General features: G+C 64.9%; 50 protein-coding genes and 3 pseudogenes (1 of these 53 only partly in view). 38 read left to right on the top strand and 15 right to left on the bottom strand.

The genetic code is table 11. From position 1 onward, the window contains the following. The 8 genes from AC2W7L_RS01300 to AC2W7L_RS01265 form a co-directional block, all read left to right on the top strand. Positions 1-170 carry the final stretch of an acyl-CoA dehydrogenase family protein gene (locus AC2W7L_RS01300; protein ID WP_486002916.1) on the top strand. It extends 985 nt beyond the left edge of the window, so 170 of the gene's 1,155 nt are visible here — the last part of the coding sequence; its start codon lies off the left edge, out of view; the stop codon is at positions 168-170. Between the two features lie 117 nt (positions 171-287). Beyond that, positions 288-1,367: a glycosyltransferase family 2 protein gene (locus tag AC2W7L_RS01295; RefSeq protein WP_486002915.1), complete on the top strand. Its 1,080-nt coding sequence runs from the start codon at positions 288-290 to the stop codon at positions 1,365-1,367. Further along, positions 1,364-2,281, top strand: a complete 918-nt coding sequence (locus AC2W7L_RS01290) for a hypothetical protein (protein ID WP_486002914.1) — start codon at positions 1,364-1,366, stop codon at positions 2,279-2,281. Before AC2W7L_RS01295 ends, AC2W7L_RS01290 begins: the two co-directional genes overlap by 4 nt. Before the next feature lie 12 nt (positions 2,282-2,293). Continuing rightward, entirely contained in the window at positions 2,294-2,755 is a 462-nt protein-coding gene (locus tag AC2W7L_RS01285; protein ID WP_486002913.1) for a DUF3151 domain-containing protein, read from the top strand. 210 nt (positions 2,756-2,965) lie between these two features. Beyond that, positions 2,966-4,435, top strand: a complete 1,470-nt coding sequence (locus tag AC2W7L_RS01280; RefSeq protein WP_486002912.1) for an MFS transporter — start codon at positions 2,966-2,968, stop codon at positions 4,433-4,435. 788 nt (positions 4,436-5,223) lie between these two features. Continuing rightward, on the top strand, positions 5,224-6,123 hold the full coding sequence (locus AC2W7L_RS01275) for an SMP-30/gluconolactonase/LRE family protein (protein WP_486002911.1): 900 nt from the start codon (positions 5,224-5,226) through the stop codon (positions 6,121-6,123). 308 nt (positions 6,124-6,431) lie between these two features. Continuing rightward, positions 6,432-7,322 (top strand): flavin-containing monooxygenase, encoded by an 891-nt coding sequence (locus tag AC2W7L_RS01270; RefSeq protein WP_486002910.1) that lies wholly within the window; start codon positions 6,432-6,434, stop codon positions 7,320-7,322. Beyond that, positions 7,286-8,164, top strand: a complete 879-nt coding sequence (locus tag AC2W7L_RS01265) for an NAD(P)/FAD-dependent oxidoreductase (RefSeq protein ID WP_486002909.1) — start codon at positions 7,286-7,288, stop codon at positions 8,162-8,164. Before AC2W7L_RS01270 ends, AC2W7L_RS01265 begins: the two co-directional genes overlap by 37 nt. Positions 8,165-8,373: 209 nt before the next feature. On the opposite strand, the gene AC2W7L_RS01260 is transcribed toward AC2W7L_RS01265, so the two are convergent. Next, the gene (locus tag AC2W7L_RS01260) at positions 8,374-8,697 is read right to left on the bottom strand and encodes an ArsR/SmtB family transcription factor (RefSeq protein WP_486002908.1); all 324 of its coding nucleotides are present in this window, start codon (positions 8,695-8,697) and stop codon (positions 8,374-8,376) included. 199 nt (positions 8,698-8,896) lie between these two features. Here AC2W7L_RS01260 and AC2W7L_RS01255 point away from each other — a divergent pair, with 199 nt between their 5' ends. Then, positions 8,897-9,973 carry an NADH:flavin oxidoreductase/NADH oxidase gene (locus AC2W7L_RS01255; RefSeq protein WP_486002907.1) on the top strand — a complete coding sequence of 359 codons (1,077 nt, stop codon included), beginning with the start codon at positions 8,897-8,899 and terminating at the stop codon, positions 9,971-9,973. 256 nt (positions 9,974-10,229) lie between these two features. On the opposite strand, the gene crcB is transcribed toward AC2W7L_RS01255, so the two are convergent. The 4 genes from crcB to AC2W7L_RS01235 all read right to left on the bottom strand — a co-directional run bounded on the left by crcB (position 10,230) and on the right by AC2W7L_RS01235 (position 12,349). After that, complete coding sequence (gene crcB, locus AC2W7L_RS01250) at positions 10,230-10,607, bottom strand: fluoride efflux transporter CrcB (protein ID WP_486002906.1); 378 nt, start codon at positions 10,605-10,607, stop codon at positions 10,230-10,232. Continuing rightward, the gene (locus AC2W7L_RS01245) at positions 10,604-11,134 is read right to left on the bottom strand and encodes a fluoride efflux transporter FluC (protein WP_486002905.1); all 531 of its coding nucleotides are present in this window, start codon (positions 11,132-11,134) and stop codon (positions 10,604-10,606) included. The genes crcB and AC2W7L_RS01245 overlap by 4 nt, the downstream gene beginning before the upstream one ends. Before the next feature lie 44 nt (positions 11,135-11,178). Next, positions 11,179-11,508: a nuclear transport factor 2 family protein gene (locus tag AC2W7L_RS01240; RefSeq protein WP_486002904.1), complete on the bottom strand. Its 330-nt coding sequence runs from the start codon at positions 11,506-11,508 to the stop codon at positions 11,179-11,181. 85 nt (positions 11,509-11,593) lie between these two features. Beyond that, positions 11,594-12,349: an SDR family oxidoreductase gene (locus tag AC2W7L_RS01235; protein WP_486002903.1), complete on the bottom strand. Its 756-nt coding sequence runs from the start codon at positions 12,347-12,349 to the stop codon at positions 11,594-11,596. A 63-nt stretch (positions 12,350-12,412) separates the two neighbouring features. Here AC2W7L_RS01235 and AC2W7L_RS01230 point away from each other — a divergent pair, with 63 nt between their 5' ends. Further along, positions 12,413-13,099 carry a TetR/AcrR family transcriptional regulator gene (locus AC2W7L_RS01230; protein ID WP_486002902.1) on the top strand — a complete coding sequence of 229 codons (687 nt, stop codon included), beginning with the start codon at positions 12,413-12,415 and terminating at the stop codon, positions 13,097-13,099. Positions 13,100-13,192: 93 nt separating this feature from the next. Here AC2W7L_RS01230 and AC2W7L_RS01225 read toward each other — a convergent pair whose 3' ends face one another. Further along, positions 13,193-14,473, bottom strand: a complete 1,281-nt coding sequence (locus AC2W7L_RS01225; protein ID WP_486002901.1) for an aminotransferase-like domain-containing protein — start codon at positions 14,471-14,473, stop codon at positions 13,193-13,195. Positions 14,474-14,677: 204 nt separating this feature from the next. On the opposite strand from AC2W7L_RS01225, the gene AC2W7L_RS01220 reads away from it, so the two are divergent. From AC2W7L_RS01220 to AC2W7L_RS01185, 8 genes and pseudogenes are all read left to right on the top strand, one after another. Continuing rightward, entirely contained in the window at positions 14,678-15,229 is a 552-nt protein-coding gene (locus AC2W7L_RS01220; RefSeq protein ID WP_486002900.1) for a DinB family protein, read from the top strand. Positions 15,230-15,400: 171 nt separating this feature from the next. Further along, positions 15,401-17,017, top strand: coding sequence for a sensor histidine kinase (locus AC2W7L_RS01215; RefSeq protein WP_486002899.1), 1,617 nt, complete (start codon positions 15,401-15,403; stop codon positions 17,015-17,017). Then, entirely contained in the window at positions 17,014-17,970 is a 957-nt protein-coding gene (locus AC2W7L_RS01210; RefSeq protein WP_486002898.1) for a response regulator, read from the top strand. Before AC2W7L_RS01215 ends, AC2W7L_RS01210 begins: the two co-directional genes overlap by 4 nt. Before the next feature lie 159 nt (positions 17,971-18,129). After that, positions 18,130-19,044, top strand: a complete 915-nt coding sequence (locus tag AC2W7L_RS01205; protein ID WP_486002897.1) for an ABC transporter ATP-binding protein — start codon at positions 18,130-18,132, stop codon at positions 19,042-19,044. Continuing rightward, positions 19,041-19,661 (top strand): annotated as a pseudogene (locus AC2W7L_RS01200) (ABC transporter permease); the annotation flags it as partial. The gene AC2W7L_RS01205 and the pseudogene AC2W7L_RS01200, both read left to right, overlap by 4 nt. Positions 19,662-19,810: 149 nt before the next feature. Beyond that, entirely contained in the window at positions 19,811-21,058 is a 1,248-nt protein-coding gene (locus AC2W7L_RS01195; RefSeq protein ID WP_486002896.1) for an FtsX-like permease family protein, read from the top strand. Further along, positions 21,024-21,569, top strand: a complete 546-nt coding sequence (locus tag AC2W7L_RS01190) for an ABC transporter permease (protein WP_486002895.1) — start codon at positions 21,024-21,026, stop codon at positions 21,567-21,569. Before AC2W7L_RS01195 ends, AC2W7L_RS01190 begins: the two co-directional genes overlap by 35 nt. 161 nt (positions 21,570-21,730) lie before the next feature. Further along, positions 21,731-23,017, top strand: a complete 1,287-nt coding sequence (locus AC2W7L_RS01185) for an adenylosuccinate synthase (RefSeq protein ID WP_062239097.1) — start codon at positions 21,731-21,733, stop codon at positions 23,015-23,017. An 86-nt stretch (positions 23,018-23,103) separates the two neighbouring features. Here the strand turns inward: AC2W7L_RS01185 and AC2W7L_RS01180 are convergent, their stop codons facing one another. Beyond that, entirely contained in the window at positions 23,104-23,382 is a 279-nt protein-coding gene (locus AC2W7L_RS01180; RefSeq protein WP_486002894.1) for a hypothetical protein, read from the bottom strand. Positions 23,383-23,551: 169 nt separating this feature from the next. On the opposite strand from AC2W7L_RS01180, the gene AC2W7L_RS01175 reads away from it, so the two are divergent. The 5 genes from AC2W7L_RS01175 (at position 23,552) to AC2W7L_RS01155 (ending at position 26,730) form a co-directional block, all read left to right on the top strand. After that, positions 23,552-24,391 carry an urea carboxylase-associated family protein gene (locus AC2W7L_RS01175; protein ID WP_486002893.1) on the top strand — a complete coding sequence of 280 codons (840 nt, stop codon included), beginning with the start codon at positions 23,552-23,554 and terminating at the stop codon, positions 24,389-24,391. Positions 24,392-24,419: 28 nt separating this feature from the next. Further along, positions 24,420-25,334 carry an arylamine N-acetyltransferase family protein gene (locus AC2W7L_RS01170; RefSeq protein WP_486002892.1) on the top strand — a complete coding sequence of 305 codons (915 nt, stop codon included), beginning with the start codon at positions 24,420-24,422 and terminating at the stop codon, positions 25,332-25,334. A 54-nt stretch (positions 25,335-25,388) separates the two neighbouring features. Next, positions 25,389-25,523, top strand: coding sequence for a hypothetical protein (locus AC2W7L_RS01165; protein WP_486002891.1), 135 nt, complete (start codon positions 25,389-25,391; stop codon positions 25,521-25,523). Between the two features lie 71 nt (positions 25,524-25,594). After that, positions 25,595-26,239 (top strand): helix-turn-helix transcriptional regulator, encoded by a 645-nt coding sequence (locus tag AC2W7L_RS01160; RefSeq protein WP_486002890.1) that lies wholly within the window; start codon positions 25,595-25,597, stop codon positions 26,237-26,239. Between the two features lie 80 nt (positions 26,240-26,319). After that, positions 26,320-26,730, top strand: coding sequence for a VOC family protein (locus AC2W7L_RS01155; RefSeq protein WP_486002889.1), 411 nt, complete (start codon positions 26,320-26,322; stop codon positions 26,728-26,730). A 3-nt stretch (positions 26,731-26,733) separates the two neighbouring features. Here AC2W7L_RS01155 and AC2W7L_RS01150 read toward each other — a convergent pair whose 3' ends face one another. Continuing rightward, a complete protein-coding gene (locus tag AC2W7L_RS01150) occupies positions 26,734-27,774 on the bottom strand; it encodes a GAF domain-containing protein (protein WP_486003036.1) in 1,041 nt (346 codons plus the stop codon). A 274-nt stretch (positions 27,775-28,048) separates the two neighbouring features. Between AC2W7L_RS01150 and AC2W7L_RS01145 the strand changes: the two genes are divergently transcribed. Beyond that, entirely contained in the window at positions 28,049-29,869 is a 1,821-nt protein-coding gene (locus AC2W7L_RS01145; RefSeq protein ID WP_486002888.1) for an NAD(P)/FAD-dependent oxidoreductase, read from the top strand. Positions 29,870-30,065: 196 nt separating this feature from the next. Here AC2W7L_RS01145 and AC2W7L_RS01140 read toward each other — a convergent pair whose 3' ends face one another. After that, positions 30,066-30,587, bottom strand: coding sequence for a TetR/AcrR family transcriptional regulator (locus AC2W7L_RS01140; protein WP_062239061.1), 522 nt, complete (start codon positions 30,585-30,587; stop codon positions 30,066-30,068). A gap of 189 nt (positions 30,588-30,776) precedes the next feature. On the opposite strand from AC2W7L_RS01140, the gene AC2W7L_RS01135 reads away from it, so the two are divergent. Continuing rightward, entirely contained in the window at positions 30,777-32,315 is a 1,539-nt protein-coding gene (locus AC2W7L_RS01135) for an MFS transporter (RefSeq protein ID WP_486002887.1), read from the top strand. A 206-nt stretch (positions 32,316-32,521) separates the two neighbouring features. Here the strand turns inward: AC2W7L_RS01135 and AC2W7L_RS01130 are convergent, their stop codons facing one another. From AC2W7L_RS01130 to AC2W7L_RS01120, 3 genes are all read right to left on the bottom strand, one after another. Continuing rightward, positions 32,522-34,069, bottom strand: a complete 1,548-nt coding sequence (locus tag AC2W7L_RS01130) for a tripartite tricarboxylate transporter permease (protein ID WP_486002886.1) — start codon at positions 34,067-34,069, stop codon at positions 32,522-32,524. Position 34,070: 1 nt separating this feature from the next. After that, a complete protein-coding gene (locus AC2W7L_RS01125; protein WP_486002885.1) occupies positions 34,071-34,304 on the bottom strand; it encodes a tripartite tricarboxylate transporter TctB family protein in 234 nt (77 codons plus the stop codon). A gap of 436 nt (positions 34,305-34,740) precedes the next feature. Beyond that, positions 34,741-35,778, bottom strand: coding sequence for a Bug family tripartite tricarboxylate transporter substrate binding protein (locus tag AC2W7L_RS01120; protein ID WP_486002884.1), 1,038 nt, complete (start codon positions 35,776-35,778; stop codon positions 34,741-34,743). Between the two features lie 193 nt (positions 35,779-35,971). Here AC2W7L_RS01120 and AC2W7L_RS01115 point away from each other — a divergent pair, with 193 nt between their 5' ends. The 11 genes and pseudogenes from AC2W7L_RS01115 to AC2W7L_RS01065 all read left to right on the top strand — a co-directional run bounded on the left by AC2W7L_RS01115 (position 35,972) and on the right by AC2W7L_RS01065 (position 48,791). Further along, on the top strand, positions 35,972-38,248 hold the full coding sequence (locus AC2W7L_RS01115) for a S9 family peptidase (RefSeq protein WP_486002883.1): 2,277 nt from the start codon (positions 35,972-35,974) through the stop codon (positions 38,246-38,248). A 263-nt stretch (positions 38,249-38,511) separates the two neighbouring features. After that, complete coding sequence (locus AC2W7L_RS01110; RefSeq protein WP_486002882.1) at positions 38,512-39,489, top strand: ABC transporter substrate-binding protein; 978 nt, start codon at positions 38,512-38,514, stop codon at positions 39,487-39,489. Between the two features lie 144 nt (positions 39,490-39,633). Next, on the top strand, positions 39,634-40,617 hold the full coding sequence (locus tag AC2W7L_RS01105) for an ABC transporter permease (protein WP_486002881.1): 984 nt from the start codon (positions 39,634-39,636) through the stop codon (positions 40,615-40,617). A gap of 5 nt (positions 40,618-40,622) precedes the next feature. After that, on the top strand, positions 40,623-41,414 hold the full coding sequence (locus AC2W7L_RS01100) for an ABC transporter ATP-binding protein (protein WP_486002880.1): 792 nt from the start codon (positions 40,623-40,625) through the stop codon (positions 41,412-41,414). Between the two features lie 149 nt (positions 41,415-41,563). After that, a complete protein-coding gene (locus AC2W7L_RS01095) occupies positions 41,564-42,205 on the top strand; it encodes a TetR/AcrR family transcriptional regulator (protein WP_486002879.1) in 642 nt (213 codons plus the stop codon). Continuing rightward, entirely contained in the window at positions 42,202-42,561 is a 360-nt protein-coding gene (locus AC2W7L_RS01090; RefSeq protein ID WP_039209294.1) for an SMR family transporter, read from the top strand. The genes AC2W7L_RS01095 and AC2W7L_RS01090 overlap by 4 nt, the downstream gene beginning before the upstream one ends. After that, entirely contained in the window at positions 42,558-42,872 is a 315-nt protein-coding gene (locus AC2W7L_RS01085; protein WP_486002878.1) for a DMT family transporter, read from the top strand. The genes AC2W7L_RS01090 and AC2W7L_RS01085 overlap by 4 nt, the downstream gene beginning before the upstream one ends. Positions 42,873-43,354: 482 nt before the next feature. Then, on the top strand, positions 43,355-45,565 hold the full coding sequence (locus AC2W7L_RS01080; protein WP_486002877.1) for a BCCT family transporter: 2,211 nt from the start codon (positions 43,355-43,357) through the stop codon (positions 45,563-45,565). Further along, the gene (gene betC, locus AC2W7L_RS01075) at positions 45,562-47,151 is read left to right on the top strand and encodes a choline-sulfatase (RefSeq protein WP_098730407.1); all 1,590 of its coding nucleotides are present in this window, start codon (positions 45,562-45,564) and stop codon (positions 47,149-47,151) included. The genes AC2W7L_RS01080 and betC overlap by 4 nt, the downstream gene beginning before the upstream one ends. Positions 47,152-47,391: 240 nt before the next feature. Further along, a pseudogene (locus AC2W7L_RS01070) lies at positions 47,392-48,207 on the top strand (NAD-dependent epimerase/dehydratase family protein); the annotation flags it as partial. A 92-nt stretch (positions 48,208-48,299) separates the two neighbouring features. After that, positions 48,300-48,791 carry a DUF1731 domain-containing protein gene (locus AC2W7L_RS01065; protein WP_486003035.1) on the top strand — a complete coding sequence of 164 codons (492 nt, stop codon included), beginning with the start codon at positions 48,300-48,302 and terminating at the stop codon, positions 48,789-48,791. Between the two features lie 85 nt (positions 48,792-48,876). Here AC2W7L_RS01065 and AC2W7L_RS01060 read toward each other — a convergent pair whose 3' ends face one another. Then, entirely contained in the window at positions 48,877-50,106 is a 1,230-nt protein-coding gene (locus AC2W7L_RS01060) for a cobalamin-independent methionine synthase II family protein (RefSeq protein WP_486002876.1), read from the bottom strand. Between the two features lie 1,175 nt (positions 50,107-51,281). On the opposite strand from AC2W7L_RS01060, the gene AC2W7L_RS01055 reads away from it, so the two are divergent. Beyond that, a complete protein-coding gene (locus AC2W7L_RS01055) occupies positions 51,282-51,818 on the top strand; it encodes a hypothetical protein (RefSeq protein ID WP_486002875.1) in 537 nt (178 codons plus the stop codon). A 226-nt stretch (positions 51,819-52,044) separates the two neighbouring features. Here the strand turns inward: AC2W7L_RS01055 and purL are convergent. Then, positions 52,045-54,427, bottom strand: a pseudogene (gene purL / locus AC2W7L_RS01050) (phosphoribosylformylglycinamidine synthase subunit PurL). Between the two features lie 208 nt (positions 54,428-54,635). Here purL and trhO point away from each other — a divergent pair. Further along, entirely contained in the window at positions 54,636-55,547 is a 912-nt protein-coding gene (gene trhO, locus AC2W7L_RS01045) for an oxygen-dependent tRNA uridine(34) hydroxylase TrhO (RefSeq protein ID WP_486002874.1), read from the top strand. Positions 55,548-55,606: 59 nt separating this feature from the next. Here the strand turns inward: trhO and AC2W7L_RS01040 are convergent, their stop codons facing one another. Further along, the gene (locus AC2W7L_RS01040) at positions 55,607-56,623 is read right to left on the bottom strand and encodes an epimerase (protein WP_486002873.1); all 1,017 of its coding nucleotides are present in this window, start codon (positions 56,621-56,623) and stop codon (positions 55,607-55,609) included. Positions 56,624-56,979 lie beyond the last annotated feature (356 nt).

Raw genomic sequence — 56,979 nt, 5'->3', positions numbered from 1 at the left:
GGGCCACGGATGCTCAGAACCGGGTCGTCGATCGCTGCCTGCAGGTCTTCGGCGGCTACGGGTACATGGTCGAATACCCGATTGCTCGCCTCTACGCCGATGCCCGGGTGCAGAAGATCTACGGCGGTACGAACGAGATCATGAAGGAGCTCATCGCTCGGGGCCTGTGAAGCCGGGCTCCGGTGCCGACGGGGCGTCTGGTGCCGACGGGGTGTCTGGTGCGTGCCGGGCTCCACCTGTATGCCCCCTCAAGACCGAGCATTCGCGGGTGTGGGAAGATTGAGGGCGTGTCGAAAGTACTTGAGATCCTGACCCCGGAGGGCCTTCCGCCGCTTAACGAGAAGCCCGGCGTCTCCTACGTCATGCCGGTGCTCAACGAAGCCGAGCACATCCGCCAGGCGATCACCACGATCCTCGCCCAGGACTACGACGGAGACAAAGAGGTCGTCCTCGCCCTCGGGCCCTCGACCGACGATACGAACGCCATCATCGAATCGATGGCAGCCCGCGATTCGCGGATCCAGACGGTCGACAACCCGCAGGCCGCGACCCCGATCGGCCTCAACCTCGCCATCGCCGCGACCCGGCACCCGGTGATCATCCGCGTCGACGCGCACTCCGGGCTCGGCGCCGACTACACCGTCCAGGCCATCGACACCCTGCGTGAGACGAAGGCCGCGAACTGCGGCGGACTCATGCTCGCCCGCGGCAAGACTTCCTTCCAGAAGGCCGTGGCGCGCGCCTATATGTCGCCCGTCGGCCTCGGCGGTCCCGCCTACCACTCCGGTGATGAGGCGCAGGAAGCCGAATCGGCGTACCTCGGCGTGTACCGACGGGAAGTGTTCGACCACCTCGGCGGGTTCGACGAAGGCATCAAACGCGGTCAGGACTGGGAGCTCAACCTGCGCATCCGCTCCGCCGGCGGCCGCATCTGGTTCAACCCCGACATGGAAGTCACCTACTGGCCGCGCGGCACCTGGTCGAAGATCGCGCAGCAGTTCTGGGCCACCGGGATCTGGCGCGCCGAACTCATCCGCCGCTACGGTTCGCAGAACTCGCTGCGCTACTTCGCCCCGCCGCTGCTCGTGCTCGGCATGAGCGCGGCCGTGATCGAGACCCTGCTCCAGCTCACGGGCGCGACGAAGACGTGGCCGAAGTTCCTTCGCCGCTTCACCTCCCTGATCCACGTGCCCAGCTTCGGCTACATCGCCGGAATCCTGGCGACCGCCTCGGCGGCGAAGGACTGCGGACGACGTGAGCGATTCTGGTTCGGCATCGTCCTGCCGACCATGCACCTGTGCTGGGGTGCCGGGTTCCTCCGGGGACTCGTCACCGGAGCCGGAACGACGAAGGATGGCAGTCGATGAGCAAGAAGAAGCCGAGCCGGGCCCACCGGGACCGCTATGGCCGCGGCACCACTGATCCGCTGCCGAGCGTCGATCCCGAATCGGCCGAACGCATTCCCGTGCCCGACCGCCCGGCGCCGAAGAAATTCAACGCACCCCTGTGGGCCGGCGCCATCGTCGTCCTCCTCGTCGGCGGCGTGCTCGCGATGAACATCTTCGGTTCCGACGACCAACTGACGGTCGATTCGCTCAACCCACCGGCTGTGGGTGCCCTCGACGGCGGATCCTCGGTGTACCCGGCGAACTCGAAGCTCGCCTTCACCGAGAACGTGAAGTTCGGCTACCTGCCCGCGCCCACACTCACGGCTCTGGGCGACGGCACGATCGTGGCCGCGAACCCGGAGACCGCAGCCGAAGACATGGGCCTGAAGGAGGGCCTCGACGAACTCGACGCCGACGAATTCCTCGACCAGACCATCAAACCGGCCCGCAAGAACACGAGTCCCGGCGAGCCCATCACTTGGGACCAGATCGTCGACGAGTTCGGCGGCGACACCGTCTTCATGCCCGCCATCGACTCCACCGAGGTGGCCACCCCGGCGTTGAAGACCATCACCGAGGCGGGGCTCGAGGATTCGACGCTCGTGCGCACCGATGACTCCGAGGTGGCTCGTGCCGCCGCCGATGCCGGCGTCGGAGCCATGTTCACCGGGGACGTGACGGCGACCAGGAACGAGTCGCTTTCCGGCAGCGGATACACGGCCCTGGTCGTCGAGGCCGATGTCGCCGAGAAATGGACCGGAGTGGACCTGGCCGTCTGGGCCACCGACGTCAAGGACAAGAAGCAACTCGACGGCCTCGCCGACGCCGGAGTCACCGGAGCACTGAGTGCGAACCCGTACAAGATCCTGCCGTCCGAAGTGAAGACCGACTAAGAAGGAGACGCAATGACCCAGCCCATCGGCAACCCATCGCACATCGGAAACCTGGACGCCAGCCAGCTCGGCCCGCAGCCGACCTACCTGCCCGAGGATCACCCGGATGTCGAGGCCCGCACGCGCATCGACGCCGGTGAAGAGCCTATCGACGTGGCCGCTGCACTGCCGGCTTCGTCCCTGGCGTGGGCCGAACTCGCCAATGAGGCGCATAAGGAAGGCCGCCTCGTCGACGCCTATGCCTACGCCCGCGTCGGCTACCACCGCGGGCTCGACGCCCTGCGTGCCGCCGGATGGCGCGGCGCCGGACCGATCCCGTACTCGCACGAAGTCAACCGCGGATTCCTCCGCGCGCTTTACGCCCTCGGCCGTGCCGCCGGCGCGATCGGTGAAGGCGAAGAAGCCGCCCGCATCGAGGAGTTCCTGCACTCGTCCGACCCGACAGCAGTGGAGGCCATCGGCAAGGGGGAGTGAGGCGCTTCCTGCGCTGAGGCTCGGAGCGCAGCCTCGGTGCTGAACCCGCCAGCAGCCCAGTTGACGACGAATAGCCCATGTTCAAACATGGGCTATTCGTCCTCAACTGGGCTTTTCGGCCTGTCGGGCCGCTGCGGCTCCGTGGTGCGTGAGCAAACGCACCTCGGAGGCCGATTGTGCTTGTCGGCAGGGCGGCGTAGAACTATATGAATGGGTAATGTTTCCGAGACGGTCATGACGGCAGAGCAGCGCAAGATCCTGGCGGTGATGCTCGTCCCGATGTTCATGTCGCTGCTGAGCGTCTCGATCGTCAATGTCATCCTCCCCGACATGCAGCGCTCGATCGGCGCCTCGAATTCGGCGATCCAGTGGGTGCTCTCGGGCTATACGCTCGCGTTCGGCGTGCTCCTCGTCGCAGCCGGCCGAGCCGGTGACCTCTTCGGCCGTGGTCGGCTCTTCGTCATCGGCGTCAGTGTCTTCGCCTTCGGCTCCCTCATCTCGGGTCTGTCCCCGGACCCGCTCGTGCTCAACGTCGCCCGTGTCGTCATGGGCCTCGGCTCCGGTCTGCTCAGCCCTCAGGGCGTGGGGATGCTCCAGCAGTACTTCCACGGCAAGGTGCGCGGTCGCGCCTACGGGATGTTCGGCACGATCGTCGGCGTCTCCGTGGGCATCGGCCCCGTCCTCGGCGGCGGGCTCATCGCGGTCCTCGGCGACGAATGGGGATGGCGTTCGGCGTTCCTCATCAACGTGCCGATCGCCTTGGCCGCAATCATTCTCGGCCGGTTCTGGCTCCCGCAGAGTGCCTGGGTCGGCATCGGCACCGAGTCCGATTCGCACGGCCGACGCCGGGCCGACTTCGATCCGGTCGGGCTCGTTCTGCTCGGCGTGGGTACGTTGTTGGTCATGCTGCCCTTCCTCGAGCGCAGCGCAGGTGCTTGGATCTATGCCCTCGTCCCCGTCGGCATCGCCGTCGTCTGGCTGTGGGTGCGATGGGAGAACCGATACTCCCGCCGAGGCGGATCACCGATGGTCGACATGCAGCTGTTCCGGACGCGCAGCTTCGCCTACGGGGCGTCGCTGACGTCCATGTATTTCGTCGGCATGCCCGGCATCTGGGTCATCGTGGCGCTCTACCTGCAGAACGGTCTCGGGTTCCCCGCCCTCCATGCCGGCCTCGTCGGTCTGCCCTCGGCGCTGCTCTCGGCCATCGCCGCACAGGCGGCCGGCCGTGTCGTGCTCACCTTCGGTCGCAAGATGGTCGTCCTCGGGGTCGCAATCGGTCTGACCGGGGTCGTCGCCTCGGCGCTGCTCGTACTGGCACATGAGGCCTGGGGGATCAGCATCTGGTGGCTGCTGCTGACGCTCGGGATCACCGGCCTCGGGCAGGGAATGGCGATCAGCCCGAACCAGACGCTCACTCTGGCCGAGGTGCCCGTCGAGTACGCGGGCAGCTCCGGCGGTGTGATGCAGACCGGGCAGCGGGTGGGTACGGCCATCGGCATCGCGATCGTCACCGCCGTGTTCTTCGTCGTCCAGCCTCTCGCCGGCTACGGCGCCGCCATCGTTGCGGGCTTCGGGTTCATCGCGCTCGTCATCGTCTTCGCCGGAATCATCGGATTGGTCGATCTCGCTCGCGGTCGGGCCAAGGACCGGCAGGAGAGGCAGCCGGTCAGCAGCTGACGCCCGGTCTGACGGCATCGTCGATTTCCACGTCGAGGTGCTCAATCAGAACGACGCGGTCCTCCCGATCGCGACTTAAGTGGTCCAGATTGCTCGTCTACTCGTAAGCAGCGGGCAATCTGGCCCCACTTAAGTTTCGTCAGCGGGAGGAGAGAGGCTTGCTTGCGTAGGGGAGAGCGTCGCTCGCCCGCTTCGGCCGCGTCTGAGCGGAGGCGACTCGGGCGGGTCAGTCGCGAGATTCAGGGGCGGTCGCCTCGGCGCGTTCGATGTCCTGGGCGGCGAACACGGCGTCGAGGAGGCCGGGGAAGCAACTCACGCTTGCCTGCCCAACGGCCGATGATGCGGGCGTCTCGGTCGGTCAAAATGATGGTCACCGAGGCGTCCTGCAGCTGAGCCGACAATCGGTCGAGGACCGGACGGGCTGCCAACAGTACCCGATTGTCCGGAATGCCTTCGTCGGTGAAGGGCAGCTCTCTGGCGGAACTGCTGACTCCGATGACCTGACAACGGCGCCATGACCGATCGATCTCGGCCCGGATAGCCGCCGAATCAGGAAGCGCCTGCGCGTCGAAGTCAGCGACAGGCTCTGCTGCGGCTGCGGTTCTGTGGCGAGCGGCTGTGCTCAATGTCAACACCTCGATGTGTTCGATGACTGACGGCCTTGGCCTGGACCTTCAGTTCTACAGTTGCCGCTTCAGCAGCGAAGTGTCCTAGAATGCAACAACGGCGGCTGGGAGGCCGTGTCACACGGTGAGTGCAAAGACGGACAGCAGAAAGCAGGTGTCGCAATGAGTGGAAACGAGATCTCGGAAGTCGCCAAGGGATTCACCTACCTCGAGGGCCCGCGGTGGCATGATGGTCGACTGTGGTTCGTGGACTTCTATACGTTCACGGTCAACGCGGTCAATGACGACGGGAGCATCGAGGAAATCGCTGTCGTCGATCAGCAGCCCTCAGGTCTGGGCTGGCTGCCGGATGGGCGGATGCTCATCGTGTCGATGAAGGACCGCAAAATCCTCCGCCGCGAGACCGACGGATCGCTCGTCGAGCACGCCGACATCTCCGCCCACTGCTCCGGCCACGCCAACGACATGGTCGTCGCGGAGAACGGGCAGGCCTATGTCGGAGAATTCGGGTTCGACCTCATGGGCGGGGCCGACCACGAGTTCGCCAATGTCATCCTCGTCAACACCGACGGCACCTCCCAGGTCGTCGCCAGCGGACTCTCGTTCCCGAACGGCATGGTCATCACCCCTGGCGGGAAGACCCTGATTATCAACGAACTCTTCGGCAACAAGATCACCGCCTTCGACATCGAGGCGGATGGAACGCTGGGCAACAAGCGGGATTTCGCGAACTTCGGTGAGATCGGCGATGAGCCGAACGTCGCCAAGCGGATCGAAGCCGCGACGATCGTCCCTGACGGGCTCGCGCTCGATGCAGAGGGCGCGGTGTGGATCGCCAACACCGTCAACCAGAAGGCCACTCGCATCGGCGAAGGCGGCAAGGTTCTCGAGGAGGTCAATACCGCCCCGGACGGAATCTTCGCCGTTGCGCTCGGAGGCGAGGACGGCAAGACGCTCTTCCTGTGTGCGGCCCCCGACTGGGATGAAGGCGCACGCAGCAAAGCGCGCGAGGGACGCATGCTCGCAACAACCGTCGACGTCCCTCACGCAGGCAGGCCCTGAGTCCTACAGCCGACGCTTGGGACACCCTGCCGAGGCGGTCGTGCCGTCATCGATGCCGACATCGATGACGGTGCGACCGCCTTTCGTCGTGCCCGGATGCGGCTGGGCCTTCGCTCCCGCACGGACGAGCTGAGCCGCCTCGGCGAGGGCGGAGATCTACGGCATCTGTCGTCATTTGACGACAAGGGACTGACTGACTCGATATAGGACACCGCGGGGGTCGACGGCGAATCTATCGTCGAATCATCCGGGCAGACGAACGACCGATTGACCCGGCTTCGAAGGAGGAGACGACAATGACGTCAACAATGCCTGCACCGACAAAGGAGCACACGAACGCGGACGAGACCGGAGTCCTCGACACCCTCATTGTGGGCGGGGGATTCTCCGGCCTGTATCTGCTCGACCGTCTGCGCGAGCAGGGGTTCGATGTCAAGGTCTGGGATGCGGCCGGCGGATTGGGCGGCATCTGGTGGTGGAACTGCTACCCGGGCGCCCGCACGGACAGCACCGGTCAGGTCTACCAGTTTCAATACAAGGATCTCTGGAAGACCTACGATTTCAAGGAGCTCTACCCCGACTCGGCTGGACTGCGCGACTACTTCGAATACGTCGACTCGCAGCTCGACCTGTCCCACGACATCACGTTCAACACCTTCGTCGAATCGTGCAAGTGGGACGAAATCGCCAAAGAATGGACGGTGCGATCATCGCAAGGTCTCGAACAACGGGCTCGCATGGTCATCGTTGCCACCGGCTTCGGCGCGAAGCCTCTCTACCCGAATATCGAGGGCCTGGACAGCTTCGAGGGGGAGTGCCATCACACGGCACGTTGGCCGCAAGGAGGCCTGGACTTGGCCGGCAAGCGGGTGGTCGTCATGGGTACCGGTTCATCTGGTGTCCAGGTCATTCAGGAGGCCGCAGCAGTGGCTGAAAACCTCACAGTCTTCCAGCGCGCACACCGAATCTCGCCCTGCCGATGCGGCAGCAGCAATTGTCGGCCAAGGACAATGATCGAATCCGCGAGAATATGGAGGAGCGCTTCTGTATTCGTGACACGTCGTTCGCAGGATTCGACTTCTACTTCATCCCGCAGAATGCCGCGGACACGCCGGATGATGAGCGGACGTCGACATATGAGCAGATGTGGGAAGAAGGCGGAATGCCTCTGTGGCTCGGCAACTATCAGGACATCCTGAACGACGAAGAGGCCAACCACACCTTCTATTCCTTCTGGCGTTCGAAGATACACGAGCGTGTGAAAGATCCGAAGACCGCTGAGATGCTCGCACCGGCAACGCCGCCGCACCCATTCGGAGTCAAACGTCCCTCACTCGAACAGAACTACTTTGACGTGTACAACCAGGACAACGTCGAGCTCAAGGACTCCAACGAGACCCCGATCACCCGGGTCCTTGCCCACGGCGTCGAGACCCCCGAAGACGTCATCGAGTGCGATGTCCTCATCCTGGCCACCGGCTTCGACAACAACAGTGGCGGCATCAACGCCATTGACATCGAAGCTGACGGACAGCTGCTGCGAGACAAATGGGCGACTGGAGTCGACACCTACATGGGGCTGTCGACGAATGGATTTCCGAATCTCATGTTCCTCTACGGTCCACAGAGCCCCTCCGGCTTCTGCAACGGACCGACATCGGTGGAGCGTCAGGGGAATATGGTTGCGGACTTCCTCGGCTGGATCAAGGAAAAAGGCATCTCGCGCTTCGAGTCCACCGTCGAGGTCGAGCGGGAGTGGCGTGCCCATGTCGACGACCTATTCGTCAATTCCCTGTTCCCCAAGGCAAAGTCGTGGTTCTGGGGCGCCAACGTTCCCGGCAAGCCCGCGCAGATGCTCAACTATTCGGGTGGCGTTCCCACCTACCTCGAGCGGTGGGACGAGGTGAAGAACGAGGGCTACATCGGCTTCGAGTTCGATCGCAATCCGAACGGGGCGATCGTTGAGGCGGGCGCTTCGGGCTCGGGCGCTGAATCGGGCTCGGGCGTTGCACCGAACGACCTGGTCGAGCAATCTGCCTGACCCGCTCCGCCTCGGCATGGTGACGGCGCGGCGGCCTGCGCTCACGGCTATGGCCCGCGTTCACGGCTGTGGCCTGTGCTCACGGCGCCGCGCCGCTGGCAGCCTGTCTGAATGCGAACTAAGTGGGGCCAGATTGTCCGCTACTTGCGAGTAGATGGGCAATCTGGCCCCACTTATGTTCGGTTGAAGCGGGCGGAAGTCGTGTCCGATCAGGATTCGGCGCGTTCGATGTTCTGGGCGGCGAACACGGCGTCGAGGAGGCCGGGGAAGCGGGCATCGAGATCGTCCTTGCGCAGGGTATTCATGATCTTCGTGCCCTCATATTCCTGTCGGATCACGCCGGCTTCGCGCAGAGTGCGGAAGTGGTAGGTCGCCGTGGACTTCGACACCGGCAGCTCGAAGGTCGCGCACGCATGATCGCCGAATGCGTCGTTGAGCTTGCAGGCGACGGTGCGGCGGACCGGGTCGGCGAGGGCGGCCAGGACGGTGTCGAGTCTCATCTCGTCCCTGCTGGGGTGGTCGAGTGTGCGCATCTGGATCCTCCCATCTCGCCATCGCGTCGATCAGCGTCGGTGGATGTCATCTGAACAGCCACCGATCACAGGTAGCGCCGCATCCCTCCATTGTACGAAATATTTGGTAGTACGAAATTCATCGTAGTAGAGTGCGAACCCGAAGTACGAAGAATCTCATACTTCTGGACGATCATTCTCGACGAGATCACGAGGTCTTATGTCTCATCTGCTGTTCGAACCGCTCACCCTGCGCGGACTCACGTTCCGCAACCGCATCTGGGTTCCGCCCATGTGCCAGTACTCCGTTGAGAATCTCGACGGCGTTCCCGCACCGTGGCACACCGTCCACTACGGCGCCATGGCCAGGGGAGGTGCGGGAGCCGTCATCGTCGAAGCCACCGGCGTCACTCCGGAGGGGCGGATCTCGGCGAAGGACCTGGGGCTGTGGAACGACGCGCAGCGCGACGCCTTCGCCCACATCGTCGACTTCCTTCACTCGCAGGGAGCGGCCGCCGGCATCCAGCTCGGCCACGCGGGCCGCAAGGCCTCGACATATCCCGAGTGGGGGACCGACGGCGATGGCAGCGTCCCGGTCGAGCAGGGCGGTTGGCAGACCGTGGCTCCGTCCGCGTTGGCCTTCGAGGGCCTTGCCGAACCCCGGGCTCTGACTGAGACGGAGATCGCCGAGGTGGTCGCGGCCTTCCGGTCCTCGGCCAGTCGGGCGATCGAGGCCGGGTTCGACTTCATCGAGATCCACGCCGCGCACGGGTACCTCGTCCACGAGTTCCTGTCGCCGCTGAGCAACACCCGCACCGACTCCTACGGCGGAACCCTGGAGAACCGGGCTCGTCTGCTGCTCGAGATCGTCGACGCCACCCGCGCCGAGGTGGGCGAGCAGGTTCCCGTATTCGTGCGCCTGTCCGCGACGGACTGGACCGAAGGCGGAGTCACACTCGACGACACCGTCGAGGTCGCCGGATGGCTCAAGGAGCACGGAGTCGACCTCCTCGACGTCTCCTCCGGCGGCAATGTGATGGCGAAGATCCCGGTCGGCCCCGGTTACCAGACGAACCTGGCCGCCGGCGTGCGTCAGGGATCGGGACTGCCGACCGCGGCCGTCGGCCTCATCAACGAACCGTTCCAGGGTGAGCACATTCTGGCCACCGGACAGGCTGATGCGATCCTCGTGGGCCGTGAGCATCTGCGCGATCAGAACTTCGCGCTGCGCGCTGCCGACGCCCTGCGCTTTGACATCGACTACCGTCCGGCTCAGTACCACCGCGCCTACAACTGAACCGGCGTTGCGGAGCTGAGGCGCTGTCGGCCCGGGGCCCGCGTGCTCGCGGACCGGGGCCCATTCGCTGTCGGGCCAGAGCTCGCACGCGGACGGCCCACGGCCCTCATGCTGACGGCCCAGTTCAAGGTGAATAGCTCACGTTTGAACATGGGCTCTTCGCTTTCAACTGGGCCGTTCTGCGTCTGTGCGACCAGCGCCTCGCTGAGGGTGGACGTGTCGATATGCGGCTGAGTTCGAAACGGCCGATCGTGGCTCAGAACAGTCCGCCGGCCCACAGCCCGAGTCCGGAGGCGGCAGTGGCGAAGATCAATGTGCCGATTCCGCTGAGCAGGCTCGAGCCCCACTTGCGTTCCTCGATGAGCTTCACGGTCTCGAAGCTCGCCGTGGAAAACGTCGTATACCCGCCGAGGAACCCGGTGCCGAGCACCAGATGCCAGTCCTCCGGCAGCAGGTTCGCTCCGGCCAGCCCGGTGAGCAGCCCGAGGACGAATGAACCCGAGACGTTGATGAGCAGAGTGGACCACGGTGTCGACCGAGGGCTCCACACCTTGAAGGCGCCGTCGAAGAGCATGCGCGCCACGGCCCCGAGGCCCCCGGCGATCGCGATGCCGATGAAGAGCAGCGGGGTCATCGGTCATCACCGCCTTCGTGCGATGAGGGCTCGGGGGACGAGATTGGTTCGTCGAGGGATTCAGGCGTTTCGGGGGACGCCGTCGATGCGGGTGATGACGGCCCCGCTGAAGCGTTCCGTCGCCGGGCCGATGCCAGCGCGATGCCAGCCCAGGTGGCCAGTCCGCCGATGACGACGGTGACCAGACCGTAGAGAAGCCCCGCACCTACCCGACCTTCGCCGAGGAGGCTCGTCGCGTCCGCGGCCAGTGCACTGTATGTGGTGAACCCGCCCATGAATCCGGTGCCGATGAGGTTGCGCATCTTCTGACGCATCCCGACGTCCGGTCCCATCCGAGACAGCGCGGACAGGAGGAGTCCCAGGCAGAAGGCGCCGAGGATGTTGATCCCGAAGATCGCCACTGGGATGCCGTCGACATCGGACACGGCGAGGCTGATTGCCTCACGGGCCGCGGTACCGAGGCTGCCGCCGATGAGAGTGAGGCCCAAATAGGGCAGGAGCAGGTGGAGGGGGCGGGCTTCGGACATTTCGTCATTCTGTCATATGCCGAAGCCGCCCCCTCTGCCGTCTGTCACCCTTCGCGGATCGTCATCCTGCTCAGTTTGTCGCCGTCGATGACGAAGGCGAACGATGACCGACCGTTGGCGTGCGTGGAGCGCCAATCGCCGATGATGGTGACGTCGTTTCCGTCGACGGTGACCTCCTCGGGCGTGAGGACGCCGGTTGCACCGATGAATTCCTTATCGCTCCAGGCCTTGATGGCCTCCCGGCCCTGGAACTCGCGTCCCCAGTCGTCGACAGTGCCATCGGGGGTGAATGCGTCCAGGAAGCCCTGGTTGTCGTGAGAGTTGACGGTGTCGATGAAGCCGGCGACGGGTTCGGGAATCTGCAGGTCTGACATATGTGCTCCTGTGCTGTTGAGATATGTGCTGTCGGGATGTGGTTGTCGGTTGGGCAATGAGTGTGACTGAGGTGTCGAATCCGCCTCAGCGGGTGGTGTAACCGCCGTTGGCGAAGATCGTCTGCCCGGTGATCCAGCCGCCTTCCGTTGCGAGGAAGCGCACGATCGGCGCGATGTCCTCGATTTGGGTCAGACGGTTGCCCATGCCCTGCGATTTGTGGAACTCCACCCGTTCCGGGGTCTCCTGGCCATAGAAGAACGGTGTGTCCATGGGGCCGGGCGCGATGGCGGTGACGGAGATTCCGCGTTCGGCATATTCCTTCGCCGCGGCCCGGGTGAAATGCTCTACCGGGCTCTTGCCGCCGGCATAAGTGGAGTAGCCGTCGGTGAACGCCGCGAGCAGGGCGGTGACGATGGTGACGATCTTCCCGTTGTCGGCCAGGTGCCTGCCTGCCTCCTTGATGAAGAAGTAAGCGGCCTTCGCGTTGATGTCGAACATCGCGTCGTACTCGTCCTCGGTGGTCTCAGCGATGGGTTTGCGCAGAACCTTGCCAGTCGTGTTCACCGCGATATCGATGGACCCCAGCGCCGAGACGGCATCGTCGAAGAGTTTCTCGACGGTGGCGGGCTCGGTGAGATCTCCGGTGAGCAGAACGCCCTTCGATCCGCTGGCCTCGACGGCCGCGAGAGTCTCTTCGGCCTCCGGCCGCGTTGATTCCGAGTTGTAGTGGATGGCGACATCAGCTCCGGCTGCGGCGGTCTGTCGAGCGATGAGTCCGCCGAGGTTCTTCCCGCCTCCTGCGATGAGGATGGTCTTGCCTTGCAGAGTCTGTTCGGTCATGGTTTCAACCTCCGTATCGTTGTTACATCAGACTATATCGACGGTACACTATAATATAGCGATATGACAGAAGTTGAGGAAACGGATACACGGACCCGCCTGCTCGAAGCGGCCGCCGACCTCATTGCCGCCGCGCCCGGAGAGGACTTCTCTCTGCGCGCGGTCTGCGACGCGGCGGGGGTCAAGATGCCCACTCTGTATCACTTCTTCGGCAATAAGCAGGGCCTGATCGAGGCCGTCGTCGACCGTGGCTTCGACATGTATCTGTCAGCCAAATCCTCCACCGAATCCAGCGGCGACCCGATCCAGGATCTGCGTCTGGGGTGGGACGCCCACGTCGCCTTCGGCCTGGCGAACCCGGGGTTCTATACCCTCATGTACGGCAAGGTCAGGCCCGGCTATTCACCCGAGGCGCAGTCGAAGCCGAGCGAGATTCTGCGCGGTCTGACGCTCAAAGCCGAACAGGAGGGGCGACTCGTCGTCGGCCACAAGCAGGCCGCCGCTCATGTGCTCGCCACGAATATCGGCGTCACCCTGCGGCTGATCATTCAGGGCAGGAATGATCCCGAACTCTCAGCCGGCGTGCGCGAAGGCGTACTCGCCGCCATCACCGGAACTGGACAGGGCGAACCGGGAGACGGTCGTCTGGGCCATGCCGTCATCGAACGTGCTGCGGCGAACCCGGACATTCTCGGCGCGACGGAGACTCAGCTCCTCATCCAATGGATCGGCCGCCTCGGCGAGCTCTGACATCGAGCACCGAGACGGTTCCCACTGCGGGAGTGCCCGACGTCGTGGTCGGGTGAGGTCAGAGCCGCCTCGGCGAGGGTGTCGTCGTGGTGCTCAGCGTTCCGCGCGGTACCGATCGACGGCCCGGCGGAGACGTTCGAGACCGTCGTCGATGCGATCGGGAGCCGCCGAGGCGAAGCACAGCCGCAGCGCATTCGAGAAGTTCCCGGCCGGCGAGAATGCGGGACCGGGGATGTAGGCCACGCCCTCCTCGAGCGCGGTGGTCATGAGATCTTCGGTGTTGATGGATTCGTCCTCGAAGGTCACCCACAGGAAGAATCCGCCGTCGGGATCGGTGGCTCGGATCTCGCCGGGGAAGAGCCTCTCAAGGCCTTCTGACATGGCGATCTTCCGCTCGCGGTACGCCTTGCGCAGGACCTCGACGTGTGATTCGGCACCGCCTTCGGTCAGCCAGCGGGCGATGAGGTGCTGGTTGGGGACGGGGGCGCAGGAGTCCATCGTCTGTTTGGCGTTGACGGCGAGCTCGCGGACTTCCGGGTCGACGTCGATCCACCCGACCCGCAGACCTGGGGCGACGAATTTCGAGAACGTGCGCACCCCGAAGATGAGGGGATCGTTCGGGCTGAGGTCGCTCAGCGCCGGCAGGGACTGACCTTCGAAGCGGAGCATTCCGTACGGGTTGTCCTCGATGATGACCGACCGGTGGCGGTGGGCGAACTCGAGCAGGCGTTCGCGACGCGGCAGCGACATCGTCACTCCGGCCGGGTTCTGGAAGGTCGGGACGGTGTAGACGACCTTCGGTGCGCGCCCGGTGCGCTTCGTGTGCTCCTCGAGGACATCGATCTGCATACCTTCTTCGTCGACGGGGATCTCGAGGATCTCCGCCTCATAGCTCATGGCCGTGGCCGAACCGTTCGTGTACGTCGGCGACTCACAGGCGACGAGGTCACCTGGGGTGACGAAGAGTTTGAACCCGAGATCGAGTCCCTGCATGCCGCCGGAGGTGATGAGGAGGCGGTCGCGGTTCCCCTGCTGCTCGGGCGGGATCTGTTCGGTGGCGGCGAGGTAGTCGTGGAGGGCCTCGATGAGGATGGGCTCACCCTTCGTCTCCCCATACGTGAAGTTCTCCGGCGAAAAGACTTGCGCGGCGATGCGGGCGAAGTCCGCAGCCGGGAGCATGTCCGGGGCCGGTGCCCCCATGCCGAACTTGACGATGTCATGGTGATACTGGGCCAGCACCGTGGTGGAGGCATCGATGACGGATCCGACGAGTTGGTCGTGACGGCGTGCGTAGGGCAGCGCGGGGGACCGTGTCTGATTGTCGGGCTGGTTCTGCGAAGCACTCGTGGCCGGATGCATTGATGTGGTGGACATGAGCGACCTCCTCTGAGCGGTGATGCCCTGAAGTCGACGGCTCCGGCGACAATGCCAAGGCTCCTGCCCGAACGACGGGTTACGTGGGTCATTTCAGCATAGGTCCGGGTGACTCGCCGGACAAGGATGCTGATCGCCTGCGATTTCGGGCGAGTCGGCGATCGGATCTGCCCTCCCTCGCCGAGGCGGCCCTACAGTGGGGACATGACAGGTGCAGGTGCCGATGGCGGCAGTCCGACGATCCGACCCTTCGACGTGCGTGAGTCCGACCTCGGCGTGCAGTTCACAGCGTTCATCGACGAAAACAGACAGCATCTGCTCGGGAGCCTCGCCGACCTGAGCGAGGAGGAGGCGAGGCGATCCCTCGTGCCGAGCAGAACCCGCCTGCTGTCCCTGCTCAAACACGCGGTGTTCGTCGAAACCGTCTGGTTCGGCGAGGCGGTCACCGGTCGCAGCCGCGTCGACTACGGGCTTCCGCACGATTCCAAGGACTCATTCCTCCTCGACTCCTCGGACACGATCGCCAGCGTCTCAGCTGACTACCGGGCTGCCGTGGAGCGGTCGCATTCCGCGATCGAGGGGATGGATCTCGACACCGTGCTCACCGGTCATCCGGCTGGGCCGATGCCGCTCCGCTGGGTGCTCCTCCATGTCCTGCGGGAGCTCGCCCAACACTGCGGGCACGCGGATATCCTCCGCGAGCAGATCCTCGCCGAGCGGGAGAGACGCGGCTGCTGGTCCGGGATCGCGCGCTAGGGAAGGACCTCCTCGGCGAGTCGGGGTGGTGCGTGACGGCGGAGCCGTCTCGGCGATCTGACGCTCCCGAGTGAGTACGGTCCCGTGGGCGAGCGCCGCGGCGGGCATCGTCTGCTCGGATCAGCCCTGAGTATGATGTGAGTCCGGCGGCGCAGAACTACCATGGCCGACATGAGCAATCGATCGATCCGGACCGAGGGCCACCGCCCGGAGCCGCAGCAGCGCACCCCCGACCGCGTCGACCGCATCCGTCGCACCCTCACTGCTCATCCTTGGATCGTCGACTCACTGCTCTGGGCTCTGCCGATCACCTATCTGACTGTCGTCTTCACCTCCTCCCAGGCCGAGCGGAGCGAGATCGCCCTGGTGCCCGTGGCAGTGCAGGTCGGCATCGTTCTGCTCCAGACTCTGCCGCTGGGACTGCGGCGCACTGCCCCGCTGCTGAGCTCCTCGCTCATCGCCGTCGGCTGCCTGCTGACCGTGCTCACGATGATGGGACCGACGTTCGGCATCGTCGCCGTGCCGATCACCGTGTATTCGACGACGGCGTGGGGGACACGCAACCACGGTCGCATCGTGCTCGTCCTGGGCCTCCTCGGCGCGCTCTTCCTGGGCGGGTGGCTCTATCTCGTGTCCCTGCAGGCGACGATCGGCGCGAACCCGCGACCCTTGGCTTTCGGCGAATACGTGCTGCTGGTCGTCGTCGTGGCGCTGTGTGCTTCGATCGTGCTCATTGCCTGGCTCCTGGGCGGAGTCGGATTCCGTCGCCGCCGCGAGATCGAGGGCATCCGGGAGCGCAATCGGCTGCTGGAGCGCGAACGCGAATCCGAGACCCGGCTGGCCGCCGATGCCGAACGCATGCGCATCGCCCGCGAAATGCATGATGTCATCGCCCATTCCCTGTCCGTCGTCATCGCCCAAGCCGACGGAGGACGCTATGCGGCGAAGACCGATCCGGCCGTCGCGGTCGGAGCCCTCGAGACCATCGCACAGACCGGACGGGAAGCCTTGGCACAGACGCGGTCGCTGCTCGGCTTCCTCCGCGCCGAGGAGGACGACGAGCGCTCTTCGTCGCCGCTGGCCGGCGTCGCCGACATCGGCTCCCTCATCGCCGATGTGCGATCGGCGGGGCTTCCGGTCTCGGTGACCGAACTGGATGACGTCGACCGCGGCCGCTTGGCCGAAGGAGCGTCGCTCGCCGTCTACCGCATCGTTCAGGAGGCGCTGACGAATGTGCTCAAACATGCCGGGGACGGTGCCCGGGCACATGTCGAGCTGCTGACCGAGGACGCAGAGCTCGTCGCCCGGATCAGCGACAACGGAACCGGAAACGCGACAGGCCGCAGGAGCGGAGAAGCCGACAGCCACGGAGCCGACGATCCGGCACGGAATACGACCCACGGCCGTGGATACGGAATCGTCGGCATGCAGGAACGCGCTGCGCTCTACGGCGGCACGCTCATGGCCCGGCCGATCCGTTCGACCGGAGTGAAGGACCGGTCCGAAGGACACACCGACGCGAAGCCCGGGTTCTCCTCCGGCACTGTCACAGGAAGCGCCTTCGGAACGACCACGGGATTCCTCGTCGAGGCCAGGTTGCCGCTGTCCGCTCCCGTGCCCAGTCCCGAACCCGAAGCCGGTCCCAGCGTCACTCCGGGCGCCGGCCCCCATGATTCGTCCGACCATGGGGAGAATGGGTCTGCCGGAACCGGGCAGACAGCCGTAGCAGGGCAGACCGCCGAGGCGGGAGAGAATCAGATCGCCGAAGTTGAGGAGAGCAGCCGATGAGCGCCGATGGCGGGGCGACAGTGCACGGTCGGACTGATGCTCAGGAGAGCGGGCCGCTTCGCATCGTGCTCGTCGATGATCAGGCCCTCGTGAGGGCGGGCTTCGCCATGGTCATCGACTCCCAACCGGACCTCGCCGTCGTCGGACAGGCCGGCGACGGTGCGGCAGGTCTCGACATCGTCGTGCAAGATCAACCCGATGTCGTGCTCATGGACGTTCGGATGCCCCGTATCGACGGCATCGAAGCGACCCAGCGGATCCTCGCTCTCGCCGACGATGGGGCGATCCGTCCCCCGAAGACCATCGTGCTGACCACCTTCGACGATGACGATTACGCCCTGCGTGCGCTGCGGGCCGGTGCGTCAGGCTTTCTGCTCAAAGACACCCTGCCCGAGGTGCTCCTCGAGTCGATCCGCACCGTCGTCGACGGCGGTGCCGTCATCGCTCCCACCACAACCAGGCGACTGCTCGAGACACGACTCCTGCCCCACCTCGGCGCGGGGGATCCGCCCCATTCGGCTCCGCAGTCGGTGGCCTCGGAAACCGATGCGACATCGGCCGGGGGCGTTGCGCCCACCCTGCCCGGCGACGGTGAGTCTGCATCATCCGAGGGCAGCGCCTCTGCACTGAGCGAACCGGGGATGCAGAGCAACGGTAGCGCGGATGCGTCCCGACGGGCCGGTGCGAGCCGTCTCGATGCGGCCGATATGCGTCGGTTGGAGTCACTGACTCAGCGCGAGACCGAGGTTCTCGTGCTCATTGCCACCGGGCTGAGCAACACCGAGATCGGCGAGCGGCTCTTTCTCGCGCAGCCGACCGTGAAGACCCACGTCGGTCGGATCCTCATGAAACTCGAGGCCCGCGACCGTGTGCAGGCGTCGTGTTCGCCTACGAAGCCGGTCTCGTCGGGGCAGGGGACTGAGCCGGAAGCACCTCGCACGCGCCCGGGCTGACCGCTCGAGACCATTTCATCATCGGCAAGCAGGTCGCTCAAGGGAACCCGAGATCATCCTCAGGTATGACGGTCGGGCCACGGCCGCCTCGGCGCTCTGCGGCGAAGACCATCCTCAGGTCCGATGTGGGAGGGTGGGCCCGGCGACGAAGCTGGAGGCATGAACACATCAGCGACATACACCGATGCCCATCCTTCCCCGACCTCATCCCCGACCCCCGCGCAAGGGTCGACTCGGGGCCAGGGTTCGAGCCCCGCACCGAGGCTGGCTATCCAAGCCATCGGACTGCGCAAAACCTACGGTAGAGGGGACGCGCAGGTCCGTCCGCTTGACGACCTCAGCCTCGACATCGAAGCCGAACGCTTCACCGCCATCATGGGACCGTCCGGCTCAGGCAAATCGACGCTGCTCAACATGCTCGCCGGCCTCGACACCCCGGACTCGGGAGAGGTCTTCATCGGACGCACGGCGATCTCACGGCTGAACGACCGCAAGCTCACGGCGCTGCGCCGCGACCGCATCGGCTTCGTCTTCCAGTCCTTCAACCTCGTGCCCGCGATGAGTGCCGAGGAGAACATCCTGCTGCCCTCCCAGCTGTCGGGGCAGAAGACCGACCGCCGCATCTTCGACCGCATGGTCGACCTGCTCGGTCTGCGCGAGCGCCTGGGGCACCGGCCGCACGAGCTCTCCGGCGGACAGCAGCAGAGAGTCGCCGTCGCTCGGGCACTCGTCGCCCAGCCCGATGTGCTCGTCGCCGACGAGCCCACCGGCAACCTCGACTCGAACTCCGGTGAAGAGGTGCTGAACATCCTGCGCGCCTCGGTCGATGAACTCGGTCAGACCGTCGTCATGGTCACCCACGATCCCCGAGCTGCAGCCCGTGCCGACCGTGTCGTGCTGCTCGCCGACGGACGACTGGCCGGTGAGCTCGCCCAACCGGACCCGGAATCCGTGGCCACCGCCCTGATGAATGTCACGGCAAGCTCGGCGGCTTCGGGAGCTGCATCTGCCGGCGGTTCGGCCGGGCCCGGGTCTGCAGCCGGAACCGCGCCGACGGGCGGAGGTGCCCGATGATCCGCATCGCCTGGTCCAACCTCCGCAGCGCCTCCGGGCGTCTGAGTGCGGCGATGATCGCGATCGCCGTGTCAGTGGCCTTCATCGTCGCGGCGCTCCTGTTCTCCCAGGCCTTCGGCGACACCCTGCGCAACCAGGTCCAAGCCGAATGGGCCGGCGCCGACGTCGCGATCACCGCGGACGAACCCGACGATCCGGCCGCTGCAGCCGATGAGGCCTCACCGCTCACCGATTCCATGCGTCAGACGGTGGCCGACGTCGATGGGGTCGAGTCCGCCCAGCTCACCGAGTCCGCCTTCGTCGCAGTCTCGGCGGGGTCCACCTCGGTGACGGGATCGGCGACGAACCTCCCGCAGGGACAGACAGAGACGGTCGATGGCACCGCCCCGGACTCGGATGACGAACTCATGCTCCGCGAAGCTGACGCGAAGACTCTCGGGGTCGGCGTCGGTGACAGCATCACACTCGCCGAGTTCGACGGGGCTCGGCGGTCCGCCGCAGACGGCCCGAGCTACTCGGTCTCGGGCATCATGCCCGGCTCCTCGGCGGCGGGGATGAATCTCTACCTCACCGACGGCGGGCTCAAGAGCGCCCCGGGTGAGCTCGTGCCCGACTCCATCCGCGTCGTCGCCGACGATGGGAGCGATCGCGCAGGGCTCGCCGAGGCGGTCGAATCCGCTCTCGCCGATGCCGGCGCCGACGTGTCGTCCGGACCGTCGACCAGGTCGTCGAGGAGCAGATCGAGTCGCTGTCGAAGACCTCCGACATGCTCTCGACCATCGGCATCGCCTTCGGCCTGCTGGCCGCGGGGGTCGCGGCACTCGTCATCTCGAACACGTTCAACGTCCTCGTCGCCTCCCGCACAAGAGTCCTCGCGCTCTTCCGCGCAATCGGTGCCTCACGCAGGCAGGTGCGCGGGGCCGCGGTGGTGGAGAGCCTCAGCCTCGGGATCGTCGGATCCGTGCTGGGCGTCGGACTCGGTCTCCTCATCGGTTGGGGACTCTCAACCGTGGTCCGAGCGTTCTGGATGCCGGAATTCGCCCAGATGTCACCGTCCGTTGCGGCGTTCGTCGTCGGGCCGGTCGTCGGTATCCTCGTCACCGTCGCCGCGGGTCTGATCCCCGCGATCCGGGCCTCTCGGGTGCCCCCGATCGAGGCACTCCGCCCGGTCGATGTGCCTGCGGCCGTCCCGCGCATCCGATGGGTGCGACTGACGCTGTCGCTCGTGCTCGGCATCGGCGGAATCGGTCTGTGCCTGCTCGGGACGACGAGCCAGTCCGTGCTGTTCGGCATCGTCGGCTGCTTCGCCCTCTTCGTCGCCCTCCTCGTCGGTGCGAAGGTCTTCGTGCCGCCGCTGGTGGCGCTCTTCGCCGGCGCGGTCGGCCTCATCACCCGGCGCTCCCCGGCGGTGAAGCTGGCCGGACGGTCGGCGAGCACAGCGGGAGGACGCACCGCCTCGACGACGGGTGCCCTGCTCATCGGAATCACCCTCGTCACAGCCGTGGTCGTCGGTTCCTCGAGCCTGCAGCGAACCCTCGAACTCGCCACTGCCGAGGACACCCCGGTCGACCTCGTGGTCTCCACGGCAGGGCAAGACGGTGCCGACGACGCGAAGATCGCCTCCGTGCTCGATGATTCGCCGATCGTCGAGGAACGCGAGAACGTTCCGGCGCCCACCGCCTCGGTGAGCGTCGACGGGACCGACGGGACCGGCGATGTGGCGATCACCAGCGCCGAGGCGGCCGCCGGCTCCCCGGTCCTGCGCAGCGACGGCTACGACGTCGATGAGGGCACGATCCTCATCGACCCGAGATCGGTGGGACTCGACGAGGCGGAAACTGATGTCGACGGACAGACCGCGACCGTCCGCCTCGGCGAGCAGGATCTCGATCTCACGATCGAGACCTCCTTCGCGTCCCGCGGAGGCCCTTGTCAGCGGTGCCGATGCGAAGACCCTCGAGGCGGGCGCCGGCGACGAAGTGGCCGAACAGACCTGGGCGAAGATCGCCGATGACGCTTCGAGTTCGCAGATCGAGGCCCTGACCTCAGAACTCGACGCCGTCGGTGCCTCAGCCGATGCGACTGCGGCACAGTATCGGGCGGATTTCGCCTCGATATTCCAGGTCGCTCTGAGCGTGGTGCTCGGACTGCTGGCGGCCGCGGTGGTCATCGCCGTGATCGGAGTGAGCAACACTCTCACGCTCTCGGTCATCGAACGACGCCGAGAGGGTGCCCTGCTGCGGGCGCTGGGATTCACCCGAGCTGCGATGTCGCGGATGATCACGATCGAATCGCTGCTCATGACGGTCATCGCACTCATCGTCGGAGCCGGGGTCGGGACGTTCTTCGGTTGGGTCGGAACGGCATCGATGATGCCTGCCTCGGCGAATCCGGTACTGTCCGTGCCGTGGGTGCAGATCGGGCTGATCGGCGTCGCCGCAGTGCTCGCCGCCGTTCTCGCCTCGGCGATACCGGCGAGGTCGATGTCGCGGATCGCCCCGGCCAAGGGCATGAGCATGGAGTGAGACCGGGATCGGGTCTCGGTGCGGCCGCGGGTGGGAGCTTCGGGTCTCCTGCCCGCGGCCGCCTCGGTGAGGGAATGCTCCCGATGGCGGCTGTGTCGGTGTGACCCAGTAGACTTAGCGAGTAATGACATCCCCTTTTCACTTCGAGGTGAAGCACTCTCATGCCAGCAATCGTTGTCGTCGGCGCTCAGTGGGGCGACGAAGGTAAAGGTAAGACCACCGACATCCTCGGCACCAGCGTCGACTACGTGGTCAAGCCCAATGGTGGGAACAACGCCGGCCACACGGTTGTCGTCGGAGGAGAGAAGTACGAACTCAAGCTTCTGCCCGCCGGTATCCTCTCACCCAACGTCACCCCGGTCATCGGCAACGGCGTCGTCGTCAACCTCGAGGCGCTCTTCGAGGAGATCGATGCGCTCGAGTCCCGCGGCGCCGACACCTCGAAGCTGCGGATCTCGGCGAACGCCCACCTCGTGGCGCCGTACCACCAGACGCTGGACAAGGTGACGGAGCGGTTCCTCGGCAAGCGCGCCATCGGCACCACCGGCCGCGGCATCGGCCCGGCGTACATGGACAAGATCGGGCGCCTGGGCATCCGCGTCCAGGATGTCTTCGACGAATCCATCCTGCGGCAGAAGATCGAAGGGTCCCTGCGGCAGAAGAACGAACTGCTCGTCAAGGTCTACAATCGGCGCGCTGTGTCCGTCGAAGAGATCGTCGAATACTTCGAACCCTTCATCGAACGGCTGCGCCCGTACGTCGCCGAGACCGAGCTCATGCTCAACGAGGCGCTCGACCGCGGTGAGGTCGTCGTCATGGAGGGCGGCCAGGCGACGATGCTCGACGTCGACCACGGCACCTACCCGTTCGTCACCTCGTCGAACCCGACCGCCGGCGGATCCTGCGTCGGAACGGGCATCGGACCGACGCGGATCAACCGCGTCGTCGGCATCGTCAAGGCCTACACCACACGCGTGGGAGCCGGCCCGTTCCCCACCGAACTCTTCGACGAGATGGGCGAATACCTGCAGAAGGCCGGCGGAGAATTCGGAGTCAACACCGGACGTCCGCGCCGCTGCGGCTGGTACGACGCGGTCATCGCCCGCTACGCCGCACGCACCAACGGTTTCACCGACTATGTGCTCACGAAGCTCGATGTGCTCACCGGCATCGACCGGATCCCCGTCTGCGTCGCCTACGACGTCGACGGAGTGCGCCAGGACGAGATGCCGGTGTCGCAGACCGAGTTCCACCACGCGAAGCCGATCTTCGAGTACTTCGACGGCTGGAGCGAGGACATCACGAAGGCCCGCACCTTCGACGACCTTCCCGAGAATGCGCAGAAGTACGTGCTCGCACTCGAGGAGCTCTCGGGCTGCCGGATGTCGGTCATCGGCGTCGGCCCTGATCGCGAACAGTCGATCGTGCGCCACGACCTGCTGGACTGAGGTCTCAACAGAACTGAACAGTTGAGGGCGGGGCTGACAGACCATGTCGGCCCCGCCCTTCGCTGTCTGCACAACGATGCGGGATGCTATCCCCGCAGTTTGCTGATGGACTCGATGGCGCCGGCGTAAGCGGCGGCGATGTCGACGAGGTCGATCCGGTCCGGCAAGTCCCCGGAGGGCTGATGGCTGAGGAGGAAGTCCACGGTCGCACGGACCGAGGCTTCGTCATTGCCCAAGACTCCGTCCGAGACTTCTTCGGCATCGTCGAACATCAGAACGATCTCGTCGGTTCCCGTCGTTGAGCGGATGCTGGCCAGGAACTCCCCCGTGTCCTGCATCTCGAGGTCGATCTTCTCGCCAGCCATTTCGACCTCCCACTGCTCGGTCCACGCGGTTCGGTGCATCCGACGGCGTGGCTCATTCACCTGCGTCGGCTCTCTGATTTCAGCATAGACCCGACGACCACCGTCTTGGACAGCCGGTCAGAAGCTGGCATCGTTGCAGGCAACACAGCCACGGAGGAGGACGCGTCCAATGACTCAGAACCGTCTGCAGGAAGCCGCCTATCAGGGCCCCGCGCTCGAAGTCGACAGTGACTTCTACTCACAGATCGGTGAGGACACCGACTCCCGGGAAATCATCGACGAGTTCACCATCCCCATCCGCTCCGGACAGGCGTGGGACATCCCCGCCGGCCATGTCTGCCGCATCTCCACTGTCGACGGTCCGCAGGTCGGCGACCTCAACCTGTGGAATCGCCACGACCCCAGGGAGCGATTCTGGGCGGCACGGACCCGACAGCTGCAGGCCGCACACGTCTCCACCTTCGACCGTCTGTGGTCGACGCTGCCGTTCCTGCGGCCGATGGCCACAATCGTCGGGGACACCCTGGCCGATTACGGCACCGACCAGGAGGGCGGCCGAGTGCACGACACACTGGGCACCCGCTGCGATCCCTACGTGTCGCAGATGCTCAGCGGCGTCGACTTCGACTATCACTGCCATTCCAACCTCGTCCGAGCGATCCTGCCGTACGGCCTCACCGAATTCGACGTCCACGATGTGCTCAATGTCTTCCAATGCACAGGACTGAACGACAACGACGAATACTTCATGAAGACCTGTCCAGCACGACCAGGAGACCACTTCGAATTCTTCGCCGAACAGGACGTGCTCGCGGCCCTGTCCACCTGCCCCGGCGGTGATCTCTCCGCGCCCATGTTCGGGGACGGAGCCGAAGACCCGGTGGAGAACTGCCACCCTTTGAAGGTCACGGTCTATCGGCTCCCCGAGGACCTCCTCGGCGAGTGGGAGCAGCCGACGTCGCCGAACTATCGCGGAGCCCACGGACTCCGACCCCAACCGTGGGCGTGAGCACGCGCCCGGAATGGAAGCACCGGAAATGACACCGTCATCGCTTGCAGCCCGGTATGCCGACCGGCTCGGACTCGACAGCTCGGAGGACGGACTGCGCCGTCGGGCGCTCGGGACGATCGACGACATCGTCGACCTCCTCGATGAGCTGCTGGCCGCCCACGTCCGGTCGATCTGCTTCGAGAACCTCGACGTCATCGCCGCACGCGCGGCAGGGGAGTCGCGGGGCATTCCCACCGACCTCGACTCACTGACGGCGAAGCTCTTGGACGCCGGCCGCGGCGGCTACTGCCACGAACACGCGACACTCATCCGCGCCGTGCTCCGAGAGCTCGGGCTGAGCGCGCACCCGATCCTCGCCCGCGTTCACCTCGGCGACGGGAGGTCCGCGCCCGGACCGCTGACCCACCAGGCGACGATCGTCGAGATCAAGGGTCGGCGTTTCCTCGTCGACCCGGGGTTCGGCGGTGGGACGCCGCAGTCTGCACTCGCACTCGAGGCGGAGTCGAAACCGCGGACGACAGAGCACGGAGAGCACAGGATCGTCCCGGCCGACACCGTGCTGGCACCGGCGATGCGAGCGGAAGCCGACTGGGCGCTGCAGTTGCGGACCAGTGCTGACCAGGAGTTCCGCACCGTCTATGCCTTCGCGGATGTCCCACGTGAACAATCCGACCTCGAGGTGTCGAACTGGTTCACCGCGACGAAACCCGGCACGCGCTTCACCGGCGCACCGGTGGTGGCCAGGACGTTCGACAGCGGCGGAAAAGTGTCGCTCGAAGGTGGCGAGCTGCGCAGCCTCCGCCCCGGTGACGAGCCCGAACGCATTGAGCGGACGGTGACCGATGCCGCCGACTTCGCCGCCGTTCTCCGTGGAGAATTCGGACTCGATCTCGACCGGACTTTCACCGACCCGATCTGGGGCGTGGTCGAACGATCGTGACGGGCCGGGCCGATCACGCCTACCCGCCCGCACTCGCGGGTCTACACTGGCGCCATGTCCGCGTCGCGCACTGACGACCTGATCGGCCGGCCTCACCCGAGTCTGCGGCCGTTCGTGGGTGACTACGTCGGCTACGACATCTCCGGCGTCCCCGCGGGACGCACCTCGGACTGCCATCGGGAACTCTGACTTTCATCGTCTCGATCGACGAACCACTGTGCCAGGTCGATGCCCTCACCGGCAGCCGTGAGCATTTCGACGTGCTGCTCGCCGGCCTTCACCTGCGCTCGACGCTCATCGCCCACCCCGGTGCGATGTCGGGAATCCAGATCAATTTCAGCCCGTCGGCTCCACGGGCGTTCTTCGGAATCCCCGCCGCAGAATTCGCCCACCACAGCGTCGACCTTGCGCGGATCTCCCGGCCGCTGGCCGCGGAACTGCACGAGCGGGTCAACCTGGAGACCGAATGGTCCGCCCGCTTCGCCGCCATCGACGACGTGCTCATGCGCACGATCGATGACGCGAATCGTCCGCGCACCGAGGTGGCCGCCGCCTGGCATCGGATCGCCGACAGCCATGGCGGTCTGCCCGTCTCCCTCGTCGCCGATCACGTCGGATGGAGCAGGCGCCATCTGGGCAGCCAGTTCCGATCCGAATACGGGATCGGACCCAAGGACGCCGCCCGCATCGTCCGCTTCGATCGGGCGCGGAGGCTCATCCTGGAAGGCCGGGGCAGTTTGGCAGAGATCGCTGTGAGCTGCGGCTATGCCGACCAAGCGCACCTCAACCGGGACTTTCAGGATTTCGTCGGTCTCAGCCCCAGCCGGTGGCTGGCCGCCGATGACGTGGCCCGGACCCGGACTGAGGGGACAGATTCGGTGGGGGCCGCCTCGGCGAGGGGATGACCTGTTCCCATTTGTCCAAGACGTATAGGTGGGTGCGCGTCGATGATGGAATTCCAACTGCGACGACCTCAGGAGTGACCATGTCCGAGAACCATGCCAACGTCTGGCCCACCTTCCGCTATCACGATGCCAAAGCCGCGATCGCATTTCTCCAGGAGGCGCTCGGCTTCGACGTCGTCGCCGAGTACACGAACGCCGACGACCCGAACCGCGTCGATCACGCGGAGCTGGCCTGGCCCGAGGGCGGGGGAGTGATGCTCGGGTCCGTCCGCGATGACGGCGGGGTCATGACGAAGACCGGAGTCGCCTCGGGGTCGGTGTACCTGGCCTCCGCAAGCGTCCGTGAGCTCCACGCGCGTGCGCTCGCCGCCGGCGCCACCGAAGTCACGGGACTGACGGAACAGGACTACGGATCACTCGACTTCGCCATCCAGGATCCAGAAGGAGTGCTGTGGTCGGTCGGGAGCTACCGCGGGGCGGCGGCCGACTGACCCTCACTCCACCCGCGCGTCGACGCCTTCGGCCCACCGGTAGGGCCGGGTGGCGAGCAGGGCACCGACCGATCGGCGCAGACGCGAGACCTCTGCGCGGACGGTGATCACATGGTCGCCGTCCCCGTAGAGGCGCTGGCTGAGGTCGGCGGCACTGATACCGGCAGACCCCGCCGAGGTGACCGCCGCCAGAATCTGCGCCCGCCGTGGCGTGAGCGGAACGACCAAAGGATCGGTGCCGGAATGGATATCGAGAACGGGCGGATCCTGCCTCATCCGCAGAGTCACCGACGCCCGACGATCGCCGGTGGGCCGCAGCAGCCATCCACCGGTGATCTTCTCCGGCAGACATAGGCCTGCACCGGGGATGAGGATCGAACGGTCGGCGGCCGGCACCTCGATGCGGTCGCGGCTGCGCACGCCCTGCTGATAAGCCACCCATCCTGCTTCATCAACGACGAGGGCCGGACCGGAGGTGCCGGCGAGCATCGCCGACATCCGATCGCGCAGAGTGTTCAGCGCTTCCTGCTGAGCGATCATCAGCCGGGCCTCGGCCAGACGCACCGCCGTCGTCACCAACGACTGCACAGCAGGGTGAAGAGTCATCGCCGGGCCGCTGATATCGACGACTCCCAACAGGGTCCCGTCATGCGGGTCGTGCACGGGGACGGCACTGCAGTACCAGGGATGCTGAGACGCTTCGAAGTGCTCGGCGGAGAAGAGCTGGACGGGTGCCTCCTCCGTCAGCGCCGTGCCGATGGCATTCGTGCCGACCTTGGCTTCGGACCAATGCGCTCCCTCGACGAATCCGAGCTCATCGGCTTGGCGCCTCGCGGACGCCGCACCATCACGCCACAGAATGACGCCATCGGCATCGGTGACGACGAGGATGAACGGAGCCGCATCCGGAGCCCGCAGCAGCACCGACCGCATCTCCTCGACGACGAGCCGCAGCCGCGAATTCCTTCGCCGAGTCTCCAACTCAGTCTCATCGGCGACGACCCGCGCATTCGCGCCATCCGGGTCCAGCCCCAAGCGCAGCATTCGATCCCACGAGCGCCTGACCAGCGCGCGCGGTTGCACCGGGGGAGACGCCCCGGTGATCACAGCATCGTGAATGCGTGTCAGATCTCTGGCGAGATGCGCCAGATCCGGCTGAAGCATGCCTTGAGTATAAGACGGGAACGCACCTCTGACCATGGGGTCGATGCGTCTGTGAGAATCCCGCCTCGGTGCGAGCGATGCAATCCGATGCAACTCTTCCGAGCCGTGAGCGTCCGTCCTAGTTTGGAGTCACTGAACTCAACGAGGAGGAAAGATGACAACGACGCTCGACCGTCCCCAGCTGACTGCCGATGACATCGCAATGAGGTGGCTGCAGGACTTTGAATCGGCCTTGAGCCGCCGGGATATTCCGGCCGCCGCCGGACTGTTCGCCACGGACAGCTATTGGAGAGACCTTGTGTCCTTCACTTGGAATCTCAAGACGGTGGAGAATCCCGATGGGGTCACCGACCTGCTCACCCATAACCTCGACCGCGTCTCGCCGGAGGAGTTCGAACTCAGCGAGCCGGCGGCAACTGCCGACGGAGTGACCGAAGCCTGGTTCACCTTCACCACCTCGGTGGGGCGCGGAAAAGGGCTCGTCCGCCTCATCGACGAAGACGGCACTAAGGCCTGGACCATGCTCACCTCGCTGCAGGAGATCGCCGGTCATGAGGAGCCGCGCGGCACTCGCCGGGTCAAAGGCGCCGAACATGGAGTCGATCCCGAGCGGAAGAGCTGGTCGGAGAAGCTCGCCGAGGAGGACGCCGCCTGGGGCAAGACCGCCGACCCCTACATCCTCGTCGTCGGTGGCGGGCAGGGCGGCATCGCCCTCGGCGCTCGTCTCCGCCAACTCGGGGTGCCCTCGCTGGTCATCGACCGGTGGGAGCGTCCGGGTGATCAGTGGCGGTCGCGGTACAAGTCGCTGTGTCTGCACGATCCGGTCTGGTACGACCATCTGCCGTATCTGAAGTTCCCTGACAATTGGCCGGTGTTCGCGCCGAAGGACAAGATCGCGGACTGGCTGGAGTCGTACACGAAGATCATGGAGATTCCGTACTGGTCATCGACCACAGCCGCGTCGGCGAAATATGACGAAGCGGCCGGCCGGTGGACGGTCGAGGTCGATCGAAACGGGGAGAAGGTCACTCTGCGCCCGACCCATCTGGTGATGGCCACGGGCATGTCGGGCAAGCCGAACATCCCCACGTTCCCCGGCTCGGACATCTTCAAGGGCGAGCAGCAGCACTCTTCACAGCACCCCGGCCCCGATGCCTACGCTGGCAAGAAGGTCGTCGTCATCGGCAGCAACAACTCGGCGTTCGACATCTGCGGCGCCCTGTATGAGAACGGCGCCGACGTCACGATGGTGCAGCGCTCGAGCACGCACATCGTCAAGAGCGACTCGCTCGTGGAGATCGCGATGGGCGACCTGTACTCCGAACGCGCGCTGGCCAATGGTGTGACGACGGAGAAGGCGGATCTCATCTTCGCGTCACTGCCGTACCGGATCATGCACGAGTTCCAGATCCCGCTCTACGACCAGATCAAGGAAGCGGACAAGGACTTCTACCAGCGGATGGAGGATGCCGGGTTCGACCTCGACTTCGGTGACGATGAGTCCGGGCTGTTCCTCAAGTACCTGCGTCGAGGGTCGGGGTATTACATCGACGTCGGATCTGCCGAGCTCGTCGCCGACGGCAAAGTGAAGCTGGCCAAGGGGCAGGTCGACCACCTCACCGAGGATGCCGTCGTCCTCTCCGATGGGACCGAGCTGCCGGCTGACCTCGTCGTCTACGCCACCGGCTATGGTTCGATGAATGGGTGGGTCGCGGACCTCGTCGATCAGGAGACCGCGGACAAGGTCGGCAAGTGCTGGGGCTTGGGGTCGGAGACGACGAAGGACCCGGGCCCGTGGGAGGGTGAGCAGCGCAATATGTGGAAGCCCACCCAGCAGGAGAACCTGTGGTTCATGGGCGGCAATCTGCATCAGGCCCGCCACTACTCGCTGTACCTGGCGCTCCAGCTCAAGGCTCGCCACGAGGGAATCGACACCCCGGTGTACGGACTGCAGGAGGTTCATCACCTGAGCTGAGCTCGGGGTGAATCCGGCTCTTGGCGATCGGGTGGACGCTCATAGGTGGGCGTAATGGTCACGTTCTGTTGCTCGGGACGTGACCATTTCGCCCACCCATCTAGTAGGGAAGTGCACTTGCCGGGGAGGTGCGCAGATCGTAGGAGAAGTTGATCTAGGGGCCCAGCTGCCCAGGCGCCCCAGGCGCGTAGGCGTCTTAGAGCCCCAGGCGCGTGAGGACTCGCTTCACGTGGTCGAGGGCCTCATCCTGTGACAGCCCGAAGTTCTGGTTGAAGTACATTCCGTCGCCGATGAGCTGAATCGTCATCGCCAGATCAGCATCGCCGAGGTGGTTGTTGAGAGCGTCGAACCACGCTTCGCGTGTGCGACGCAGAGCCGCCTTGGCGTCCTCGTTCTCGAGTGCAAGGCAGCCGGCGGCGATGAGGCTGCGATCCAGGGGAGTGCCGACCTCGGCGGAGGTCTCGAGGTAGTAGTAGTGGAGGCGCGCGCCGGCAGCGTTCATCTCCTCGACGTCTTCGGCGACCAGCTGGTCGAGGCGTTCCAGGCTGCCCTTGATGAGCTCGGCCTTCGACCCGAAATGATAGAGCAGACCGCCTTTGGAGACTCCGGCCTTCGCCGCTACTGCGTCCAGAGTCGCTCCGGCGGTGCCGTGTTCGTCGAGGAGCGTATCGAAAGCGTCGAGGAGCTTCTCCTTGGTTGCGGTCGGATTGCGTGCCATAACCACGAGCCTAGTCCATGGCTGTACTTACGAGACGGACGTGTGCCTGGTGTTCTGCCAGCTAAGCATGCATGAGACCGCTCGGATTCCTCGCGCGGCCGGGCCTGTATCTGCGCAGTACCTGAGCATCTCGGTTGCAGCACTCCAACCGATTTTCAACTGTACCGTCCAGACGGTACAGTTGATGCCATGACGACGACACTGACTCCACAGCTGCGTGCCGGCCGGCGCGAATGGGCCGGACTCGCGGTGCTCATGATCCCCGTGCTGCTGATCTCGATCGACAACACGGTCCTCGGCTTCGCGATCCCGGCCATCAGCACCGGCCTGCATCCGACGGGCACGCAGCTGCTGTGGATCGTCGACATCTACGCGCTCATGCTCGCCGGTCTGCTGGTGGCCATGGGCAGCCTCGGTGATCGGGTCGGACGTCGCAAGCTGCTCATCATCGGGTCTGTCGGCTTTGGTGCGGCCTCGCTGCTCGCGGCGTTCTCCACCTCCGCCGAGATGCTCATCCTCGCCCGCGCCCTGCTCGGCATCTTCGGCGCTACCCTCATGCCATCGACACTGTCGCTCATCCGCAACATCTTCAACCATGACAAGGACCGTCGCATCGCGATCGCCACCTGGGCCGCGATGTTCTCCGGTGGTGCCGCACTCGGGCCCATCGTCGGCGGCTTCCTGCTCGAGCACTTCCATTGGAGCTCGGTCTTCTTCATCAACCTGCCGCTCATCGCGCTCTTCATTCCCGCTGCTGCAATTCTGCTGCCCGAATCGCGCGACCCGAACCCCGGCCGCTTGGACCCGTTCTCCATCATTCTGTCGATGCTTGCTCTGGCCCCGCTCGTCTTTGCCATCAAACACAGCATGGCGTCTGGCGCCGACTTCCTCTTCTGGCTCAGCCTGTCCGTGGCTATCGTCGCCGGAGCCAGCTTCGTCCTCCGCCAGCTCGCCACTCCGAACCCGATGCTCGACGTCCGTCTGTTCGCGAACTCCGTGTTCACCTCGGCGGTGGTGTCGAACCTGTTGAGCATCATGGGACTGGCAGGGTTCCTCTACTTCGGCACCCAGCTGCTCCAGCTCGTGCTCGGACTCTCACCGATCGACGCCGCCCTTGTGCTCATCCCGGGGCTCATTACCTCGGTTGCGGCCGGCTATCTGGCAGTGCCGCTCATCGCCCGCTTCGAACCGCGCGTCGTCGTGCCCTGCGCGCTCGCGCTCAACGCGGTCGGCATGGGCATCATCGCCTTCACCTCCGAACACTCCGTGATGGGAATGCTGCTGGCCTTCCTCATCCTCGGCATCGGACTCGGCACCGCCGAGGTCATCACGAACGACCTCATCCTCGCCGCAGTCCCCGCTCACAAGGCCGGAGCTGCCTCGGCGATATCGGAAACCGCGTACGAATTCGGGTCCGTCATGGGAACGACCGTGCTCGGTGGACTCTCGACCTTCATGTACGGATCCGCGCTGCAGTCCGCGATCGGGGACAAAGCGGACAGAGCTCAGTTCGATACGCTCGGCTCCGCGCTCGAATACGCGTCCGGGCTGAGTGGTGCAGCCGGTGAACGAATCACCGAGGCGGCCGTGTCTGCCTTCGACTTCGGCGTGCAGTGGGCCGCCGGTGCGGCCGTCGTCCTCGTCCTCGTGGCCGCCGTGCTCACGAGCTGTGGCCTCAAGGGGGCCGGGCGACTCCTGCCGGGAGCCGGCGCCAGTTCCGACCGCTGACCGGATGGGTTAGCGGGCCCTCGGGCGGCGGGTGGCTGGCCCGACAACCCTCGATCAAGCAGAAGCGCGGATATCGGGACGTAGGCGTCTCGATATCCGCGCTTGGCCTTGAACGACGGTTAGTTGGCTGGCGAACCGCGCTTGGGCTTGAACGACAGCCAGGTGCCGCCCTTCGGCTTGAGCGACGGCCAGGTGCCGCCGCTGGGTCAGAGGCTGATCGACTCTGTGGAGTTCGATGCTCCTGACGTCGCCTGCTTCTGGCGCTTTCGGGCCAGAACTCGGCCGATGCCGGTGTAGACGAGAGCGGCGATGAGCACGACGTAGATGACGATCGTGATCGGCGACGACACCAGAGTCGACGCATCACCGCCGGCGGCCAGCAGAGCATCGCGCAGGTTCGACTCGGCCAGGGGTCCGAGCACCATGCCGATCATCAGCGGCGCCAACGGCACACCGTAGCGCTTGAGCACGAAGCTCAGCACACCGATGCCCAAGAGGATGAGCAGCTCGAACGTCGAGGCGGAAGTCGCATAGATGCCCAGTCCGCAGAAGACGGCGATGCCGCCGTAGAGGTACGGGTCCGGGATCTTCAGCAGCTTCGCCCACAGCGGAGCGAACGGCAGGTTGATGATGAGCAGGACGATCATCGCGACGAAGAAGCTCGCCAGCAGACCCCAGACCAGCTCGGGGGAGCGGTCGAAGAGCAGCGGCCCGGGCTGGATGCCGTACTGACGGAAGGCAGCCAACATGATCGCCGCCGTCGCCGAGATCGGCAGACCCAGTGCCAGCAGGGCGCCCATGGCGATGCCCGTCGTCGCCGATCCGGCCGCCTCGGGGGCGGCAAGACCACGGATTGCGCCCTTGCCGAACTGCGGATCCTTCCGGCGGGAATCGAGCTTGCGCTCCAGACCGTAGGCCATGAACGTCGGAACATCGGCACCGCCGACGGGGATGACGCCGAAGGGCAGACCGATCGCGGTTCCGCGCAGCCATGCCGGCAGCGCCTCGCCGACCTCCTTGCGCGAGAGGAACGGACGACCCGAGGAATTGATCGTGTTGTCCTTGGTCTGACGGCGGATGCGAGAGGCGATGAAGAACACCTCGCCGAGGGCGAGCACACCCACGGTCACCGTGACCAGGGAGACGCCGTCGAAGAGCTCGGGGACGCCGAGCGTGAACCGCTCTGTACCCGAGACCGAGTCGATGCCGATGACGGTGATGCCGATACCCAGCACCAGAGCCGTGAGCCCCTTGAGCACCGAATCGGCGACCACCGAGGAGGTGGCGACGAAGGCGAAGAGCGCGAGGGCGAAGAACTCGGCCGGGCCGAAGCTCGTCGACAGGTCGGCCAGAGCCGGTGCGACGAAGACGACGAGGAAGCAGGAGATGAACCCGCCGATGAACGCGCCGATCGCGGCCGTAGCCAGAGCCTGTGGGGCGCGCCCTGACTTGGCCATCTTGTGGCCTTCGAACGTCGAGGCGATCGCAGAGGCCTGACCCGGTGTGTTCATGAGGATGGCCATCGTCGAGTCGCCGAAGAGCCCACCGAAGTAGACACCGGCGAACATGATGAACGCACCCGTGGGATCCAGAGCGAAGGTCATCGGAAGCAGCAGTGCCACGGCCATCGACGACCCGAGGCCCGGCAGCACACCGACGGCGGTGCCGAGGAAGCAGCCGACGAGGACCCACAGCAGGTTCATCGGCGTCAGAGCGTGTGTGAACCCTTCGAAGAGGGACATGAGGGCGTCCATATCAGAAGCCACCTCCCAGAATTCCCGAAGGAAGATTGAGCCCCAGCAGCACCGCGAAGGCGATGTAGACCAGGGACGAGAACGTCAGTGCCAGAGTGAGGTCGAACAGCGGCTTCTTCGAGCCCATCGACCGAGCCACGCACCAGAACAGCAGGGCTGCGGCGATGATCCATCCGGCGAATTCGAGGAGGAGCGCGAACGCCGCGAACCCGCCGGCGCCCCAGGCCAGGGACACGAAGTCACTGTGCGTGCGATGCTTCGCATCTGCTTTGCGCGCCGCGGCCAGAGCTGCTCGATCCTTCTCCGGCTCGTCTTCTTCGTGAGGAGAGAGTCGAGAGGCCGAGACCGCCGACGTGACCGGAGTCGAGAACGCCTTGTCCTCCTCGCCGCGGCCGGCAGCTCATCGTCGACATCGACGGGTTCGGGATTGCGGATATAGGCGATGACCAGCAGAATCGTCAGCGCGTAGCCGACGAGCATGATGATCGTCGGGAAGAACTGCGGGCCAGGTTTGTCCGCATCCGCAGGCACCTCCATGGTGAGGATGCCGATGAGCAGATAGGTCGAGAACGCCCCCATGATGAGGGGGACGATGAGCCCTGACCGTCCCTGCCACCAGGTGCCCGCGCCGAGGTGGCCCGTCCGCTCCGTCTTCGCCGTCGTCTGTGCGCTCACAGTCCCAACTCCTTCAGCAGCTTCTCCACTCGGGAGCTGTCTTCTTTGATGAACTCCGCGAATTCCTCGCCGGTCTGCCACACGTCGGTCCACTTGTTCCGATCGAGGGCGTCCTTCCATGCGGCGCTGTCGCGGGTCTTCGTCAGCACGTCGAGCAGCTGAGCGGATTCGTCGCCGGTGATGTCCGGCGCTCCGAGCCAGCCGCGCCAGTTCGTCAGCGTGACCTCGTAGCCCTGTTCGGACATGGTCGGCACGTCGTCGAAGCCCTCGATGCGTTTGGGTGCAGCCACGCCGATGGCTTTGACGCGTCCGGCCTCGATCTGGTCGGAGACCTCGTTGAAGCCGCAGGAGGCGAAATCGGTGGTGCCCGAAAGCAGAGTCTGGATGGCTTCACCGCCGCCGGACTTCGGAATGTAGGTGATGTCCGAGGCGGAGATCCCGCCGAGCAGCGCCAGCTGAGCGATGGTCAGATGGTCGACCGAGCCGGCCGAACCGCCCGTCCACACGAATCCCTTCGGATCCTTCTTCCACGCACCGATGACATCGTCGATCGTGTTGTGCGGAGAATCGGCGGCGGCGATGAGTACGTCATAGTCCTCGGCCACTCGGGCGAGCAGAGTCGTGTTGTCGAAGCCGACCGGTGACTTGTTCAGGGCGATTCCGCCGACCATGGCGGTGCCGGTGGCCAGGATCGTGTCCGCCTGACCGTGCATGGTCGAGAATTTGCCGAGCCCGATGGTGCCGCCGGCACCCGGGATGTTGACGACCTGGGCGTTGTTCGCGAGCCGCTCGACGCGCATGGCCTGCTGGGTCTCGCGAGCGAACCCGTCCCAGCCGCCGCCGGCGCCGGCCGGAGCGATGAGGGTGAGATTCGATGACAGGTCACCCTTCGCCGAGGCGGCCTTGACCGAGTAGGTCGTCGCCGTTCCGATCGCCGCCAAGGCGATCGCCCCGTAGGCGATGCGACCGAAGGTTCGTCGCGAAGGATGAGAGGATTCCGACACGGAATCCTCGGGAGGTGGCGCCTTTGGCACGGACTTCTCCTTTGAAGGCAGGTGTGATGTGAGACTCACCTTAGAGGTTGCTGAGTGTCAACGGCGTGCTTGTGCTCACTCTGCGCTTTCTGCTCATTGAGCGCGTTGAGTGCATTCTGCTCACCTGGTGGTGTCGAGGGGTGAGGCAGTGACGAGGTGCGGGTGTTCGTGGGACGGCGGATAGGCTGGCGTCATGAGCGAAACTTCCGGCAACGACTCCGCAACCTCGACGACCGCGACTCCGACATCGGCGCCGGTGGCGAAGAAGGTCCCATTCGAGCGCACTCATCACGGCCACACTTTCATCGACGACTACGAGTGGATGCGTGAGAAGGAATCGCCCGAGGTCATCGCCCACCTCGAAGCGGAGAACGCCTGGACCAGCGCGCAGACCGCTCACCTCGAAGGCCTCCAGAACTCGATATTCACCGAGATCAAAACGCGCATCAAAGAGACCGACATGTCCGTGCCCAACCGGCGCGGGAACTATTGGTACTTCTCCCGCACGAAGGCCGGACTCGACTACGGCATCAGCGTCCGGATCCCCATCTCCGGTCCCGATGACTGGACCCCGCCGGAGGTCGGCGAAGAACCGCTGCCCGGTGAAGAGGTCGTCTTCGACTCGAACATCGCCGCCGAAGGTCAGGAGTTCTTCTCCCTCGGCTCCTTCTCACTCTCCGACGACGGCAGCCGACTCCTCTACGGCGTCGACACCACCGGCGACGAACGCTACACCCTCCACGTCCGCGACCTCATCACGGGAGACGACCTCGCCGACACGATCGACGGCACCTTCGCCGGAGCCTCGCTCGACCCGAGCGGACGCTACGTCTTCTACACCACCGTTGACGACGCTTGGCGACCGGAGAAAGTGTGGCGCCACGTCGTCGGCACCGACAGCAGCGACGATGTGTGCATCTTCCACGAACCCGATGAGCGCTTCTTCGTCGGATCGGGCTTCTCGCGCTCGGGCCGGATGATGTTCGTCGTCACCGGATCGAAGACGACCACCGGATACTGGAGCATCAGCGCCGACGATCTCGAAGCCGAACCGCAGGAGATCTGGCCCCGGGTCGACGGAGTCGAATACAACGTCGAGCACGCCGTCATCGGCGGTGAAGACCGATTCTTCATCACCCACAATCGCAACCGCGCCGACTTCGACCTCGTCGACGTTCCCGTCGCCGACCCGACCGCACCCGGCCGCGACGTCATCGTCACCGAATCCGGTGCAGGCACTGACGGCGAGCTGCGCATCGACGGCCTGCGGATCGAAGACGTCGACGCCTTCGCCGACTTCATCGTGCTCAGCTACCGTCGCGGCGGCTTCGCACGCGTCGGCATCATTCGCTTGGGGGACTCCTCCTCTCCGTTCGCTCCGCTGCAGGAGCTGCCCTTCGGTCGGGAGACCGGGTCACTCTATGTGGGCAATAACCCCGAGTTCGAGCAGGCGAGCATCCGACTGCATTTCACCTCCATGTCCACACCCGCCGTGATCTATTCCCACAGGGTCGCAGACGGCACTGACATGGTTCTCAAGCGTCAGCCAGTTCTCGGATCGGTCGATCTGGACGACTACACCGAAACCCTCCTATGGGCGAAGGCCGCAGACGGCACCGATATCCCGGTCTCGGTCGTATTCCGCAAGGATCTTCACCGATTCGACGGCGGCACTGCCTCGGCGACGGCGGGGACAGGCGACGGTGCGGACGAGATGAACGGCGGGGCCGCCTCGGCGAAAGTCGAGCCGGCACCGCTGCTCCTCTACGGGTACGGCTCGTATGAGGCGAGCATGGACCCGTACTTCTCGGTCTCGCGGCTGTCGCTGCTCGACCGCGGCGTCGTCTTCGCCATCGCCCACGTGCGCGGCGGCGGAGAAATGGGCCGACACTGGTACGACCAGGGCAAGACCACGGCGAAGAAGAACACGTTCACCGACTTCATCGACGTCGCCCGCCACCTCATCGACACCGGATGGACGAGCCCGGACCGGCTCGTGGCCAGCGGCGGATCGGCCGGCGGACTGCTCATGGGCGCGATTGCGAATATGGCGCCTGAGCTCTTCGCCGGAATCAGCGCCGAAGTGCCCTTCGTCGACGCGCTGACTTCGATCCTCATGCCCGAGCTGCCGCTGACCGTCATCGAATGGGAGGAGTGGGGCGACCCGCTCCATGATCCGGAAGTCTACGAGTACATGCGCTCGTACTCTCCCTACGAAAACGTCACCGAGGCGGCTTACCCGCAGATCTTGGCCGTGACCTCGCTCAACGACACCCGAGTCCTCTACGTCGAACCCGCGAAATGGGTCGCCCGACTCCGCGAGGTCGGTGCGAACGCCCTGCTCAAGACCGAAATGGTCGCCGGGCACGGGGGAGCCTCCGGGCGGTATGACGCCTGGAAGGAGATCGCCTTCGAGTACGCATGGATCCTCGATGTGCTGGGACGATCGGATATCGAAATCGAGGCCTGAGGGGACGTCTGTCGCCGCAGATAACGATACTGGGACGATTGTCTCCAAAGCCGTGATTCGGCACCCGGTGTCAGTGCCGGGCCATACAGTGGATATCATCACATTCGACGTGATGCGCGTCATCATCTCAGAACGGTCTGAGCGACGGCGGCGCATCATTCATCTGCATCGCCGTCCCTCCTTGAGTGCGAGGAGCGGCGGTGTCGAATGCAGAATTCGTGACGGATCCGCACCGGCGGACCGGTATTCCGAAAGGGAGAAGAATGCGTCTCAGGAAAGTGGCCACAGCAATGGTGGCAGTCGGTTCGATTCTTGCAGTTTCGGCCTGCGGCGGCGGTGAGGGCGGCGGCGGTGAAGGCGATTCGTTCTCCATCGGCGTCTCGCAGCTCGTGCAGCACCCGGCGCTCGATGCCGCCACCGAAGGCTTCAAGAAGTCCTTCGAGGACGCCGGCGTCGACGTCGAATGGGATGTGCAGAACGCCCAGGGCGAACAGGCCAATGCGACCTCGATCGCCCAGCAGTTCGCCAGCGATGACCTCGATCTCGTGCTCGCCGTCGCCACCCCGGCCGCTCAGGCGGCGGCTCAGGCGATCTCCGACAAGCCCGTGCTCTTCACCGCCGTCACCGACGCCGAGGAAGCCGGACTCGTCGATTCCAACGACAAGCCCGGCGGAAACGTCACCGGCACCTCCGACCTCAACCCGGTCGAAGAGCAGCTGAAGCTGGTCAAGGACGTCAAACCCGATGCGAAGACCGTCGGCATCGTCTACAGCTCCGGTGAGGTCAACTCGCAGGTGCAGGTCGATCTCGCGAAGAAGGCCGCAAAGGACCTCGACGTGAAGATCAAGGAAGCGACGATCGCGAACTCGGGCGAACTCGCTCAGGCCGTGGACTCGCTCGGCAAGGTCGACGCCTACTACGTGCCCACTGACAACAATGTGGTCTCGGCAGTGTCGACCATGGTCCAGGCGGCAGAGAAGAACAAGGCTCTGCTCGTCGGATCGGAAGCTGGCCAGGTCGAATCCGGTGCGGCCATCACCCGCGGCATCGACTACACGAAGCTCGGCGAACAGACCGGCGCAATGGCCCTGAAGATCCTCCAGGACGGAAAGAAGCCCGCTGAGATGCCCGTCGAGACCAGCTCGAACCTCGAGCTCGTCGTCAATCCGAAGGCTGCCAAGGCCCAGGGCGTCGAGATTCCGAAGAAGCTCGTCGACGAAGCCGACAAGGTCATCGAGTGATTGACACCTGCAACACCCCGTGACCCGGTGCGCGGAGCCTGAACTCTCCGACCGCACCGACGTCACCGGCCCCGAGGCCGCCGGCGCTCTTGCCGACGACCTCGGGGCCACCACGAACCACACACCAGAAATGAACGGAAACCCATGTTCGGAGCATTGGAGCTCGGGCTCATCTACGGCGCGATGGCGCTCGGGGTCTATCTGACCTTCAAGGTCCTCAACTTCCCCGACCTCACCGTCGACGGAAGCTTCACCACGGGCGGCGCCACCGCAGCCTCCCTCATCATCGCCGGTGTCAACCCCTTCCTGGCCACCGCCGCTGCCATCGGCGCCGGACTCATCGCCGGCTATATCACCGGCCTGCTCCACACGAAGGGCGGCATCGACGGACTGCTCGCCGGCATCCTCACGATGATCGGCCTGTGGTCGATCAACCTGAGGATCATGGGGAAGGCGAACCTGCCGCTCCTGCGAGAAGACACCGTGTTCACCCCGCTGCGCGAGAACATGCTCATGGGCGGCTGGGCATCGATCGCGATCCTGCTCGTGTTCGCCCTCATCCTCAAGTTCGCCATCGACTGGTTCCTCACCACCGACCTCGGACTGGCCATCCAGGCCACCGGCAACAACAAAGAGATGATCCGCAGTCTCGGCGTCAACACCGACAATTCGACGATGCTCACCCTGGCCCTGTCGAACGGATTCGTCGCCCTCTGCGGCGCACTCATCGCTCAGTACCAGGGATTCTCCGATATCAGCATGGGCATCGGCCTCATCCTCGTCGGACTCGCCTCGGTGATCCTCGGCCAGGCAGTGTTCGGCAGCCGCAACATCTTCATGGCCAGCCTCGGAGCGCTCCTCGGGTCGGTCGTCTACCGACTCATCATCTTCCTCGCCCTGCGTGCGGGCCTGGATACGAACGATATGAAGCTGACGACCGCGCTCCTCGTCGTCATCGCACTGCTGCTGCCCAGGTGGGGATTCCTCAAGCGGATCCCCTCACTGCGCGGACGCGGAAACCGCGCGGCCGCCTCGGTGCCGGAGGGGATGACCGATATGCAGGACCCCGCAGAGATCGCCGACATCCCCGCCGGTGCGAACGGCGCCCGATCCGGGAAGGAGATCTGAGACCCATGCTCAAGATCGACAACATCTCCAAAACGTTCTTCCCGGGTACCGTCAATGAACGCAAGGCGCTGCAGGGGCTCTCACTCGAGCTCGACGAATCCGACTTCGTCACCGTCATCGGCTCCAACGGCGCCGGAAAGTCGACGCTGCTCAACACCATCTCCGGCCGCCTGCCCATCGACTCCGGTTCGATCACCATCGACGGCGCAGAGGTGTCGCGGATGCCCGAATACAAGCGGGCGAGATACCTGGGCCGAGTCTTCCAGGACCCGATGGCCGGCACCGCTCCGGACCTCACGATCGAGCAGAACCTCTCGCTCGCTCTCAAGCGCGGAAGGCCGCGCGGACTCGGGCGGGGGACCACCTCGGAGCGACGCGAACACTTCAAGGAGGAGCTGGCCACTCTCGAGCTGGGGCTGGAGAACCGGCTGAAGACGAAGGTCGGGCTGCTCTCCGGTGGTCAGCGACAGGCGCTCAGCCTGCTCATGGCCGGATTCACCCAGCCGCGGATCCTGCTGCTCGATGAGCACACCGCCGCCCTCGACCCGCAGCGCGCGGCCCTGGTGTCGGCCCTGACGAAGAAGATCGTCGAAGCCGACGGGCTGACCACGCTCATGGTCACCCACAATATGGAGCAGGCGATCGCACTGGGCAACCGGCTGATCATGATGCACGAGGGACGGATCATCTACCAGGCTTCGGCCGAAGAGAAGAAGGACCTGACCGTCGAAACCCTGCTCGGCGAATTCTCGAAGCTCAAGGGAGCGACTCTGGGCGACCGAGCACTTCTCAACTGAGCGGAGGCTTCGCAAGAAGCCAGGCGAACGCTCGCAGGGAGGCCAGCGGTCTGCAAACCGAGACGAGAGGGCGGTCCGCACCAGCAAGGTGCGGACCGCCCTCTCTTTCGCACTGGGGTACTTTACCAACCGGTTGGTAAAGTTGAGGCATGGCAACTGATGGACGGATGCGAATCCTCGAAGCGGCGAAGGCTCTGGCCGAATCGCACGATTCGGTGCAGGGCGTGACGATCTCGCTCGAGTCGGTCGCGCAGAAGGCGGGGCTGACGAAGCCGGGACTGATGTATCACTTCCCGTCCAAGGAAGCCCTCATGCTCGGGCTCGTCGGCCACGCAGCCGAAGACTGGGCGCAGCGACTGCGCGCACACACCGGCCGCGCGAGTGAGGATCTGACGAGCTTCGAACGGTACCGCGCCTACGTCACCGTGGCCACCACCGCCGAGGTCTCCCGCGCTGACTACTGGATCTTCTCGGATGCGCTCTACCACCCGAAGCTGTCGCGGGCGTGGAGCGAGCACCTCGGCCCGTGGTTCGACACCGCCGGACTCGACCCACGCGAGGTGTCTCTGCTGACCGCGGCCCGGTTCTGCGCCGACGGCGCGTGGATGTCCGAAGCCACCGGAGTGTTCCCCTCCGATGATCTCGCGGCCGTGTGCCGACACGCCCTCGCGCTCATCGATGCCGCCGAGGCGACCAGCGATGCCGCTGAAGTGGCCGGCGCTCCGGCCGAAACAATCAGCGATGCCGCGGAGGGAGCGTCGAATGTCACCGAAACGGAGGTGAGCGAATGAACTCGAAACGGCTGCTGCTGCTCGTCACAGCCATCCTCGCCGAGGTGGCCGCCACCCTGATGCTGCGCGCATCGGTGTCCGATCCCGTGTGGATTCCCGGTGTCGTCGTCCTCTACGCCACAGCCTTCTTCATCCTCGGCCTCACCCAGCGTCTGGGCATGCCGCTCGGTGCCGTCTACGCCACCTGGTCTGCCAGCGGGGTCGCGCTCGTCGCCGTGCTCGGCGTCGTATTCTTCGGTGAGCTCCTGAGCATCGGCGCCATCATCGGGATCGCCCTCATCATCATCGGCGTCATCCTCGTCGAGTCCGGCACTCCCGAAGAGTCCGAGACCGTCGGTGCGGAGGTGACCGAATGAGCTGGCTGTGGTTGGCCCTGTCGATCCTCAGCGAAGTCGCCGGCACCCTGTGCCTGCGTGCAAGCGCCGGACTGCAGCGCAAGATCTGGTTCATCCCTGTGGCGATCAGCTACACCGCGGCCTTCTTCTTCCTCGGCCGCACCCTGGCTGAGGGGATGCCGCTCGGCGTCGCCTATGGTCTGTGGGCGGCCTGCGGAGTCGCCCTGGTCTGCCTGCTCTCCCGCGTGATCTGGAAGGATCCGCTCACACAGAAGGCGCTGCTGGGCATCGGCTTCATCACCGTCGGAGTCATCCTCGTCGAAATCGGCTGACCCGGCCACGCCCGGCTGACCCGGCCACGCCCGGCTGACCCGGCGATACGAGTCTGACACATCCTCGACGAAGCCAATCCGAGAGGGCGCGGCACGATCAGCGGTTCGCCTGTTCGTTGCTGAGAATTTATTGTGAAGCGTCAAGGAAGCTGTTATCGTCCGAAGACATGACCCCTCTCGGATTCGACGACCACCACCGCTGTGGATGGTCGACCCCGAATCGAGAGCGCCCAAGCTGCGGCTTCGCCAATGATTCCTGGGAACCCGTGGCCATCGGCTGGTGGGGTGGCGAGCCCTAGTCACTGATCGCCGATCCGCAGACCTCCTGCCTGATCGACGACCGCCGGCCGGTCGCATCACCTGATTTCCGACGAGTACCCGATGCGCGTTCACGCCATCGGGCCATGATGCGTTTGCCTCCGTGCACGGCACCGATCGATTTCGGCAGCTTCCGCAACAATCGAAAGAGTGTGAACCGACACATGACAGATGACTCCACCCGAACCGACGAACAGGATCCGGGGCCGGATCAGCAGTCCGATTCCACCACCGAGGCGGCTCGCCGTGCACCACGCGAGCGGATCATGGCCGATGCCCGCCGAGTGAGGGACGACGCCAAACGCGTCGGCCGCGAGACCGGGCGCAACCTCGGCCAGTTCGACTACCGCCGCCCGCGGGGTCCCGTAAAGGCCGATCTCGAAGACGCACACGGCCACTACCCGCACGACACCCACCCGATCCTCGTGCCCGGAATCGCCATCGACGAACAGCGGCGCAAGTACTCGCTGGACAAGATCATCTTCGCGATCGCCGGCGGCCTCACCGTCGCCTTCGTCATCTGGGGCATCACCAGCCCCTCCAGCGTCGCCTCCGTTGCTCAGACTGCCTACGATTGGGCCACGCTCAACGTCGGTTGGCTGTTCAACCTCGTCGCGATCATCATCCTCGTCTCCCTGCTCATCCTCGCGTTCTCCTCGTACGGCAAGATCCCCTTGGGCAAGGACGGGGAGAAAGCGGAGTTCAGCACCTTCTCCTGGGTCGCCATGCTCTTCGCCGCGGGCATCGGCATCGGCGTCCTCTTCTTCGGACCGTCCGAGCCCCTGACCTACTTCATCTCACCGCCTCCGCTGACGAATGATCCGGAGACCACCGAGGCGCTCCACGGTGCGATGGCCCAGACCTACTTCCACTGGGGCTTCCACGCCTGGGCGATGTACGCGCTCGTCGGCGGGGCCATCGCCTACGCCGCCTACCGTCGCGGCCGTTCGCTGCTGCTGTCCTCGATCTTCGTCGGCCTCTTCGGCAAACGACAGTCGGAGGGCTTCGCCGGCAAACTCGTCGACATCTTCGCGATCGTCGCCACTCTCTTCGGCACGGCCGCCGCGCTCGGCATCGCAGCCATGCAGATCGGCACCGGAGTGAGCATCGTCTCCGGTGCGGGACCGATGACGAACAATATGCTCGTCATCATCATCCTCGTCCTCACCATCGGCTTCATCATCTCCGCGGTCTCGGGTGTGTCGAAGGGCATCCGCTACCTGTCGAGCATCAACATCGTGCTCACGATCGGCATCGTCGGCATCGTCCTCTTCCTCGGGCCGACCCTGTTCCTGCTCAACCTGCTGCCCTCGGCGCTCATGGAGTACCTCGGGTCGATGTTCGACCTCATGGGCAAGTCCCTGTCCTGGGGCTCCGATACCCAGGAGTTCCAGTCGGTGTGGACCGTCTACTACTGGGCCTGGTGGATCTCCTGGTCGCCTTTCGTCGGCACCTTCATCGCCCGCATCTCGCGCGGGCGCAGCATCCGCCAGTTCATCCTCGGCACCATCTTCATCCCCTCGACGCTGCTCTTCGTCGCCTACGGAATCATGGGCGGAACCTCCATCTCGATGTACCGGTCCGGAGCATCGGGCTTCACCGACAGCATGGAAGCCCCCGAGGTGTTCTTCACCCTCATCGACAACCTTCCGTATGTCGAATGGCTGCCCTTCGTGGCGATCGTCGTGCTCGCGATCTTCTTCATCACCTCCGCGGATTCCGCCTCGGTGGTCATGGGCATGCTCACCAGCCGTGGTGATCAGGAACCGAAGAAGTGGGTCGTCGTGTTCTGGGGCCTGGTGATGTCGGGCATCGCCGTGGTGATGCTCCTCCTCGGCGACGCCAGCGCGCTCGAAGGACTCCAACAGCTCGTCATCGTCACCGCGGTGCCGTTCGCCTTCGTCATGCTCTTCATCATCGTCGCCTGGTTCAAGGAGCTGCGCACGGATCCGCGCGCCCTGCGTCGCCAGTACGCGCTCAACGCGGTGGACAACGCCGTGGTCGCCGGTGCCGATGCCTATGGTGACGACTTTGCCCTCCAGGTCGTGCCCACCGAACCCGGTGACGGCGCGAACGGCGGAATCGATTCCGAGCACGAGGACTACACCGACTGGTACCAGCGCACCGACGAGAACGGCGAACCCGTCGGCTTCGACTACGAAACCGGCGAATGGGCCGACGGTTGGACACCGGACGACGATTCCGCGAACTCAGAGGAATCCTCGTCGACTGAGGAATCCACCGACACCGAGGCGACCGCCGCCTCGACGACCGACGCGGACTCCGGGACCGCCTCGGCGACCGAATCAGACCCGGACCCAGCGAACGATTCCGAAGCCGCAGTCGGCTCCGACCGCAGAGAGGACCGCTCATGACCACCCCGAACATCGTCGTCATCCAAGCCGATCAGATGGCTGCCCAGGCCCTGGGCGCCTATGGTGATGCGGCCGCGCTGACACCGAACATGGATGCCCTGGCTGCCGACGGAGCCGTCTTCGACCGCGCGTACTGCAATACCCCGCTATGCTCGCCGTCGCGGGCATCGATGATGACCGGACGGATGCCCTCGGAGATCGACTGCCTGGACAACGGCGATGACTTCGCGGCCTCCGTGCCGACCTTCGCCCACCGACTGCGCAAGCTCGGCTACCACACCGCGCTGATCGGGCGGATGCACTTCATCGGCCCTGATCAGCACCACGGTTTCGAAGAGCGCCTGACCACCGACGTGTACCCGGCCGACCTCGACATGGTGCCCGACTGGAACCGTCCCCTGGAGCAGAAGCTGCAGTGGTACCACGAGGCCGACCCCGTGTTCACCGCCGGTGCGGCGACCGCGAACGTCCAGCAGGACTTCGACGACGAGGTGATCTTCAAGACCCTGCGTCACCTCAACGACCGCAAGCGCGCGAACCAGGCCGCCGGGAGCGATCAGCCGTTCCTTATGGTCACCTCGTTCATCCACCCCCACGACCCGTACGAGCCGCCGAAGGTCAACTGGGACCGATTCGCCGAGGTGGCCATCCCGGACCCAGCCCATCCCGAGGTTCCCGATCAGGCCGTGGATCCGCACAGCCATCGCCTGCGCACGATGTGCGGCTTCGACGAACGCGAGCCGGGCATCGAGGACGTGCGTCGGGCTCGCCGCGCCTACTATGCGGCGGTCAACTACATCGATGATCACGTTGGGGCGATCCGGCGCAAGCTCGAAGAACTCGACCTGGCGGACAACACTGTCATCATCGTCACGAGCGACCACGGCGACATGCTGGGGGAGAAGGGGCTGTGGTTCAAGATGTCGCCCTACGAGCAGTCCTCCCGCGTCCCGCTCATCATCAACGGACCCGCCGAGGTGATCGCCCCGGGCCGGTATGCGAACCCGGTCAGCCTCGTCGACCTGGCGCCGACCCTGCTCGACATCGCCCAGGGCACGGCCGAGAACTCCGGCTCTTCGAAGGACTCGGCAGACGCGGAGGCAGGGGCCGCCTCGGCGATCGATGAAGGACTGACCGGAACCTCGATGCTCGAGTCCGCGCGTCGGGAAGCCGCCGGCGAAATCGGGCCTGCGGACCGCGACGTCGTCATCGAATACTTCGCAGAGGGCACCTACCGTCCGCAGGTCACGCTGGTCCGCGGCGACCTCAAGCTCACGATCTGCCCGGGCGATCCGGTGCTGCTCTTCGACCTGGCCGCGGACCCCGATGAGCTGGTCAACCGTGCCGAGGATCCGGCCTATGCCCAGCCGCTGCAGGAGATGCGCGAGCAGCTCGAGTCCCGTTACGATCTCGAGCACCTCGAGGAGCATGTGCTCGGTTCGCAGCGCAGCCGCCAGCTCGTCGCCGATGCGCTCAAGGTCGGTCGTGTCCGCCACTGGGACTTCGACCCGGAGCCGGAGCACGGCTACGTGCGCGGAGACTTCTGGTCGGCGTTCCGCTTCGGCAAGATCCCTGCCGCCGACTGACTCGTCGGCTTCTGCAGCGGATCGCGCTGCACTCGCTGGTTCAAAGTGTGGGCGTCCTGATTTCGATCAGGGCGCCCACACTTCTAACCCGCGGAAGCGGAATGCGGACTCCGCCGGGCGGCCCCGGCAGGTCGGCTGGGAGGGTGAGCCGCCTCGGCGAGAACAATTCATGTGGACTTAGGTGAGTTGCGGGTCACATTCTCAGAAACCGGTGGCATCATTCGAGGTAGGAGGGATGCCATGACCATCTTTGAATCGACATCTGAAGTTCCGCTCGGCGCGGAGACCACATTCGATTGGCATGCTCGGCCGGGAGCGCTGACCCGGCTCTCGCCTCACTGGGCGCAGGAGATCGTCGAAGAGAGCTATCCTCCGATCGCCCCGGGCTCGGTGGCGCAGGTGAAGACGAGCGTGCCCGGCACCTACGGTCTCGTGCGACGACCATTCAGCTCCGTGCACTCGGAGGGGCCGTCGCGTTTCTCCTTCGTCGATGAACTGAAGAAGGGTCCGCTGAGCCAGTGGAAGCACACGCACGAGTTCACCTCGGTCGCCGACGGGACGAAGATCGACGACCATATCGAATTCTCCATGGCTCCGCAGGGCTTCGACGTCATCGACCGGGGGCTCACTCACTACCTTGAGGCCACCTTCGACGCCCGCCGCAAGCGGATGCTCATGGACATCGACTTCCTCGAATCCACGAACGCGCCCCTGCTGACGCGGAAGAAGGGCAAGCACATCCTCATCGCCGGCGGCAGCGGAATGATCGGGCGCCAGGTCGCTGCCCTGTTCTCCACTGCCGGTCATTTCGTGCGGCTCCTCGTCCGCGAAACTCCGAAATTTGAGTACGAGGTGCACTGGAATCCGGATCTGGGAATCCTCAACCCACGGGATCTCGCATGGGCGGATGCGGTGGTCCACCTCGGTGGGCGATCCATCGCAACTCGGTTCACCAAACACGCGAAGGACGAGATCTGGTCGTCGCGCATCGACTCGACGAGGCTGCTCGTCGAAACGATGCGCGGTCTGCCCAAGGCCAAGCGGCCCTCGGTCTTCGTCTGTGCCTCCGCGGTCGGCTACTACGGGTCGAAAGCTGACGAACCCGTCGACGAAACCGGACCGGCCGGCGACGGATTCCTCGCCGAGGTATGCCAGAAATGGGAGGAGACTGCGGCCGGTGTCGAGGATGCCGGGATCAGACGAGTGTCGATTCGAACCGGAGTCGTCCTGAGCACCTTGGGTGGTCTGCTCAAACTGCAGGCGCCGCTGTTCCTCGCCGGCGCGGCGGTCGCTTGGGCAGCGGGGAGCAGGCCTTGGCGTGGATCTCCCTGGACGATGTTGCACGGTCGTATGTGCACGCCGTCCTCTATGACTACGTGCGTGGGCCGGTCAATGCCGTTGCCCCGGAGCTCGTCACGCAGGCGGAATTCGCCGAGGCTCTCGCCGGTCACCTGCGCAGGCCCGCGTGGATCCCGACGCCCGGTTTCATCACGGAGATCATGCTCGGACGTGACGGGGCGAAGGAGCTCGCGTTGGCGGATCAGAGAGTGGTGCCGGAGAAGCTGCAGGAGACCGGATACCAGTTCGCCCACCCGACTTTGAGCGACTGCTTCGATGAGGAGCTCGGCGGCGGGGCGTAATACAGAAGTCCCCTCCGTTCGGCGTTAGAGCCGAGCGGAGGGGACAGGTGCTTCTGCTGTTGCTATCTGTTTCTGCAGTGCTGGGTCAGAAGCGCTTCGAGGCGATCTCCGCACCTTCGGTCAGGGACTGCAGCTTCGCGACGGCGATGTCCGGGTGGACGCGGCCGCCCAGGCCGCAGTCGGTGGAGGCGACGACGTTCTCGGGTCCGACGAGCTTGGCGAACCGGCCGATGCGTTCGGCGACGAGCTCGGGATGCTCGACGACATTGGTCGAGTGAGAGACGATTCCGGGGATGATGTACTTGCCCTCGGGCAGCTTCTTCTCTTCCCAGATCCGCCATTCGTGTTCGTGGCGGACGTTCGCGGCTTCGAAAGTGATGCCGGCGGCGTTGATCGAAAGCACCTGGTCGACGATCTCGACGAACGGCAGGTCGGTGACGTGCGGTCCGTGCCACGAGCCCCAACAGGTGTGCACGCGCACCTGCGCCGGGTCGATTCCGCGCAGCGCATGGTTGAGTGCATCGATGCGGACCTGGATGAACGCGCGGTAGTCATCGAAGGACGGTTCCGGGTTGATCTGGTCGAAGTTCTCCGCGAGGGACGGATCGTCGATCTGGACGGTCAGCCCCGCCTCGGTGATGGCGAGATATTCCTCCCGCAGCACATCGGCCCACGCCCAGATGAACTCCTCATCGCTTGAGTAGTACTCGTTGGCGATGCGGGAGGCCGAACCGGGCGACAGGGCGTTGATGTAGCCGGCGCGCTCGTCGTAGCCTGCGGCGGCCAGACCGGCCTTGAGGTTCGCGACATCGCGGTTGACCTGGTCCTGGCCGATGTAGCTGATCGGGCCGGTGGCCTTCGGGAACTGGGGCTGGGTTCCGGTGTCGGTTCCGGCCTTCGGATCCGTGTAGACGTTCGGGAAGAGGTTGCGATCGCGGCGGTCGGGCATGCTCGTGAGCACGATATTGCCCGGGGTCGAACGGTTCGCCGGGATCTCCCAGAGGTCGATATCGTGGAGCTCGAGCCCGCCGGTGCGGGCGAATGAATAGTGCCACCAGGCGCCGTAGTCGAAGTCGGCGGCCATGGCGTGACCGTATTCGCCGTCATTGGGCAGCGAGATGCCGAGGTTCTTCTGGCGCTTGACGAGGTCGGTGACACTGGCAGCGAGGAGTTCATCGAATTCCTGCTCCTGTTCCTGCGACACGGACTCGCCGGCGAGACGGGCGGTGTTCTGTGCCTGCTTGACCTTGTTGGCCTCGATGAGTTCGGGGGTGCGGGGTAAGGATCCTGCGTGGGATGTGCGAATCGTCGCCATGGCTGACTCCTCTTCCTTGTTCGTCGTGTCGTTGTGTCGTTCTTCTGCGCTTCTGAGTCGGCGGCCGCGGAAAGGCTGAAGCCGCATCGTTCTTCTTCAGGCAATCACATTCGCAGTCGTGCATGTGCGATCGGTGTCATGTTAGGTCACGTCGCGGACGGGTCAGGCTGCTATGTCAGACGCCGTTACGCGGGTGTCAGCTTTGCAACGTAATCGAACGCTGCTGTCCGCCGAGAGTTCATAGAGTGAAGACATGAGTTCAACGTGGCCCCAGAGATCCGACCTGAACCGGTCGCTGTCGCACTTGCATGGTGCCGGACGCGTCGGCGCTTGTTCGTCGCCAGACCGCTGGCCGAGAGCGTCACCTGCTGCCCACACAGAATGGTCTACCCGGATTATGCTCTGGGGCTCCCGCTGCCTGATGAGCCTCGCGGTTGCACTCTATATCCTGCCCCCGCTGTTCTCTGCGGCAGTGGCGGCAATCATGCCATTGCTCGTGATCCTGAATGATGCGGCCATGACCGGATTGCGATCTATGGTCATTGTCGTTGGAGCCATGGCACTTGTGCTGGTGGTCAACACCTCGTGGTCTCGAAGAATTCTCGCTGTTGTCCTCTTCGCAATCGGCGATGGTGGATTCTGTTGCTCTCGTTCGTCTGGTCCGCCATCGTCGCTGTGGTCTAGCAGCTGATCTTCTTTGCGATGACGTCGATCGGCGCGCCTCCTCTGCTGATGACGACTGCGGTCGTGGCGGTGTCTCTGACGCTTGTCCTGGGCGGATTCGGCGTCTTCCACCTGTTGGGACGCATCAGAGGGGCTACTGTTCCAGCTTTCGACCTCCGAAGGGAAGTTGCAGGCACTTGCGCGCAAGCACACAGCCGGCCGGCAGTTGCCTACCACGGATCTCATCTGGGAATTCCCGGTGCGTGAGTAGATGCAGATTCGGCTTCTTCCGCGGTCGCAGCCAGTCCCGGGAAACCATCAGCCCGCCGAGGCTGTTTGCTCGCGGGCTGCGAATGCAGGGTGGAACTATGAGCTATTCGCCAGGTGACAAGAGTTCAGTCAGTCAACCTCAGTCCAGCGAGGCTACTCCGGGATGGCTAGCACGATCACTGTTCTGGGCGGCGCTGGTGATCGGGGCGCTGCCGTCACTGGTGTTAGCCCCGGTGCCGCCGTTGTGGGATTCGAACGCAGACATCATATTCTTCATCGTCGGATCGATCCTCTGCACCTGTCTGCGGCTTATCCTCGGTGCCGTCGCCATCCTGCTGGTGAAGAACACAAACTGGGCGCATAGGCTCCTCGGTGCCGGAATCTACCTCCTCGGGTGTACAGCCCTGATGACCACACCTTTGACGTGGATCTTTCTCGCCTCGCTCGGGACCGAAGGCAACGGGGCTCTGCCCGCAATGACCACGATCCAAGGGGCGCTCAGCTCAATCTTCTTGGTGGGGGTATTCTGCGGGTGGAACATCGCTCGCAATCGGCGCTGGTGGCTGCTCGCCATCGCAGTCGTCCTCGGTGCGACAATCGCGCTGTTCGATATGTTCGTCGCCAGACCGCTGGCCGAGAGCGTCACGACCGACGTCATGGCTGCTGTGCTCGTCCAAATGGTCTGGCTTGTACTCACCTTCGCGTGTCTCGGGGTCTTCCACCTGCTTGGCCGCGTGAATGGTGCGACGGCTCCGAAGCCAACTCAGCCTGCCAGCTGATCCGGGCGTTGCAGCTGGTCGAGATAGGTATCAAGAACTGCTTCGACGACGGACGCGGTGTAACGCTCGGGAGCGGCGACTCCGTTATTCGACTACGTCATCATGATGCTGGCCGTCCGGGACGCGGGGCGAATACGAAACGACCCCTCGCCTCGAGCAGACCAATTGACGCTGGTCGTATCGAGGCCGAGGGGTCGTCTCGGCGTCAGTCTTTCGCGGTCGTCGCTCAGACCGCGGTTTCGGTCACTGCCGCAACACTTCCGCCGAACTGGTTGGGCAGGGTGCCCTCGTGGGTCTCCCGCAGCTCGTTGAGGCCGATCGAGAAGTGATCGACGATGTCGAGGCTCGGCTCGGAGTCGCCGGCATCGGTCATGCCGATGCGCACGAACGGGAACCGGCGGGCCGTGCACATGTCCTTGAAGCGGACCTCTTCCGACCGCGGCACGGCCACGATGGCGCGGGCCGTCGATTCGGAGAACAGCGCGGTGAACACGTCGACGCCGTCACGTTCGCACACTTCGTCGAGCCAGATCCGCGCTCCCGTGCCGTAGCGCAGGCAGGACTCGACGAGCGCCTGCGACAGACCGCCTTCGGACAGGTCATGCGCGGCATCGATCATGCCGTCGCGCGAGCAGTTGATGAGGATCTCGCCGAGTTCCCTCTCCGCTGCCGGCCTGTACTGCGGAGGAACCCCGCCGAGGTGGTCGGCCGTGACGTCGGCCCACGCCGATCCGTCGAGCTCAGCCTCGGTGGTGCCGAGCAGGTAGATGGTCTGGCCCGGTTCCTTCCACCCGCTCGGGGTGCGCGGGTGACATCGTCGAAGACGCCGAGCACACCGACGACCGGAGTCGGGTGGATGGCCACTCCGCCGGTCTGGTTGTACAGGGACACATTGCCGCCGGTGACGGGAATGCTCAGATCCTGGCAGGCTTCGGCCAGTCCTTCGACGGCCTGCGCGAACTGCCACATGATCGCCGGATCCTCGGGCGAACCGAAGTTCAGGCAGTCGGTGACCGCACGCGGAATGGCGCCGGAGGTCGTGACATTGCGGTAGGCCTCGGCCAGCGCGAGCTGCGCTCCGCGGGCCGGGTCGAGGAACGTGTAGCGACCGTTGGCATCGGTGGCGATGGCCACGCCCAGTCCGGACTCCTCATCGACTCGGATGACTCCGGCATCGTCGGGGAACGCCTGTGCGGTGTTGCCCTGAACGTACTTGTCGTACTGGGAGGTGATCCACGACTTCGACGCCAGGTTCGGGGAACCGGCGAGCTGCAGCATCGTCGAACGAAGTTCGTCATCGGAGGCAGGCTTTGCCAGGCCCGCGGCTTCGACGGAGTTCGCGGCCACCTCGGCGGTCCATGAGGGCTCGTTCATGGGGCGGTTGTAGACGGGGCCGTCGTGGGCGACGGAGCGCGGTGGCACGTCGACGATGACATCGCCGCGCCATTCGATGATGAGTCGGCCGGTGTCGGTGACCTCGCCGAGCACGGAGGTCTCGACCTCCCACTTGCCGACGATGGCGAGGAACTCCTCGAGCCGATCGGGGCGGACGACGGCCATCATGCGCTCCTGCGACTCCGACATGAGGATCTCCTCAGGGGTCAGCGTCTCGTCGCGCAGCAGCACGTCGTCGAGGGCGATGTGCATTCCGCCGTCGCCGTTGGAGGCCAGCTCCGAGGTGGCGCAGGAGATTCCGGCGGCGCCGAGGTCCTGGATGCCTTCGACGACACCGGCGTGGAAGAGTTCGAGGCAGCATTCGATGAGCACTTTCTCGGCGAAGGGGTCGCCGACCTGCACGGCAGGACGCTTCGACGGCTTCGTATCGTCGAAGGATTCCGAGGCGAGGATCGAGGCTCCGCCGATGCCGTCGCCACCGGTGCGCGCACCGAAGAGGACGACCTTGTTGCCCTTGCCCGAAGCATTGGCCAGACGGATGTCCTCATGGCGCATGACACCGACGGCCAGGGCGTTGACCAGGGGGTTTCCCTGGTAGCTGGGATCGAAAACGTCTCGCCGCCGATGTTGGGCAGGCCCAGCGAGTTGCCGTAGTTGCTGATGCCGGCGACGACACCGTGGAGGACACGGGCGGTGTCCGGGTGGTCGATGCGTCCGAAGCGCAGCTGGTCCATCACGGCAACCGGGCGCGCACCCATGGAGATGATGTCGCGGACGATTCCGCCGACGCCCGTGGCCGCACCCTGGTGGGGTTCGACGAAGCTGGGGCTGTTGTGGCTCTCGACCTTGAACGTCACGGCCCAGCCATCACCGATGTCGACGACGCCGGCGTTCTCGCCGATGCCGACGAGCAGGTGCTTCTTCATGTCGTCGGTGACCTTGTCACCGAACTTCGAGAGGTGGACCTTCGAAGACTTGTACGAGCAGTGCTCGGACCACATGACCGAGTACATCGCCAATTCCGCCGAGGTGGGGCGACGTCCGAGGATCGCCTTGATCTGCTCGTATTCGTCGGCCTTGAGGCCGAGATCGGCGAAGGGCTGGTCGACGTCGGGGTTCGCCGCAGCGAACTCGACCGTCTCCTTGACCTGCTTCGCATTGTCCTGCGCGGAATCGACCTGCGTGGAATCCGCAGAACTGAGGTTTGACGACATGTCCTCTAAGGGGCCCTTTCATACGACACGGCACTCTCGCCCAATCTTAGCCGTGTCCCCACCGCACGGGCGAAGTGCGTCCACGGACAGCCCGCGGACACATGGGGTGGGTCGGGGTGGAGGGACAGGGAACGGACGCGGCCACGGCCGGCGGCCTCGGCGAGGGGAACGGTGGGGAGCATCGGATGACCACAATTAGAATGGGGCCATGGCAACTCCCAAGATCGTCCTGTTCTATGTCTTCACTCCGCTGCCCGACCCCGAGGCGGTCAAGCTGTGGCAGCACACCCTGGCCGAGAGCCTGGGGCTCAAGGGACGGGTCATCGTGTCTAAGGACGGCATCAACGCCACGGTCGGCGGGGACATCTTCGATGTGAAGCAGTACGTTCGGGCGACGAAGTCCTATGCGCCGTTCAAGGGCGCGGACATCAAGTGGTCCAACGGCGAAGGTGACGACTTCCCGCGTCTGAGCGTGAAAGTGCGCGACGAACTCGTCACCTTCGGAACCCCGGACGAGATCACCGTGACAGAAGACGGAGTCCAAGGCGGCGGCCAGCACCTCAAGCCGGGAGCTCTGCACAAACTCCTCGACGAACGCGGTGAAGAGGTCGTCTTCTTCGACGGCCGCAATGCGATGGAAGCGCAGATCGGGAAGTTCCGAGATGCGATCGTCCCCGACACGGACACCACGCGTGACTTCATCGCCGAGATCGAATCCGGCAAATACGACGACCTCAAGGACAAACCCGTCGTCACCTACTGCACCGGCGGAATCCGCTGCGAGGTCCTGTCCGTGCTGATGAAGAACCGCGGATTCGAGGAGGTCTATCAGCTCGATGGCGGCATCGTCCGCTACGGCGAGACCTTCGGCAATTCCGGCTACTGGGACGGCTCCCTCTACGTCTTCGACAAACGCATGCACGTCGAATTCGGTGACAACGTCGAATCGATCGGGCACTGCGTGTCCTGCGACAAGAAGACCCCGGAGTTCGTCAACTGCGCGAACCTCGAGTGCCGCAAGCAGTACCTGCGGTGTGCCGAATGCACGGAGAAGGGTCTGCAGCCCTATTGCGTCGACTGCGTCGAGCAGGGAATCCCCGCCGAGGCGGCCGCCGGCTGAAGCGTGGGGTCGTGCCGTTCCCCGGAGGTGGGGGAGTGCCGTACTGATTCTCTGACACTTCAGCGCAGCAGGTGTTTGGTCGCGGCCTCGATATCGGTCCATCTGAAGTCGAATCCGGCGGCCTCGAGCCGTGAGGGCAGCACCCACCGACTCTTGAGCACGAGTTCTGACTCCTGACGCAGGACGATCATCCCGGTCTCGAGCAGCCACCTGGGCGCCGGAATCCCCACGGGCATACGCACCGCTTTGCGCAGCGCCTTCATGAGCGATCGATTGTCCGAGACCTGCGGGTTCGAGACATTGATCGGGCCGCTGAGCCCCTCATGGTCGTCGATGAACCGGATCGCACGGAGCACGTCCTCGATATGAACCCAACTGAATCGCTGACGACCGTGAGTCGGCGGGTGTCCCCGCCAGATCGTCGGCCCTGACGCTTCCGGTCCGATCCCGCGGTACCGGCGGTGCGGGAACCAACGCCCTTCATGCTGGGCGCCGCCGGCGCCGAACCTGGCCGCAGTGGCCAACATGTTCAATGCAGCTCCGTCACCGAGCACGATCGCCATCCGCAGTGCGACTCTTCTGGTCGCTGGCAGTGACCCGGCAAAGAACTCCTTCTCCCAGGCCTTGGCGATATCGACCGAGAATCCCTCGCCGATATCACCGTCGTCCTCGGTCTGCGGTCGGTCCATCGCATGACGGTAGATCGTGGCCGTGCTCGAATTGATCCACAGACGCGGAGGCGCCGAGGCGGCCGCCACCGCAGCATTGAGAGCGCGGGTCGTGTCGACGCGGGAGTCCCAGATGACCTGTCGGTTCGCATCCGTGTACCGGCACCCGACGCTGCGGCCGGCGAGATTGACGAGCAGGTCGGTGCCGTCGATGAGTTCGGCGATCAGGTCAGGGCGATCCCAGGTGGCATCGGCGGAAGCGGGGGAGCGGCCGACCGTTCTGGTCGTGTACCCCCGAGTGCTCAGTGCTTTGAGCAGCTCTCCGCCGATGAAGCCCGATGCTCCTGCGACAACGGCGATCGGAGCCTGGGCCTTATTCAGCGATGTGTCTGCGGGTTCGATGCTCATAAACGGACGCTAACACCAGCATCGACGGGGACTGCTGTTGAGGTTCGGAAACCATGTGGTGGGTGTCACGTGGGGAAAGTTGGTTTTGGATTTGCGTGGTCGGGTTTGCCTGGTCTAGAGTTATATCTCGTTGCCCCGCCGGAAACAACGTCGACAAGACAGAGTTTCCACCGGGTCTGACCAGGACAAACACGGTTTGATCCAAGCGTCAGGACACCGGGTGGGTGACACATAATAGGAACTGATACCCCCAGTGAACACGCTCGTTTTTTCGGGTGGTGGTGATGGGTGTGTGTTTGTGGTTTGAGAATCCAATAGCGTGTTTGTTTGAACAAGTTGTGATGCCAGAACATTTA

It is taken from the genome of Brevibacterium sp. LAARM3_SD1 (genome assembly GCF_057364765.1).
The sequence above is the reverse complement of the archived record's forward strand: the minus strand, read 5'-3'. Positions and strand labels throughout refer to the sequence as shown.

What these genes read in the sequence shown, in the direction of transcription:
- AC2W7L_RS01290 (WP_486002914.1), top strand. Translation starts at nt 1,364, where the DNA reads ATGAGCAAGAAGAAGCCGAGCCGGGCCCACCGGGACCGCTATGGCCGC.
- AC2W7L_RS01285 (WP_486002913.1), top strand. Translation starts at nt 2,294, where the DNA reads ATGACCCAGCCCATCGGCAACCCATCGCACATCGGAAACCTGGACGCC.
- AC2W7L_RS01280 (WP_486002912.1), top strand. Translation starts at nt 2,966, where the DNA reads ATGGGTAATGTTTCCGAGACGGTCATGACGGCAGAGCAGCGCAAGATC.
- AC2W7L_RS01275 (WP_486002911.1), top strand. Translation starts at nt 5,224, where the DNA reads ATGAGTGGAAACGAGATCTCGGAAGTCGCCAAGGGATTCACCTACCTC.
- AC2W7L_RS01270 (WP_486002910.1), top strand. Translation starts at nt 6,432, where the DNA reads ATGCCTGCACCGACAAAGGAGCACACGAACGCGGACGAGACCGGAGTC.
- AC2W7L_RS01265 (WP_486002909.1), top strand. Translation starts at nt 7,286, where the DNA reads ATGCCTCTGTGGCTCGGCAACTATCAGGACATCCTGAACGACGAAGAG.
- AC2W7L_RS01260 (WP_486002908.1), bottom strand. Translation starts at nt 8,697, where the DNA reads ATGCGCACACTCGACCACCCCAGCAGGGACGAGATGAGACTCGACACC.
- AC2W7L_RS01255 (WP_486002907.1), top strand. Translation starts at nt 8,897, where the DNA reads ATGTCTCATCTGCTGTTCGAACCGCTCACCCTGCGCGGACTCACGTTC.
- crcB (WP_486002906.1), bottom strand. Translation starts at nt 10,607, where the DNA reads ATGACCCCGCTGCTCTTCATCGGCATCGCGATCGCCGGGGGCCTCGGG.
- AC2W7L_RS01245 (WP_486002905.1), bottom strand. Translation starts at nt 11,134, where the DNA reads ATGTCCGAAGCCCGCCCCCTCCACCTGCTCCTGCCCTATTTGGGCCTC.
- AC2W7L_RS01240 (WP_486002904.1), bottom strand. Translation starts at nt 11,508, where the DNA reads ATGTCAGACCTGCAGATTCCCGAACCCGTCGCCGGCTTCATCGACACC.
- AC2W7L_RS01235 (WP_486002903.1), bottom strand. Translation starts at nt 12,349, where the DNA reads ATGACCGAACAGACTCTGCAAGGCAAGACCATCCTCATCGCAGGAGGC.
- AC2W7L_RS01230 (WP_486002902.1), top strand. Translation starts at nt 12,413, where the DNA reads ATGACAGAAGTTGAGGAAACGGATACACGGACCCGCCTGCTCGAAGCG.
- AC2W7L_RS01225 (WP_486002901.1), bottom strand. Translation starts at nt 14,473, where the DNA reads ATGTCCACCACATCAATGCATCCGGCCACGAGTGCTTCGCAGAACCAG.
- AC2W7L_RS01220 (WP_486002900.1), top strand. Translation starts at nt 14,678, where the DNA reads ATGACAGGTGCAGGTGCCGATGGCGGCAGTCCGACGATCCGACCCTTC.
- AC2W7L_RS01215 (WP_486002899.1), top strand. Translation starts at nt 15,401, where the DNA reads ATGAGCAATCGATCGATCCGGACCGAGGGCCACCGCCCGGAGCCGCAG.
- AC2W7L_RS01210 (WP_486002898.1), top strand. Translation starts at nt 17,014, where the DNA reads ATGAGCGCCGATGGCGGGGCGACAGTGCACGGTCGGACTGATGCTCAG.
- AC2W7L_RS01205 (WP_486002897.1), top strand. Translation starts at nt 18,130, where the DNA reads ATGAACACATCAGCGACATACACCGATGCCCATCCTTCCCCGACCTCA.
- AC2W7L_RS01195 (WP_486002896.1), top strand. Translation starts at nt 19,811, where the DNA reads ATGCTCTCGACCATCGGCATCGCCTTCGGCCTGCTGGCCGCGGGGGTC.
- AC2W7L_RS01185 (WP_062239097.1), top strand. Translation starts at nt 21,731, where the DNA reads ATGCCAGCAATCGTTGTCGTCGGCGCTCAGTGGGGCGACGAAGGTAAA.
- AC2W7L_RS01180 (WP_486002894.1), bottom strand. Translation starts at nt 23,382, where the DNA reads ATGGCTGGCGAGAAGATCGACCTCGAGATGCAGGACACGGGGGAGTTC.
- AC2W7L_RS01175 (WP_486002893.1), top strand. Translation starts at nt 23,552, where the DNA reads ATGACTCAGAACCGTCTGCAGGAAGCCGCCTATCAGGGCCCCGCGCTC.
- AC2W7L_RS01170 (WP_486002892.1), top strand. Translation starts at nt 24,420, where the DNA reads ATGACACCGTCATCGCTTGCAGCCCGGTATGCCGACCGGCTCGGACTC.
- AC2W7L_RS01165 (WP_486002891.1), top strand. Translation starts at nt 25,389, where the DNA reads ATGTCCGCGTCGCGCACTGACGACCTGATCGGCCGGCCTCACCCGAGT.
- AC2W7L_RS01155 (WP_486002889.1), top strand. Translation starts at nt 26,320, where the DNA reads ATGTCCGAGAACCATGCCAACGTCTGGCCCACCTTCCGCTATCACGAT.
- AC2W7L_RS01150 (WP_486003036.1), bottom strand. Translation starts at nt 27,774, where the DNA reads ATGCTGCGCTTGGGGCTGGACCCGGATGGCGCGAATGCGCGGGTCGTC.
- AC2W7L_RS01145 (WP_486002888.1), top strand. Translation starts at nt 28,049, where the DNA reads ATGACAACGACGCTCGACCGTCCCCAGCTGACTGCCGATGACATCGCA.
- AC2W7L_RS01140 (WP_062239061.1), bottom strand. Translation starts at nt 30,587, where the DNA reads ATGGCACGCAATCCGACCGCAACCAAGGAGAAGCTCCTCGACGCTTTC.
- AC2W7L_RS01135 (WP_486002887.1), top strand. Translation starts at nt 30,777, where the DNA reads ATGACGACGACACTGACTCCACAGCTGCGTGCCGGCCGGCGCGAATGG.
- AC2W7L_RS01130 (WP_486002886.1), bottom strand. Translation starts at nt 34,069, where the DNA reads ATGGACGCCCTCATGTCCCTCTTCGAAGGGTTCACACACGCTCTGACG.
- AC2W7L_RS01115 (WP_486002883.1), top strand. Translation starts at nt 35,972, where the DNA reads ATGAGCGAAACTTCCGGCAACGACTCCGCAACCTCGACGACCGCGACT.
- AC2W7L_RS01110 (WP_486002882.1), top strand. Translation starts at nt 38,512, where the DNA reads ATGCGTCTCAGGAAAGTGGCCACAGCAATGGTGGCAGTCGGTTCGATT.
- AC2W7L_RS01105 (WP_486002881.1), top strand. Translation starts at nt 39,634, where the DNA reads ATGTTCGGAGCATTGGAGCTCGGGCTCATCTACGGCGCGATGGCGCTC.
- AC2W7L_RS01100 (WP_486002880.1), top strand. Translation starts at nt 40,623, where the DNA reads ATGCTCAAGATCGACAACATCTCCAAAACGTTCTTCCCGGGTACCGTC.
- AC2W7L_RS01095 (WP_486002879.1), top strand. Translation starts at nt 41,564, where the DNA reads ATGGCAACTGATGGACGGATGCGAATCCTCGAAGCGGCGAAGGCTCTG.
- AC2W7L_RS01090 (WP_039209294.1), top strand. Translation starts at nt 42,202, where the DNA reads ATGAACTCGAAACGGCTGCTGCTGCTCGTCACAGCCATCCTCGCCGAG.
- AC2W7L_RS01085 (WP_486002878.1), top strand. Translation starts at nt 42,558, where the DNA reads ATGAGCTGGCTGTGGTTGGCCCTGTCGATCCTCAGCGAAGTCGCCGGC.
- AC2W7L_RS01080 (WP_486002877.1), top strand. Translation starts at nt 43,355, where the DNA reads ATGACAGATGACTCCACCCGAACCGACGAACAGGATCCGGGGCCGGAT.
- betC (WP_098730407.1), top strand. Translation starts at nt 45,562, where the DNA reads ATGACCACCCCGAACATCGTCGTCATCCAAGCCGATCAGATGGCTGCC.
- AC2W7L_RS01065 (WP_486003035.1), top strand. Translation starts at nt 48,300, where the DNA reads ATGCCAGAAATGGGAGGAGACTGCGGCCGGTGTCGAGGATGCCGGGAT.
- AC2W7L_RS01060 (WP_486002876.1), bottom strand. Translation starts at nt 50,106, where the DNA reads ATGGCGACGATTCGCACATCCCACGCAGGATCCTTACCCCGCACCCCC.
- trhO (WP_486002874.1), top strand. Translation starts at nt 54,636, where the DNA reads ATGGCAACTCCCAAGATCGTCCTGTTCTATGTCTTCACTCCGCTGCCC.
- AC2W7L_RS01040 (WP_486002873.1), bottom strand. Translation starts at nt 56,623, where the DNA reads ATGAGCATCGAACCCGCAGACACATCGCTGAATAAGGCCCAGGCTCCG.